43 protein-coding genes and 1 pseudogene (2 of these 44 only partly in view) are annotated in these 57,671 nt (G+C 45.1%); 29 read left to right on the forward strand and 15 right to left on the reverse strand.

Features of this window, described 5'->3' with window-relative positions:
- Positions 1–1,849 carry the 5' portion of an extracellular solute-binding protein gene (locus AB4263_RS01480; protein WP_017068488.1) on the reverse strand. Its footprint begins 47 nt before the window's first position, so the window shows 1,849 of its 1,896 coding nt (coding positions 1–1,849); its start codon is at positions 1,847–1,849; the stop codon falls past the left edge of the window.
- 336 nt (positions 1,850–2,185) lie between these two features.
- Here AB4263_RS01480 and AB4263_RS01485 point away from each other — a divergent pair, with 336 nt between their 5' ends.
- Complete coding sequence (locus tag AB4263_RS01485; protein WP_372097277.1) at positions 2,186–3,229, forward strand: endonuclease/exonuclease/phosphatase family protein; 1,044 nt, start codon at positions 2,186–2,188, stop codon at positions 3,227–3,229.
- A gap of 115 nt (positions 3,230–3,344) precedes the next feature.
- Here the strand turns inward: AB4263_RS01485 and AB4263_RS01490 are convergent, their stop codons facing one another.
- The gene (locus tag AB4263_RS01490) at positions 3,345–3,857 is read right to left on the reverse strand and encodes an outer membrane beta-barrel protein (RefSeq protein WP_240698121.1); all 513 of its coding nucleotides are present in this window, start codon (positions 3,855–3,857) and stop codon (positions 3,345–3,347) included.
- Positions 3,858–3,942: 85 nt separating this feature from the next.
- Here AB4263_RS01490 and AB4263_RS01495 point away from each other — a divergent pair, with 85 nt between their 5' ends.
- The 7 genes from AB4263_RS01495 (at position 3,943) to AB4263_RS01525 (ending at position 10,751) form a co-directional block, all read left to right on the forward strand.
- Positions 3,943–4,257: a winged helix-turn-helix domain-containing protein gene (locus AB4263_RS01495; RefSeq protein WP_017060852.1), complete on the forward strand. Its 315-nt coding sequence runs from the start codon at positions 3,943–3,945 to the stop codon at positions 4,255–4,257.
- Between the two features lie 201 nt (positions 4,258–4,458).
- Positions 4,459–4,878: a D-ribose pyranase gene (gene rbsD, locus AB4263_RS01500; RefSeq protein ID WP_029224920.1), complete on the forward strand. Its 420-nt coding sequence runs from the start codon at positions 4,459–4,461 to the stop codon at positions 4,876–4,878.
- Positions 4,879–4,967: 89 nt separating this feature from the next.
- The gene (gene rbsA / locus AB4263_RS01505; RefSeq protein ID WP_372097279.1) at positions 4,968–6,473 is read left to right on the forward strand and encodes a ribose ABC transporter ATP-binding protein RbsA; all 1,506 of its coding nucleotides are present in this window, start codon (positions 4,968–4,970) and stop codon (positions 6,471–6,473) included.
- The gene (rbsC, locus tag AB4263_RS01510) at positions 6,470–7,456 is read left to right on the forward strand and encodes a ribose ABC transporter permease (protein WP_229648140.1); all 987 of its coding nucleotides are present in this window, start codon (positions 6,470–6,472) and stop codon (positions 7,454–7,456) included. The genes rbsA and rbsC overlap by 4 nt, the downstream gene beginning before the upstream one ends.
- A gap of 126 nt (positions 7,457–7,582) precedes the next feature.
- Positions 7,583–8,461, forward strand: coding sequence for a ribose ABC transporter substrate-binding protein RbsB (rbsB, locus tag AB4263_RS01515; protein ID WP_017060856.1), 879 nt, complete (start codon positions 7,583–7,585; stop codon positions 8,459–8,461).
- A gap of 191 nt (positions 8,462–8,652) precedes the next feature.
- A complete protein-coding gene (rbsK, locus tag AB4263_RS01520) occupies positions 8,653–9,597 on the forward strand; it encodes a ribokinase (protein ID WP_372051109.1) in 945 nt (314 codons plus the stop codon).
- A gap of 152 nt (positions 9,598–9,749) precedes the next feature.
- Positions 9,750–10,751: a substrate-binding domain-containing protein gene (locus tag AB4263_RS01525; protein ID WP_136978924.1), complete on the forward strand. Its 1,002-nt coding sequence runs from the start codon at positions 9,750–9,752 to the stop codon at positions 10,749–10,751.
- Between the two features lie 84 nt (positions 10,752–10,835).
- Here the strand turns inward: AB4263_RS01525 and AB4263_RS01530 are convergent, their stop codons facing one another.
- Positions 10,836–11,627: a carbon-nitrogen hydrolase family protein gene (locus AB4263_RS01530; RefSeq protein ID WP_372097281.1), complete on the reverse strand. Its 792-nt coding sequence runs from the start codon at positions 11,625–11,627 to the stop codon at positions 10,836–10,838.
- Positions 11,628–11,776: 149 nt separating this feature from the next.
- Positions 11,777–12,199: a lysozyme inhibitor LprI family protein gene (locus AB4263_RS01535; protein ID WP_372097283.1), complete on the reverse strand. Its 423-nt coding sequence runs from the start codon at positions 12,197–12,199 to the stop codon at positions 11,777–11,779.
- A 345-nt stretch (positions 12,200–12,544) separates the two neighbouring features.
- Between AB4263_RS01535 and AB4263_RS01540 the strand changes: the two genes are divergently transcribed.
- The 4 genes from AB4263_RS01540 to AB4263_RS01555 all read left to right on the forward strand — a co-directional run bounded on the left by AB4263_RS01540 (position 12,545) and on the right by AB4263_RS01555 (position 15,928).
- Entirely contained in the window at positions 12,545–14,116 is a 1,572-nt protein-coding gene (locus AB4263_RS01540) for an EAL domain-containing protein (protein ID WP_372097285.1), read from the forward strand.
- A gap of 96 nt (positions 14,117–14,212) precedes the next feature.
- A complete protein-coding gene (locus AB4263_RS01545; RefSeq protein WP_017064752.1) occupies positions 14,213–14,611 on the forward strand; it encodes a hypothetical protein in 399 nt (132 codons plus the stop codon).
- 788 nt (positions 14,612–15,399) lie between these two features.
- Complete coding sequence (locus AB4263_RS01550; RefSeq protein WP_004730320.1) at positions 15,400–15,648, forward strand: type II toxin-antitoxin system Phd/YefM family antitoxin; 249 nt, start codon at positions 15,400–15,402, stop codon at positions 15,646–15,648.
- Entirely contained in the window at positions 15,638–15,928 is a 291-nt protein-coding gene (locus AB4263_RS01555) for a type II toxin-antitoxin system RelE/ParE family toxin (RefSeq protein ID WP_005377002.1), read from the forward strand. The genes AB4263_RS01550 and AB4263_RS01555 overlap by 11 nt, the downstream gene beginning before the upstream one ends.
- Positions 15,929–16,058: 130 nt before the next feature.
- Here the strand turns inward: AB4263_RS01555 and AB4263_RS01560 are convergent, their stop codons facing one another.
- Together AB4263_RS01560 and AB4263_RS01565 are read right to left on the reverse strand one after the other, a co-directional pair.
- On the reverse strand, positions 16,059–16,916 hold the full coding sequence (locus AB4263_RS01560; protein WP_372097287.1) for a hypothetical protein: 858 nt from the start codon (positions 16,914–16,916) through the stop codon (positions 16,059–16,061).
- 329 nt (positions 16,917–17,245) lie between these two features.
- Positions 17,246–19,843 (reverse strand): molybdopterin oxidoreductase family protein, encoded by a 2,598-nt coding sequence (locus AB4263_RS01565; protein WP_372097289.1) that lies wholly within the window; start codon positions 19,841–19,843, stop codon positions 17,246–17,248.
- Positions 19,844–20,316: 473 nt separating this feature from the next.
- Between AB4263_RS01565 and nirB the strand changes: the two genes are divergently transcribed.
- The 4 genes from nirB to AB4263_RS01585 all read left to right on the forward strand — a co-directional run bounded on the left by nirB (position 20,317) and on the right by AB4263_RS01585 (position 26,862).
- Positions 20,317–22,899 carry a nitrite reductase large subunit NirB gene (gene nirB, locus AB4263_RS01570; protein WP_372097291.1) on the forward strand — a complete coding sequence of 861 codons (2,583 nt, stop codon included), beginning with the start codon at positions 20,317–20,319 and terminating at the stop codon, positions 22,897–22,899.
- Positions 22,900–22,966: 67 nt separating this feature from the next.
- Entirely contained in the window at positions 22,967–23,311 is a 345-nt protein-coding gene (nirD, locus tag AB4263_RS01575) for a nitrite reductase small subunit NirD (protein WP_136977923.1), read from the forward strand.
- A gap of 143 nt (positions 23,312–23,454) precedes the next feature.
- Entirely contained in the window at positions 23,455–24,924 is a 1,470-nt protein-coding gene (locus tag AB4263_RS01580) for a NarK family nitrate/nitrite MFS transporter (RefSeq protein WP_017060867.1), read from the forward strand.
- A 147-nt stretch (positions 24,925–25,071) separates the two neighbouring features.
- On the forward strand, positions 25,072–26,862 hold the full coding sequence (locus AB4263_RS01585; protein WP_372097293.1) for a protein kinase domain-containing protein: 1,791 nt from the start codon (positions 25,072–25,074) through the stop codon (positions 26,860–26,862).
- Positions 26,863–26,895: 33 nt separating this feature from the next.
- Here AB4263_RS01585 and cra read toward each other — a convergent pair whose 3' ends face one another.
- Positions 26,896–27,900, reverse strand: coding sequence for a catabolite repressor/activator (gene cra / locus AB4263_RS01590; protein WP_372097295.1), 1,005 nt, complete (start codon positions 27,898–27,900; stop codon positions 26,896–26,898).
- Positions 27,901–28,285: 385 nt separating this feature from the next.
- Between cra and fruB the strand changes: the two genes are divergently transcribed.
- The 3 genes from fruB to fruA are packed head-to-tail and all read left to right on the forward strand — an operon-like array spanning position 28,286 to position 32,161.
- Positions 28,286–29,416: a fused PTS fructose transporter subunit IIA/HPr protein gene (gene fruB, locus AB4263_RS01595; RefSeq protein WP_372097297.1), complete on the forward strand. Its 1,131-nt coding sequence runs from the start codon at positions 28,286–28,288 to the stop codon at positions 29,414–29,416.
- A gap of 9 nt (positions 29,417–29,425) precedes the next feature.
- On the forward strand, positions 29,426–30,403 hold the full coding sequence (gene pfkB / locus AB4263_RS01600; RefSeq protein WP_248384041.1) for a 1-phosphofructokinase: 978 nt from the start codon (positions 29,426–29,428) through the stop codon (positions 30,401–30,403).
- Between the two features lie 15 nt (positions 30,404–30,418).
- Positions 30,419–32,161 (forward strand): PTS fructose transporter subunit IIBC, encoded by a 1,743-nt coding sequence (fruA, locus tag AB4263_RS01605; RefSeq protein ID WP_372097298.1) that lies wholly within the window; start codon positions 30,419–30,421, stop codon positions 32,159–32,161.
- Between the two features lie 164 nt (positions 32,162–32,325).
- Here the strand turns inward: fruA and AB4263_RS01610 are convergent, their stop codons facing one another.
- The 3 genes and pseudogenes from AB4263_RS01610 to yghU all read right to left on the reverse strand — a co-directional run bounded on the left by AB4263_RS01610 (position 32,326) and on the right by yghU (position 37,397).
- On the reverse strand, positions 32,326–32,649 hold the full coding sequence (locus tag AB4263_RS01610) for a DOPA 4,5-dioxygenase family protein (protein ID WP_017064766.1): 324 nt from the start codon (positions 32,647–32,649) through the stop codon (positions 32,326–32,328).
- Between the two features lie 204 nt (positions 32,650–32,853).
- Positions 32,854–35,954 (reverse strand): annotated as a pseudogene (locus tag AB4263_RS01615) (SslE/AcfD family lipoprotein zinc metalloprotease); the annotation flags it as partial.
- 585 nt (positions 35,955–36,539) lie between these two features.
- Positions 36,540–37,397, reverse strand: coding sequence for a glutathione-dependent disulfide-bond oxidoreductase (yghU, locus tag AB4263_RS01620; protein WP_102332906.1), 858 nt, complete (start codon positions 37,395–37,397; stop codon positions 36,540–36,542).
- 284 nt (positions 37,398–37,681) lie between these two features.
- Here yghU and AB4263_RS01625 point away from each other — a divergent pair, with 284 nt between their 5' ends.
- Complete coding sequence (locus AB4263_RS01625; RefSeq protein WP_017060876.1) at positions 37,682–38,026, forward strand: YajD family HNH nuclease; 345 nt, start codon at positions 37,682–37,684, stop codon at positions 38,024–38,026.
- A 180-nt stretch (positions 38,027–38,206) separates the two neighbouring features.
- Here the strand turns inward: AB4263_RS01625 and AB4263_RS01630 are convergent, their stop codons facing one another.
- Positions 38,207–38,587 (reverse strand): hypothetical protein, encoded by a 381-nt coding sequence (locus AB4263_RS01630; protein WP_017064770.1) that lies wholly within the window; start codon positions 38,585–38,587, stop codon positions 38,207–38,209.
- 594 nt (positions 38,588–39,181) lie between these two features.
- On the opposite strand from AB4263_RS01630, the gene AB4263_RS01635 reads away from it, so the two are divergent.
- The 3 genes from AB4263_RS01635 to AB4263_RS01645 all read left to right on the forward strand — a co-directional run bounded on the left by AB4263_RS01635 (position 39,182) and on the right by AB4263_RS01645 (position 44,712).
- Positions 39,182–40,420 carry an OFA family MFS transporter gene (locus AB4263_RS01635; protein WP_102319844.1) on the forward strand — a complete coding sequence of 413 codons (1,239 nt, stop codon included), beginning with the start codon at positions 39,182–39,184 and terminating at the stop codon, positions 40,418–40,420.
- A 57-nt stretch (positions 40,421–40,477) separates the two neighbouring features.
- On the forward strand, positions 40,478–42,142 hold the full coding sequence (locus AB4263_RS01640; RefSeq protein WP_136974410.1) for a VRR-NUC domain-containing protein: 1,665 nt from the start codon (positions 40,478–40,480) through the stop codon (positions 42,140–42,142).
- A 215-nt stretch (positions 42,143–42,357) separates the two neighbouring features.
- Positions 42,358–44,712, forward strand: a complete 2,355-nt coding sequence (locus AB4263_RS01645; protein WP_372097300.1) for a fatty acid cis/trans isomerase — start codon at positions 42,358–42,360, stop codon at positions 44,710–44,712.
- A 101-nt stretch (positions 44,713–44,813) separates the two neighbouring features.
- Here AB4263_RS01645 and AB4263_RS01650 read toward each other — a convergent pair whose 3' ends face one another.
- Positions 44,814–45,752 (reverse strand): LysR family transcriptional regulator, encoded by a 939-nt coding sequence (locus tag AB4263_RS01650; RefSeq protein WP_372097302.1) that lies wholly within the window; start codon positions 45,750–45,752, stop codon positions 44,814–44,816.
- A 93-nt stretch (positions 45,753–45,845) separates the two neighbouring features.
- On the opposite strand from AB4263_RS01650, the gene AB4263_RS01655 reads away from it, so the two are divergent.
- Genes AB4263_RS01655 through AB4263_RS01665 form a run of 3 tightly spaced genes read left to right on the forward strand, consistent with a single transcriptional unit; the run spans position 45,846 to position 49,886 of the window.
- Complete coding sequence (locus AB4263_RS01655) at positions 45,846–47,171, forward strand: cytosine permease (protein ID WP_017064775.1); 1,326 nt, start codon at positions 45,846–45,848, stop codon at positions 47,169–47,171.
- Positions 47,172–47,176: 5 nt separating this feature from the next.
- Positions 47,177–48,301, forward strand: coding sequence for a DUF917 domain-containing protein (locus AB4263_RS01660; RefSeq protein WP_102332909.1), 1,125 nt, complete (start codon positions 47,177–47,179; stop codon positions 48,299–48,301).
- Positions 48,302–48,305: 4 nt separating this feature from the next.
- The gene (locus AB4263_RS01665; RefSeq protein WP_372097304.1) at positions 48,306–49,886 is read left to right on the forward strand and encodes a hydantoinase/oxoprolinase N-terminal domain-containing protein; all 1,581 of its coding nucleotides are present in this window, start codon (positions 48,306–48,308) and stop codon (positions 49,884–49,886) included.
- Positions 49,887–50,021: 135 nt separating this feature from the next.
- Here the strand turns inward: AB4263_RS01665 and torS are convergent, their stop codons facing one another.
- Positions 50,022–53,027, reverse strand: a complete 3,006-nt coding sequence (gene torS / locus AB4263_RS01670; protein WP_017060885.1) for a TMAO reductase system sensor histidine kinase/response regulator TorS — start codon at positions 53,025–53,027, stop codon at positions 50,022–50,024.
- 92 nt (positions 53,028–53,119) lie between these two features.
- Here torS and torT point away from each other — a divergent pair, with 92 nt between their 5' ends.
- Together torT and AB4263_RS01680 are read left to right on the forward strand one after the other, a co-directional pair.
- Positions 53,120–54,148: a TMAO reductase system periplasmic protein TorT gene (torT, locus tag AB4263_RS01675; protein WP_102332911.1), complete on the forward strand. Its 1,029-nt coding sequence runs from the start codon at positions 53,120–53,122 to the stop codon at positions 54,146–54,148.
- 60 nt (positions 54,149–54,208) lie between these two features.
- Positions 54,209–54,664, forward strand: coding sequence for a methylglyoxal synthase (locus tag AB4263_RS01680; protein WP_017064778.1), 456 nt, complete (start codon positions 54,209–54,211; stop codon positions 54,662–54,664).
- Between the two features lie 117 nt (positions 54,665–54,781).
- On the opposite strand, the gene AB4263_RS01685 is transcribed toward AB4263_RS01680, so the two are convergent.
- Together AB4263_RS01685 and helD are read right to left on the reverse strand one after the other, a co-directional pair.
- Complete coding sequence (locus AB4263_RS01685; protein WP_017060889.1) at positions 54,782–55,132, reverse strand: VOC family protein; 351 nt, start codon at positions 55,130–55,132, stop codon at positions 54,782–54,784.
- An 87-nt stretch (positions 55,133–55,219) separates the two neighbouring features.
- A complete protein-coding gene (helD, locus tag AB4263_RS01690; protein WP_102393561.1) occupies positions 55,220–57,295 on the reverse strand; it encodes a DNA helicase IV in 2,076 nt (691 codons plus the stop codon).
- A gap of 177 nt (positions 57,296–57,472) precedes the next feature.
- On the opposite strand from helD, the gene yccS reads away from it, so the two are divergent.
- On the forward strand, positions 57,473–57,671 hold the 5' portion of the coding sequence (yccS, locus tag AB4263_RS01695; RefSeq protein WP_372097306.1) for a YccS family putative transporter. It continues 1,985 nt past the right edge of the window; only the first 199 of its 2,184 coding nucleotides appear in the window; its start codon is at positions 57,473–57,475; the stop codon falls past the right edge of the window.

A 57,671-nucleotide genomic window follows, 5' to 3' on the forward strand; every position in this document is an offset into this window, starting at 1 on the left:
ACCATGTATCGATACCTAAATCGTATTTAGGCAATACATCTGGACGCTCAAACTTGTCCCACATTGCTACGCGATACTCGCCAACGTGCCATTGCGGGATGTTGTAGAAATTCCACTGCAATACTCGGTCTAGTGAACGACCTAGTGTAAGAAGCTTTTCAGGGTGCTGTTGGTTACGCGCAATTTCTTCTGTTAACGCGTCAACCACTGGATCGATAACACCTGCAGTATTGTAAGTAGAATCAATGTAGTTAGAGTTCCAAACGATCATTAAGTTCGGGCTAGGATAAGGGTTTGCGGAAAATGACGACGAAACCATGTCGAAATCACGATCACGCAAGCGCTTGATGTATTGAGTGGTATCGATGGTACGGATCTTCATCTCAATACCCATGCGCTTAAGGTTCTTTTGAACCGGCGTTGCGATACGTTCCGTGGTTGGGCTGTAAATCAACAACTCAAATGACATCGGCTTGCCAGTCTTTTCGTTGGTCATGACTTTGTCTTTCAGCACCCAACCCGCTTCTTTCAACAATTTGAAAGCGGTACGCATTTGGCTACGAATACGACCGCTACCATCGGTGACGGGTGGTTGGAATTCTTCGGTGAAAACTCGCGGTGGAATCTGATCTTTGTATTGAGACAACAACTCGACTTCCGCTTCGCTTGGTAAGCCTTTCGCTTCGTAGTCGGTATTTTGGAAGTAGCTACGAGTACGCTTGTACTGACCATAGAACATGTTCTTGTTCATCCACTCAAAGTCCATCGCATAGGTTAACGCTTCACGCACTTTAGGATCCGAGAACACAGGTGATTGAATGTTGAAGACGAAACCTTGAGTCGTTTCAGGCTTCTCGTGGTTGATCTCTTCTTTAATGATGTAGCCTTTATCGAAGTTCGCGCCCGTATAAGAGTTAGCCCAGAACTTAGCCGAATTCTCGGTTCGAAGATCGAACTCCCCTGCTTTGAACGCTTCCAACATTACCGTGTCGTCACGGTAGTAATCGTATTGCACCTGCTTGAAGTTATTGCGGCCAACGTTAACTGGTAGGTCTGCTGCCCAGTAGTTTTCATCTAGACCATAGGTAACACTTTGGCCTGATTTGTAGCTGATGATCTTATAAGGACCACTACCGACTGGTGGCTCACTTAGAGGCTCAGACAGCTTTCTGTCTTTCCAGAAATGTTTCGGCAATACACGAGTGCTTTGCGCAAAGCTGAACAGTTTTTCGCGGTTTGGACTGTTCATTTCAATACGAACAACCAAATCAGAGACCGCTTTTACTGACTTAATCTCTTTGTAATACACACGATACTGAGGCACGCCCTCGGTTGAGAACTTGTCAAAAGTAAAGGCAACATCATGCGCAGTGATAGGCTCGCCATCTTGGAATTTAGCATTTGGGTTGATGTCGATTTCCATCCAAGTGAAATCACTGGAGTAGCGAACCTTTGAAGCGATCAATGGATAGTACGCATCAATCTCGTCACTCGGAGAAAACATCAAGGTATCGTAAATCTCTCCGGTATAACTTGCAGCAACGCCGCGGGAACCGAATCGATTAAAGCTATCGTACGTACCTATGCTGCCATAGGTCACTTTGCCCTGCTTTGGCGCATCAGGATTAACGTAATCGAAGTGAGTGAAATCGGCTGGATATTTTGCTTCACCAAAACCAACCAGTTGTGTGGTTTCAATAACGGTGACAGCAGGAGTTGATTGGGTTTCAGAAGCGTAAGTAACGGAGGGTTGTAAAGCAATAAGCGGCAACATGATTGCACATGACTTCAAATTAAACCTGAAAAACTGAGTGCGTTGCGAGGCTTTGCGTCGAAAAACTGTTCCCATTTGACTCTCCCTTCAAATGTCATGAATTCTATATTCAAGTTGATTTATCGGCTTTGAATGCATGCCGTTAAATCAAGTATAGGTTCAAATCTAACATCATGTAATAACTAATAAAACCATCAGCACTCTATCTCTGACGGTTTATTTACAAATTACTCGTCACCGCTCGAAGTTATTGGATGCAGTGAGCTTTGATTGCTTAGCCTGAATGACACAAGCCTCAACGGCTAAGATTCCTTTGGTTGGCTTCTAAAGTGAAATTTAGGCTCTAAATAATCAACAAACTATACTTTTACTGGAGTATCCTTGCAGCCTAGGTCTAAATGGAATGACACTTTGAACAAACCAAACCAAATAACATTCGCAACGTTCAACCTTCTGAACTATCTCGAGCCACCGAATGCTTATTATGATTTTGAGAACATCTACAGCTTCGAAGAATGGCAGAAGAAGCAACATTGGATGGCTGAAGCGATTCGCTCATTAGATTGCGATGTGATTGGCTTCCAAGAGATATTTAGCCCGCAATCTTTACAGCTATTGATGAACGAGCTAGGTTATCCATACTTTGCAGTGGTCGATAGCGCCAACGTTGAAGATGATTACCTATACACCTCACCAGTCGTTGGGATCGCTTCCCGTTACCCGATTGAAAACGTGCAGCCTGTTACGCCAGATTCATCGTTACTTTCAGCCTTCAATCTTAGTGACAATTTTTCATTCAACAGAACGCCTGTTCACGCGACGATTACGTTACCCCATTTAGGTTCGACCGACTGTTATGTGGTGCACTTCAAATCACAGCGTCCGACAGAACCAAAAGCAGAATCTGTCGATACGAACAACGCTCAGCAAGGTGCAAAACCACAAAGTGACACGCTCACTCGCTTCCACCAAGAACAACTTGGCTCTTGGCTATCGAGTGTCCAACGTGGTCTAGAAGCTCAGATGCTGCATCAATACATCACCAACCAACGCTACCAAACCGAGCAACCTGTTGTGTTGATGGGTGACTTTAATAAGCCACTGTTTAATGATGAGTTTAAAGGGCTGTTGAATTACTCAATCAACCGAGACGAAAACAGCAAGCATTGGCTATCCCACTTTCGATTGAAAGACAGCTGGGATCTTTACCATCAACTGCATGAAGAAGACTTGCTTGAACAGCGAAAGCCAACCCATTACTACGGCGCATCTGGGTCTGTACTGGACTACATTTTGATGTCGAACGAGTTTGATTGTCAGAACTCGTCTAGTTTGATGGAGATCTCTAGCTACACAGTGTTAGACCATCATCTCACCAATCCAAGCTTTGAACACGACCAATTCAGTACGGACCATGCCATCGTGTCTGTTACCGCTCATATTCGTGAAGCCTAGAGTTAAACATAAAAAAGCCGCAGTCAAAAACTGCGGCCTTCCACTTTAGCTAAACGGGTTGAGCTAACCGACGCCCCATTTAGAAACCGATTTACCGTTTAGCAAAGTATGAAACTTAGAATGTGTACATTGCGCCTAAGTAGAAAGAATCCAGAACAACAGTATCTTCTGTCTTGTGTCCGTTTTCGTAATCTTCGATATCAAAAGCATCGGCTTCGTACGCTAAGCGAAAGCTCAACGAAGACATTGTAGGTGGCGTATATCCAACACCAACACCCATACGGATGCCATCTCCCGAATCATCAAAACCATCTCCTGAAGGGCGAGAGCCATCAGCAAGCTTCATGTCTAGATCAATAGTCGACAGACCGATAGTGCCAAATGGACGAATGCCATTATCAAACGTGTAACCGAGGTTCGCCGTTACCGAAAAGATTTGAGGTGTCCAAGTGAAAACCTTATTACCAGATTTCGTTTTCAGGGCGATATCACCAAAATCTGTGTATTGAGCTTCAACCGAAACAATGCGGTTAAATTTGTAACCAGCAATTAATCGGTAAGTATTGTCTTCGGCTTTAAAAGTAATAGGCTCACTGATCGTGTCAGTTAATCCGCCCACTTCGACCATTAGCACACTTAAATAATTACCCGCTCCAACAGCAGGCCAATTTGCTCAACCTCCACAATTTAGAATAAGACGAACAGAAAACACGATGAACCACACAATAGACTTCAACGGCTTAATCATTGATATCGACGCTCGAACGATTACCAACCAGCAAGGAAACAAAATTACTTTGCGCCCTCGCCTATTAGCAGTGCTCTGCTTGTTATTGGAAAATGTGGGAAGACCGATTTCAAGAGAGCATATTGTTGATGTGTGTTGGGACGGACAACTCTCGTCACCACATGTTCTTGCAAACGTAGTCTATAACCTACGCAATGTGTTCGCGCGATTAAGAGCATCCAACGTCCAGATCATTACCATTAGTAAGTTCGGATATGCGCTATCGATTGAACCCACGTAAAAGGATTTATGCCATCAATGGCGGTGACTAAGATCACCAAAAAACGCCCCATCGAAACGTTTCGATGATCGTTATCACACTCTAAAACAATCAAACGTGCAAATGATAAATCACACACTATTATCACTATCGAAACGTTTCGATGGCTTTTTCTTGAGTTGTTCTCAACCCATTAAACGTTATTTTTCGATAGGTCGTGATATGAAAAAAAGTACCCTAATAAACTCTGAGCTCTCTTACCTAGTGGCGACTCTTGGCCATACAGATGAAATCACGATTTGTGATGCAGGGTTGCCGATTCCGGATCATGTGACTCGCATAGACCTTGCTTTGACTCACGGTGTTCCAAGTTTTCAGCAGACAGTAAAAACCATGCTGGATGAGTCTCAAATTGAAGGCGTTGTGATTGCAGAAGAGTTTGCGAAAGTGAGCCCAGAGCACCACGCTGCGCTGATTGATTTGATCAAGACAGAAGAAGCGCGTTGCGGCAAACCGCTTTCGATTACTTACATCACTCATGAAGAATTCAAACAGCGAACGCATGAAAGCCGCGCGGTGATTCGCACTGGTGAATGCACGCCATACGCAAATGTTATTTTCCAAGCTGGCGTAACGTTTTAGCTCATGCGAAACGCAACGACAGTCCAGCGTCATTGCTGAAAAAAGATAGACACAACCAAATACAACTGGCCCCGAGTAAAGGAACCGACATGACTCAAGCCATTTTAGAACTTAGCTCAATTGAGAAAGCCTTCCCTGGTGTGAAAGCACTGGATAAGGCAAGCCTCAACGTTTACCCAGGACGCGTAATGGCGTTAATGGGTGAAAACGGTGCAGGTAAATCCACGCTTATGAAAGTGCTTACGGGTATCTACCACTTGGACAGCGGCGCTATCGCTTACCAAGGAAAACCGGCTGCATTTAAAGGACCGCGTGACTCTCAACAAGCAGGCATTAGTATCATTCACCAAGAACTGAACCTAATTCCTGAGTTAACCATCGCCGAGAACATCTTCTTAGGTCGTGAAATCACGGGCACCATGGGTCGCATCTTGTGGAACGAGATGTACCAAGAAGCAGACAAGCTACTTAAACGCCTTAACGTGAAACACAGCTCGAAAACGCCTCTAGGTCAGTTGAGCCTTGGTGAGCAGCAAATGGTAGAGATTGCGAAAGCCCTATCGTTTGAATCTAAAGTCATCATCATGGATGAACCAACCGATGCGCTAACCGATACCGAAACTGAATCTCTGTTTAAGGTGATTAACGAATTGCGCGATGAAGGCTGTGGCATTGTTTACATCTCTCACCGTTTGAAAGAGATCTTCGAGATTTGTGATGACATCACCGTGCTGCGTGACGGTAAGTTCATTGGTCAGTGTGAAGTAAAAGACACCGACGAAGATGGCCTAATCGAAATGATGGTTGGCCGTAAGTTGGACGAGCAATATCCACGTATCGGCCAAAGCCATGGTGAAACCTGTCTTGAAGTGATTGGCCTGACGGGTTCTGGTGTTCACGATGTGAGCTTTACGCTAAAACGCGGTGAAATCCTGGGTGTATCTGGCCTAATGGGTGCTGGCCGAACTGAACTGATGAAAGTGATTTACGGTGCCCTTCCAAGTGAACGCGGCGTCATCAACCTAGAAAACAAAACCATCAACCCTGTAAGCCCGAAAGACGGCTTGGCCAATGGCATTGCTTACATCTCTGAAGACCGTAAAGGCGATGGCTTAGTTCTAGGGCTTTCTGTTAAAGAAAACATGTCGTTATGTTCACTTGACCTACTAACAAAGAGCGGTCAAATCCAACATAAAGACGAAGTGATTGCGGTTGATGACTTCATCAAGTTATTCAACATCAAAACCCCGACTCGCGAACAGATTATTGGCAACCTTTCTGGTGGTAATCAACAGAAAGTGGCTATCGCTAAGGGCTTGATGACCAAACCAAAAGTACTGATTCTCGACGAGCCAACGCGTGGTGTCGATGTCGGTGCTAAGAAAGAGATTTACCAACTCATTAATAAATTTAAAGCCGACGGCATGAGCATCATCTTAGTCTCATCTGAAATGCCAGAAGTATTAGGAATGAGTGACCGCATCATGGTGATGCATGAAGGCCGTGTAAGCGGTGAATTTGATGCTAAAGAAGCAAACCAAGAATTATTACTGGCGTGTGCGGTCGGTAAAAAGATCAACGAGGACGCAGCATGAGTACTAAAACCATGAGCAAAACAACTGAAGCTCCAAAGAAAAAACCGTTAATCAGCAAAGAGTGGCTGATTGATCAAAAGTCATTGATTGCTTTGATCTTCCTGATTGTTGTCGTTTCTTTCTTAAACCCGAACTTCTTTACTGTCGACAACATCCTAAACATTCTGCGCCAAACCTCGGTTAACGCAATTATCGCTGTAGGTATGACGCTGGTTATCTTAACCGCGGGTATCGACTTGAGTGTTGGCTCTGTACTGGCACTTTGTGGTGCATTCGCTGCCAGCATGATTGGCATGGAAATCCCTGTGATGATCGCAGTACCAACCGCTCTTGTAGCAGGTGCAGCATTAGGTGCGATTAGTGGTGTGATTATCGCTAAGGGTAAGGTTCAAGCCTTCATCGCAACGCTTGTCACCATGACACTACTTCGCGGCGTAACCATGGTTTACACAGATGGTCGTCCTATTTCAACAGGCTTCACAGACACAGCAGACGCATTCGCTTGGTTCGGTACTGGCTACGCAATGGGTGTACCGGTTCCAGTATGGATCATGGTCGTGGTATTCGCAGCAGTATGGTACCTACTTAACCACACACGCTTTGGTCGCTACGTTTACGCACTGGGTGGCAACGAATCAGCAACTCGCCTATCAGGCATCGACGTAGACAAAGTAAAAATCGGTGTTTACGCAATCTGTGGTCTGCTAGCTGCAGTGGCAGGCATCATCGTGGCATCGCGTTTGTCATCTGCTCAACCAACCGCAGGTATGGGTTATGAGCTAGACGCTATCGCAGCCGTAGTTCTTGGCGGGACAAGCTTAGCTGGCGGTCGTGGCCGTATCATGGGCACATTGATTGGTGCTCTGATTATCGGCTTCCTAAACAACGCCCTAAACCTACTAGACGTATCTTCTTACTACCAGATGATTGCAAAAGCAGTGGTTATTCTTCTGGCAGTATTGGTCGACAACAAAAACAAATAAAACCTATTCACACTCTAGGTTAATACAAGTAACACCCTGTTTTACCTTAAAATATTAGAATCATAAATAATGTAACAACGAGCTAGGACTCACCTCTTAGCTCCCCCTACACAAAGGACTTACACCATGAAAAAATTAGCGACTCTTATTTCTGCTGCTCTTCTTTCTACAACAGTATCTGTGTCTGCACAGGCGCAAGATACAATGGCAATCGTTCTGTCTACATTGAACAACCCATTCTTTGTAACCATGAAAGATGGCGCAGAAGCGAAAGCTGAAGAGCTAGGCTACAAGCTTATCGTTCTGGATTCTCAAAACGACCCAAGCAAAGAGCTGTCGAACATTGAAGATCTAACCATTCGTGGTGTTAAGGCAATCCTGATCAACCCAACAGATTCAGACGCCGTGTCTAACGCAATTCGCATGGCTAACCGTTCAAACATCCCAGTACTAACACTAGACCGTGGTGCAAGCCGTGGTGACGTAGTAAGCCACATCGCTTCTGATAACGTAATCGGTGGTGAAATGGCAGGTCACTTCATCATGGAAAAAGTGGGCGAAAAAGCGAAAGTAATCCAACTTGAAGGTATTGCTGGTACTTCTGCAGCTCGTGAACGTGGTGAAGGCTTCATGAATGCAGTAAACGGCAGCGACCTTGAGCTTCTTGCAAGCCAACCTGCTGATTTCGACCGTACTAAAGGTCTGAACGTAATGGAAAACTTGCTTGCTGCTAACCCAGATGTACAAGCAGTATTTGCTCAAAACGATGAAATGGCACTAGGTGCACTTCGCGCAGTTCAAGCGTCAGGTAAAGAAGTGATGATCGTTGGCTTTGATGGCACAGACGACGGCATCGCTGCTGTTAACCGCGGCCTACTAGGCGCTACAGTTGCACAACAACCTGACCTAATCGGTTCTCTAGGTATCGAAATGGCAGACAAAGTACTGAAAGGCGAAACAGTAGACGAGTACGTACCAGTACCTCTAAAAATCATCGCTAAGTAATCGTTACTAGGTAACGCGATATAAAGCAGGGAGTTCCCTATCTCCCTGCTTTGATTGGCTCGCTGACTCAAACAAAAGCAAACCCCGACAGTGCATCGCTGTTTCTCATTCCGCTCACAAAAGAGAGCGCACTTAACACCATGAGAAAGACCCATGCATTTTCAAATACGATATATCATAAGGCTCGTATCATGACTCAACTGATTGTTTTAGGTAGCGTTAACGCTGACCACGTACTGCAAGTTCCTTCGTTCCCTCGTCCGGGTGAAACCTTGATTGGCGGTAACTATCAGGTCATCCCTGGCGGTAAAGGCGCAAACCAAGCAGTCGCTGCTGCGCGATTAAACGCAGATATCGGCTTCATCGCCTGTGTCGGTGACGACCCATTCGGCATCAACATTCGTCAAGACTTCGCTAAAGACGGCATCAACATCGACGGTGTTATCGTGGCAGACAACACGCCAACTGGCATCGCGATGATCCAAGTATCCGCAACGGGTGAAAACAGCATCTGTCTTTCTGCAGAAGCTAATGACAAGCTGACTTGCGACCAAATCGAACCACATCTAGAGAAGATTCGCGGAGCCAAATACCTGCTAACTCAACTTGAAACGCCAATTGAAGGTATTGAGTACGCTGCGAAAGTAGCAAAAGAGAGTGGCACGCAAGTCATTCTAAACCCGGCTCCTGCTCGTCCATTATCGGATTCACTGCTTGCTTGTGTTGACGTGATTACACCGAACGAAACTGAAGCAGAAGTGCTGACAGGCATTACCGTGACGGACAACGCGTCTGCTCATCAGGCTGCGTTGGCTCTGCATGCTAAAGGCATAGAAACGGTAATGATCACGCTAGGCGCGAAAGGCGTGTGGGTGAGTCATCGCGGTCAAGGCAATGAAGCCAGCGAAGGTGAATTAATCGCAGGTTTCCGTGTTGAAGCAACAGATACAACTGCCGCAGGTGACACCTTTAACGGCGCGTTGGTGACAGGCTTGCTTGAAGATATGCCACTTGAGCGTGCGATTAAATTTGCTCATGCTGCAGCTGCTATCTCTGTGACACGCTTTGGTGCTCAAACGTCGATTCCAAGCCGTGCTGAAACCGATGCGTTTTTGGCAGAGCTACTGTCTGCTTAGTTTGATACCTATTTGAAGGCCTAACTTCTGAGCTAAACCGTGGTTAACGGATGTTAGCCTTCAAATTCGGTAACAACAAATAACAAGAATAAGCCCCTGTTTTCAGGCAGAATATCGCCCAACGTGGAAGGTTATTCTCACAAGGATTTTTTATGGCAACAATGAAAGACATCGCACGGCTCGCAAAGGTTTCGACTTCTACCGTGAGCCACGTGATCAACAAATCACGCTTTGTCAGTGAAGAGATTGCTGAGCGTGTTAACAATGCGGCTAAAGAACTCAACTATGCGCCTTCTGCATTGGCTCGCAGCTTGAAAATGAAGCAAACCAAAACCTTGGGAATGCTAGTGACCACATCCACCAACCCATTCTTTGGCGAAGTGGTAAAAGGTGTGGAACGTCGTTGCTACGAAAAAGGCTACAACCTTATCTTGTGTAACACCGAAGGCGATAGCGAACGCATGAAATCCTCTATCGATACCTTGCTGCAAAAGCGAGTCGATGGCCTGATGCTAATGTGTTCTACCCTTGAAGGCGAACATATCGATGTATTCGAGCGCTACCCAGAACTGCCTGTTGTAGTCATGGATTGGGGCCCTATGTTGTTTGCGAGCGATAAGATCCAAGACAACTCGCACCAAGGTGGCTACATGGCAACTAAGCACTTGATAGATAACGGTCATTCTCAAATTGGTTGTATCACTGGCCCACTGCACCGTAATCAAGCTTCGTCTCGTTATCAAGGCTTCAAGCAAGCAATGGAAGAAGCCAATTTAGAGATCAACCCTAAGTGGATTGTTGAATCCAACTTTGAATGTGACGGTGGTTTTGACTCTTATCAGACATTGAAAACTCGTGGCGAAATGCCGTCTGCCTTGTTCGTCAGTAACGATATGATGGCGATGGGCGTGATTCACGCTGCGGCGCAAGATGGCACATCGATTCCGAATGATCTGTCTATCATTGGCTACGATGACATCCACCTGTCGAAGTACATGACACCCGCGTTAAGCACTGTCCACCAGCCAAAACATCGTTTAGGTAAAACCGCAGTGGATACGCTTTTGAGCAGATTACAAACTCCAGATGCTTATCCGCAAGTCGTTGAACTTGAACCTACTCTTGTTGAACGAAGCAGCGTAAAAGCCATTTAAAGCGCCTTCTTAGAGATCTAAACAACAAAGGGCAAGGTTAAAAAACCTTGCCCTTTTCGCTCCTAATGCACTTCACTTATCTTCTTAGCGATTCAACACAGATGCGATTTGCTGTATTTCGTCTAACACATCGACGCCATTGTATTGCGGCGCAATCGAGGGATCTTGAATACTCACGGTTTCTACCGATTGCTTGTCGTTAAGTTTAGTCACTAACTCCCCTTTGGGTGAGTAGGCTCGGCTTCCACCACAATAAGTCGCGGTAAACGCATCAACCACATCCTGTCCAACTCGATTACAAGTCACGACATGACACCCCTCTTCTAAAGCCCTTGCATGAGCAATAGCAAAGCTATGATGACCACCAAAATTCGCGGGATGGAGAATAACGTCGACCGACTGATACGCTCTCATGATCTCCGGGAACCAAATATCAAAGCAAATCGCGACACCAAACTTTAAGCCTTTGTGCTCAAACGTGAGGCGTTCCTCTCCTCTCGAGAAATAATGCTTATCGAATTTGGTTTGACTGATTTTTCTGTATTTGTGTCGTAAACCAGAAGCATCCACAACCACCACACTGTTGTAATATTGGCCGCTATCTTTCTCGGCAATGCCTGCAACAATCAAGGTGTGATGCCTCGCTGCAAGCTGCGTTAATGAATCAATAGTACTGCTGTCGGCGAAGTCTTCCGCCAATTCGTGAATTTCTTCAGCGTCATTAAAAATATACCCAGTCGTGAACAGTTCAGGCAGTAATGTAATATCCCCGACTGACGGCTCCGCTTGCAAAAGATCAGAGACCGAATCAATATTCTTTTGTTTGTTCTTGTATTCAACTTCAAGCTGAATAAGCGTGATACTGACATTATTCAATAATCGAATCCTTGCTAGGTAATACTTCAAGCTATAATGCTTCAAGCTGGAGACTAAGAACGAAAGAGTAAAGCAATCCCCTATCGTTTTCTTATTCGCCCGCCAAAGGTTGAAGCAGGTGCACAGTGCTGTACGTATTTTAAACCTGCCTACGGCGCTAATTTAGGCTCTGGTAAAACCGGAGGCGTGCTGTCCATATAGGTTAAGAAATTCACCCACACCTCATGCGTGCGCTGCTTGGTTAACGTCGTCTTGCAGGAAAGCGCCATAACCCCTCGAATAGAACCATCACGCCATTGGGTGTAAACAGAATCGCAATGTGCTGTCATGTACGCCTGCCAGCTCTCCTGAGCCTTCTTAATTGACGCCACCAGCTCAGCATCATAAGCATTGTGCTCAAAGCTGGCTGCAAGGTATTTATCCAGTTCCGCTTGTGCAGATTCCAACTCAATTGCCGCACAGTGATTGATCTCGATGGTATTCATCGCATTCTCGCAATCAACAACACCTTCGTAGGCCAACGCAGAGAATGAGAAGCACACCGCTATGAGTGCCGATATCAGTTTTGTCATAATCATCCTTTATGCTGCCACCACCAAAACGAATCGTGTCGTGACTTTATTTATTTAAACGTGGCTCAATATTTAGCTCATTCAGCTCATTCAGCCAGAGCAAATAACAATAAAATTTATCAGGATATAAGCATTTGTTATCCGCATAAATCATCAAAAATGACGCCTCGCCAACTCAAATAAATGAGATAACGCTCAGATTTTGCTGGTAAAACTAGAAAACATATTATTTATATCAATAATTCGTACCTGCATTCACAATATTAATTATTTATATTGCTACGTAATCGTTAACTTTATAAATTAAATCGAATGCTCACATAAATCGGTAACGCTTCTCCAACTATGGATATCAAGTACCAAAACATTGCTAAGACTTCATTTTACTTTGCCATTTCTTTCTTTTTATCCATGGCAATGCTCATTCCTTTTACACCGTATCACTACCAAACATTAACCGAAGACACATCAAGGTTAGTCGAAACTAGGTTAGAAAGGATCCAATCAAGGTTCGACCGTTTTTTATCTGAAGTTAGACCTGAACAGTCTTGCGACGCGATCGTTAGACAGCTTCGACAAAACGTTTTTGAAGCCGATTGGGTAAAAGAAGCAGCGGTATTCAATAAACAGAACCGATTTTACTGTTCAACCACCGATGGTGACGTTTCATTTCGCCTATACAGCACCATCAGGCAGCGACTCAATGACGACCCGAATTTAACAACCCTGTCGTATTCCAACTCGGCCATCACGCAAGTTCAGTCCATCATGCTCATTTTCTCGAACAAAGAAGATGCCGGAGTGAGCCTGATGATTCCGCCACACTTCATCTATGACCTTGTTGAAACAAACCTGAGCAGCCATGGAATACAGGCCAAAGTTGAAGTGATCAAAAGAGATATCCACCCTACCGATATTGACTCATCAATCGCCAAGGTGCGGATACAATCAAACACCTACCCATTGACCATCACCTCATACATTGGGTATCAGTTTTATCTTCACTTCATGTTGAGTTATTTATGGTTTGGCTTTTTGATGGCCGGAATCACGACCATTATTCTCCTTTCCATCAAGCATAAAAAGCAGAGCCAACGCAGCTTAGAATATTCGCTTTCAAGTGCGCTAAAAAACCAACACCTTCATGTTCACATGCAGCCTATCGTTAACCAAAACACCAATGAGATCGTCGGCTGTGAGTCACTATTACGATGGAACGACCCAATTGAAGGTAACGTCTCCCCGGCTATTTTCATTCCGCTTGCTGAAAGCTTAGGCTTAATTGAGGAGCTCACCTACTTCGTGCTGCGCAAAGTATTAATGACGTTGAAAAGCAATCAAGATGTGTTCGACTCAAAGTACATCAGCGTCAACATCAGCCGCAACGTAGTGTCTAACAGTAACTTCTCTAACAAAGTGATCAGCATCTTTAAAAGACACCCTGAGATCCTCAAGCAGGTGGTTTTTGAAGTAACCGAATATGGTGAATGTTCTGATGCCGACATGGTCAAAATTAGAGACAACCTAACCAAGCTATCGAACAGGGGCGTCAGAGTCGCGATTGATGATTTTGGTACAGGCTACGCAGGGTTAGATTTCGTAAGACAGTTCCCGTTCAGCATTCTCAAAATCGATCGCGTGTTTGTGAAAAACATATCCGACGAATCCAGCTTTGGTCTCCCTTTGCTAGAGTCCATGCTTCAACTATCACGCTCCTTAGGGATGCAAGTCATCGTCGAAGGTGTTGAGTACGAATCCCAAGTGAAAATCTTATCTAAGCTCGGTGTCGACTATATCCAAGGCTTCTATTTTTATAAGCCGATGCCGATAAACCTGACTGTCAGCTTACTCAGGCAGCAGCATTTTGAGTCCGATAACGTTGAGGAACAAACCAACCAGACATTTCCTGTTACATAAGCCACTGAAAAACTGCGAAAGAAAACGCGAAGGCTATGGGTCTCCTTTGATGAACATTTAAATCATCGCATCATTGAATGCATCACAAGGAATATCATGGAAAAGACACTTCAAACCAAACTGGCGACTAGCCTACTACTGCTGAGAATCGGCATTTTTATCGTCTTCTTATTCTGGGGCTTGGATAAGATCCTTGTCCCTGAGCACGCGACAAAAGTACTGTCTGGCTTTTACGGCATCGACATCTCGAACAATGCGATGATGGCTCTGGGTGTCGCGCAGCTCGGATTTTTAGGCGCATTCGTTGTAGGCATGTGGAAAAAGTACACCTACGGAGCCATTTTAGTCCTTCATGCAGGCTCAACCTTTTCCTCTTTTGGAAAATACATGGACCCGTTCAACAACCTACTGTTCTTCGCCTCTTGGCCAATGCTCGCAGCCTGTATCGCAATCTTCTTACTTCGCAATTACGACACTTACAGCGTGTCCAACTAACACAAAGGGCGCCGTTATTGGCGCCCTGTTTGGTTGGGTTGATTCTTATCAACCTAAAATACTCTGTTAGCTGTATGACCCTATTTTACATTTCTATAAGTTACTAGAAACCCTGTCAAACCTATTGAGAGAGCAGCAATACATACTCCCCTCAGTATTGCATCATTGAGATAAGCTGAGTAGAAAAGCATTGCAATAAATGCACTACATGACACCAAAAAAGGTGCAATTGAACGATGGGTAAAACGTGAAGTATCAACCACACTATAACGATCTAGAACCAAATCCAAGAGCAAGAGCATGTGCATAACAAACAAAACATTTAGTACTGGAAGTACCCAGTAAAACCAACTATCTACAGGAAAGCTAAATAGTTGAACAAAGGTAAGGTGAGCCAATATAGAAAACAAAATACTTTTCCAACCATTCGAACTACTTTGTACTCTAATGCGGTATGTTCGTCGGGCGACAGAAGCAAGTGGTTTGGCTGAAGAAACCCAAATAGCCAACCAAACTATAAGTAATACCATGGTTCAAGAGCCTCTAAATTAAGGTTTACGCAGCTATTCTGAATTAGATATCTAGAACTATTATCCCAAGATATCGACACTTTACGCCTTGCTAAGGTGTGAGCAAACCAATACCTTAGCCTCCGCATAATACCTTAAACACATAAACCAACGCATAGTAAAAATGCCACGTGTTGCGAATCACTCTTAAGCAACTTGTTATACCGCTTGATTGAGGCTAAAATGACCAAAATAAAGACCACTTAAGAGACCTATTAAATGACCACTAGAATTTTAGCCGATGTTGCTGCAAGCATTACTGAGTTGAAAGCTAACCCTATGAAAGTTGCAACTAGTGCTTACGGTGAACCTGTTGCTGTACTGAACCGAAATGAGCCAGCATTTTATTGCGTACCAGCCGAAGCGTACGAAATGATGATGGACAGACTCGAAGATCTTGAACTACTAACTATTGCGAAAGAGCGTGAATCTGAAGAGAGTATTTCGGTAAATATTGATGACCTATAAACTCGACTTTAAAAAGAGTGCACTCAAAGAGTGGAAAAAGCTTGGCTCAACGCTTCAACAACAATTTAAGAAAAAGCTAATCGAGCGTTTAGATAACCCGCATGTTCCGGCTTCAAAACTCTCTGGAGCTGACAACATGTATAAGATTAAGCTGCGCCAATCGGGCTACCGTCTCGTCTACAAAGTTGAAGACGATGTCATCATTGTAACCGTCTTAGCAGTCGGAAAACGCGAACGTAGCGATGTTTACCGTAAAGCTATGAAAAGGTTAGATGATTGATTGCGGTAGCCCTGTTAAGGTGTGAGCAACGCAATACCGAAGCTACCGTATACCACCTTAAACACTAAACTCAACGCACGGTAAAAATGCCATGCGTTGCGAATCACTCTTAAACAGATTGTTAGGTATTTCATTTACTTACATTATAACCTAGCTCATCCAAAGACATAAAACGAACATTCATATTTGCCTCTTTAGCCCTAAGCAATGTTGAGCTCCATTTCTCTTCTTGAATATCGTCTTTATCATTTACAACTAGAACTAATGTATATTCGGGTGTACTTCCTGTTATTGTTTTGAACCTTTCTTGAATATCTTCAAGTCGTCGAATTTGGTTAACAACAAGCATACGAACATGTCGTGAAGTTTTTGCCCATTTAATTTCAAATACTTCTCTAGGTCCATTGCTATCAAAAATCAAACCGTCAACTTCAATACTGGTATTGTTGCCGCTTAATCGAACACCTCGCTCTAACCCCTGATATTGTCGGCTTAATATTTCTAAAACCTTGTCCTCAATGTCATAAGCCATGCGCATGATGGTACTTCTAGGAAGATCATTGATTTCGCTTACTTTAACCGACAAGTTGTGTCCATCTTTGATAGCTCGATTCTTTTTCAAGCTTGATTTAAATTCTTCTTCTACAACTTCTTCCGCTTTACGTTTAATATTTTGGTCTTTAGACAACACTTCTTTGCGATAATCGAAATAGTTCTTATCTTTGCTTATGATTGCCGCCAGATTTTGTAAAAAATCTAACTCTGTAACAGCTGTTGCAACGATAAATATTGCCGCAAAATATGTCGCCCAATGAGAAGAGAAAAAAGCCAAAGATACAACAACCATTATTGCAAATAACTTGGTTGCATGAGACCTCTTCTTTTCATTAAAAGTCAGGAACATACAAATCAAAGCAACAATGAGGGATATAGTTCCAATAAAGCTTGGAAATCTATCTGGAACCAGATTTACCCAAAAATTTCCCATAAATTCTCCGAAATACCTAACAGCTATATTAGACAGAATAATTCTGCATTTTGTCCCTGAAACAATTCTGTCTAGTTTCCAAGACTCGCTGCACTTAGTCTAATAACTCATTTAATAACATCATCTTACCTACTTATCTTCGTATCAAACATGACGAAAAGCAGAAATTTTCCATATAGTTTCTGCAAAATGCAGAAAACTCCCTAATGTGTGAGTAAACCGCAATTCAGGCTATGAAGGTTGTATCTTGGAAGTTGTATTCTCAAACAAAAACGCCGACATGATTGTCGGCGTTTACGCTGTAGGTATGGATAAGTAAGAGGAAGTAACTACTTCGCCATAGTACTCAAAAACTCGGCTTCGAACTCTTCATCGGCTTCTCGAGTTAGGCATTCCACCAGCCAATCGATGCTTTGATGGTCAAGCTTACTGTTCACCACGAAGGCCTGCTTTACACCAGACTGACCCAACTTGGCAGAGCCGTAGTTCTTGAATGATTTATTGCCATGATAATGGAGTGACTTAATCGCTTCTGCGTTAGGTTCTGGCAAGGCATCGAGGGTGTTGGCAAGCTGAATAACCAACTCCATAGGGTTCTTAGATGATGAGATGCGATACAGAAAACCGCCCTCCACTCTTTGGCGTACCCAGTAATCAAAGCCGCCGCAATCCATCACCTTGTCACTGACCAGTGCGGCTTCGCTGTGATAGCCACACGGTTCAACCATCACTGGGGTATGTTTGAATTCTGGCTGACCTGATGCGGCATCGGTATGAGGCAAGATTAGTTCGCATGGTTTGCTGTCTTTGGCGGTCGGTGCGTTCCAGTGGATAGGCATGAAGACTTGTTCACGGCGCATCTCTTTGGTCACCACTAAGCGCGCTTGGCACTCCCCTTGTGCGCTGCGCACTTTCACCACTGGATTAATAGTGGCGTGGTTGAAAGCATCTAGCCCAAATTCATCTAAGCCAAGCTCTGCAACCGTATCTGGATGCATGGCAACAAACGGTTCTGGTGTGTGTTCACCTAAGCCTGCCGCCAAACCTGTGCGGCTCATGGTGTGCCATTGATCTCTGATTCGACCTGTGTTCATGATAAGCGGGAATTCAAGGCTGGTATCGGCAATCGGTTTGTCGTGCTCAACTGCAATAAACTGCGCTTTGCCTGATTCAGTAAAGAACTCGCCATTGGTGAACATGCGTTGCTCAATGATCTCTGGTTGATACTCTAACACTGGCCATTGCTGTGGAGTGAGTTCGCCATAGCCTTTTTCATCCAGTTGCGTGAGTCCAATTAAGCACAAGTCACGCGCTTTACCTGTTTCATTGCCGAGCGCTGTCATCTCGCAATACTCTTTAAAGATCTCACCTTCGTGGCGGTAATCAAACTGATCGTTGAACCCCATTTTTTGTGCGACTTCTTTTAGAATCCACCAATCGGGTTTGGCTTCCCCTGGGCTTGGTAACACGCGGCGCTGGCGTGAAATTCGGCGTTCAGAGTTAGTCACGGTGCCCGACTTTTCGCTCCACCCTTGCGCGGGTAGCACTACATCGGCCAAGCGAGTGGTTTCAGTATCGGCAATGCAATCCGACACCACCACAAATGGGCACTTCTCTAATGCGGCTTTGATCTTTTCACTGTCAGGCAGGCTCACGACTGGGTTGGTTGCCATGATCCACACAGCCTTGATTTTGCCTTCATTCATGGCATCAAACAGGTCAATCGCTTTTAAACCCGCATGTGTGGCTAAGCTGTCGGTTTGCCAGAACTCGCTCACCGTTTGGTGTGATTGCGGATCACCAAATTCAAAGTGCGCTGCTAAAGTATTGGCTAACCCACCCACCTCTCGCCCGCCCATTGCATTCGGCTGACCTGTTACGGAGAATGGCCCCATACCCGGCTTGCCAATTTTCCCGGTGGCTAAATGGCAGTTAATAATCGCATTCACCTTGTCACACCCTTGTGTCGATTGGTTCACGCCTTGGGAGTAAATGGTTAGCACCTTCTCGTTCGATGCAAACAAACTGTAGAACTGTTTCAGCTGCTGCTCTGTTAACCCTGTGAGCTCAGGAACGCTTTTGTCGCCCCAGCCTGATTCGGTATAACCTGACTCTGTATAACGGTAGTGAGTCGCAGATCGAATCGATTCAGTAAAGCCTTGGGTGTGGTTTTCTATGTAGTCTGCATCTAGCTTGTCGTTATCATCGAGGTAACCCAATAAACCATTGAACAATGCGACGTCTGAGCCTGATTCCAATGCCAAGTGAATGTCTGCGATTTCACAGGTGTCGGTATAACGCGGGTCGATGACGATAACTTTCAATTCAGGGTTGGCTTGTTTCGCGGCTCTTAATCTTTGGAAAAGTACCGGGTGACACCATGCTAAGTTGGAACCTGTAATCACGACGAGTTCGGCTTGCTCGAGATCTTCGTAGCACACCGGTACTGTGTCTGCGCCAAATGCTCGCTTATGCCCTACCACGGTTGAAGCCATACACAACCTAGAGTTACTGTCGATGTTGCCACTACCAATGAAGCCTTTCATCAGTTTATTGGCAACATAATAGTCTTCGGTAAGCAGCTGACCAGATACATAGAACGCAACCGAATCGGCCCCATATTCTTCGATGGTTTGATTGAATTTGTCTGCGACCAACTGAGTGGCACTGTTCCAATCTAGCTCTTGTTTTTGCTCATTCTGAATATGAGCAGGCTGTGTAAGACGACCTAAAGGCGTGACGGTGTCGCCGAGCGCAATCCCTTTAGTGCATAGCTTTCCATAGTTTGATGGATGATCTTTATCACCACGCACTTCTAGTTTTCCTAACGATGTCGGTCTCGCTTCTATTCCACATCCTACACCACAATAAGCACAGGTCGATTTTATCCAGCCGCTGTTTGAATCGGTCATCCGTTTCTCACTCAATTATCCATAATTGTAATAACTAAAAATAAGCAAATAACACGCCACTTAATAGCAGCTGATGAATAGCAAATAATTTCATCTAAAAACAACAACTTAATAAAAACATAAATATCAACAACGAACCAAACAGAACTTAACCAAGATAGAAACTTAATTTTTGCACCATCTTGCAGAAAGTTGCACCACAAACGCTCATTTATATAAATATAACAAAAATTTTACATACCACTTTAGGGGTAATTACGTGCCACCTGCAATTTTTAAATCACTGAAATATATATATTAAATTTTATTTAAATGAACAAATCGCAATCTGGCATCCTCCTTGCTCAACTAAAAACCAAGAGTTGGAAAAAACATTTTTTGTTTTTCTTGATGATTATGAATTGAGTGGAATCTCAACCCGGTATTCATCTGCTAACTACTAGAAATTAGATGCTAGTGATGATAATGCCGAGAATAAGGAATGGATTATGAGCAAGAAGAAAATCGTCGTTGTTGGTAACGGCATGGTTGGACACAAATTTATCGACAACATCCTGCAATCAGACAGTGATGAATTTGATGTGATTACTTTTAGTGAAGAGCCAAGGTTAGCGTACGACCGTGTTCAGCTGACGGCTTACTTTAATGGTAAAAGTGCTGATGACCTGTCATTGACCAGTGAAGAGTATTACCAAAGCAACGGCGTGAACTACTTGTTGAACCAGAAGGTTGCCAAGCTAGACACTGCCAATCAACAAGTCATCACTGAAAGTGGTCACGTTGAAAGTTACGACAAGCTAATCTTGGCGACGGGCTCTTTCCCTTTTGTTCCCCCTATTCCCGGTAACGATCAAGAACACTGTCACGTTTATCGGACTATTGAAGACTTAGACGCAATTGAACTATCAAGCAAAGGTAGCAAATCTGGCGTGGTGATTGGTGGTGGTCTGCTTGGCTTAGAGGCCGCAAACGCAGTCAAAAACCTTGGCTTAGAAACCCATGTGGTTGAATTTGCGCCTCGCCTGATGGCGGTTCAATTAGATGACGGTGGCGGTGCCCTATTACGCAGAAAAATTGAAGACCTTGGTGTGCAAGTTCATACCGAGAAAGCGACCTCTGAAATAGTCGACGGAGAAAACGCTCGCTACCGCATGAACTTCGCCGATGGCACCCATTTAGAAACCGATATGATCGTGTTCTCTGCGGGTATTCGCCCTCAAGACGCCTTAGCTCGCAGCTCTGATATCGCCATTGGTGAACGTGGCGGCATTGTGATTAACGATCACTGCCAAACCAACATCGACAACGTGTATGCGATTGGTGAATGTGCCCTTTGGGACAACAAGATCTTCGGCTTAGTCGCCCCTGGCTATTCAATGGCGAAAATCGCGGCTGCGCATATTGTCTCTGACGGTACTGACGACGCTGCGTTCACTGGCGCCGACATGAGCACCAAGCTCAAATTACTGGGCGTCGATGTGGCCAGTATCGGTGAAGTACATGGCAAGACGGAAGGCGCTCAGTCGTATACCTATAACGATGAAATTGAACAAGTTTATAAGCGCCTGATCATCTCGGCAGACGGTACAAAGATTGTCGGTGCAGTATTGGTCGGCGATGCAGAGGCTTACGGTTCGCTATTGCAAATCAAGCAAAATGATATGCCCCTTCCTGAAAACCCATCAGTGCTAATTTTACCTAACGTGGCCGATGATTCTGGCTCTGCAATGGGTGTTGAAGCTCTGCCTGATAGCGCTGTGATCTGTTCATGTTTTGATGTGACCAAAGGCGATATTAAAGAGGCCGTTTCAGCTGGCTGCACCACGATGGCTGCATTGAAAGAAACCACGAATGCTTCAACAGGTTGTGGCGGTTGTTCTGCCCTTGCGAAACAGGTTCTCGATAGCGAGCTAAGTAACCTAGGTGTGGAAGTCTCTAACGATATCTGTGAGCACTTTGCTTATTCTCGCCAAGAGCTTACCGACATCATTCGCGTCAACAAAATCAAGACCTTTGATGAGCTGTTAGATTCTCACGGCAACGGATTGGGCTGTACTGTGTGTAAACCGGCTGTCGGTTCGATTCTGGCTTCGTACTGGAACGATTACATCCTTGAAGATCAACATATCGAGCTGCAAGACACCAATGACATCTACCTTGGCAACATGCAAAAAGACGGCACTTACTCGGTAGTTCCGCGTATTGCTGGCGGTGAAATCACTCCAGATAAATTGATTGTTTTAGGCGAAGTCGCTAAAGAGTTCGACCTGTACACCAAAATCACGGGCGGTCAGCGTGTCGACTTGTTTGGCGCACAGCTTAACGAACTGCCTATCATCTGGAAAAAGCTGATTGATGCAGGTTTTGAAACGGGCCACGCCTACGGTAAATCGGTTCGTACCGTGAAATCTTGTGTCGGTAGCACTTGGTGTCGATACGGTGTCGACGACAGTGTTGGCTTAGCGATTCGACTTGAGAACCGCTACAAAGGCCTGCGTTCACCACACAAGATCAAGTTTGCGGTTTCTGGCTGTACTCGTGAATGTGCAGAAGCCCAATCAAAAGATTTTGGCATTATCGCCACCGACAAAGGTTGGAACCTCTACATCTGTGGTAACGGCGGTATGCGCCCTCGCCATGGTGACCTTTTCGCTACCGACCTTGATGAAACCACACTCATTAAATACATCGACCGCGTTTTGATGTTCTACACACGTACCGCAGACCGCTTACAGCGTACATCGGTATGGATGGAGAACCTTGAAGGCGGCATCGAATACCTCAAGCAAGTCGTGATTGAAGACAAGCTCAACGTAGCTGAAGAACTCGAAGCGGACATCGCACTCAACATCGAGAAGTACCAGTGTGAATGGAAAACCACCATTGAAAACCCTGAGAAGATGAAGCGCTTCCAGCACTACATCAACAGTGAAGAAATGGACACTAGCCTCTCTTTCATCAAAGAGCGAGAGCAGCGTTTTCCTAAGCCGAGCTTGAGTGATGCTTCGAATTCAAAACGCGATGAAAAGCTCGCTAAAGCAGACCAAATCGAAGTGACTGAGGTTTCATAAATTTCATCAGGTTCATCAGGTTCATCAATAAAAAAATAAAAACTCAATTTTAGACTAGGAGAAAGTCATGGAAAATTGGACAACCGTATGCAGCACTAGCGATCTAACCCCAAACGGGGGAATTTGCGCCAAAGTAGACGATAACCAAGTGGCTATTTTTTACTGCAAGCGCAGCGACACGCTTTATGGGCTCTCTAATTACGACCCTATTGGCAAGGCGAATGTGATGTCACGTGGTATAATTGGTTCATTAAGCGGAGAACCTTACGTGGCCTCACCCTTATACAAGCAGCATTACCACTTAGAAACTGGCGAATGTCTTGAACAGCCTGAGCTCAAGCTCGTGAAATTTGAAGTTCGCAAACAAGGAGAACAAGTTCAAGTTCTCGCACCACTTACTATCGCCAGTTAACTAACCCGCCGACACCATCATGCAAACGCTTATTAGCGTGCGCAATTTCGGCACAGGGTTTATGCACATTAAAAGCGTTCTAAGTTCGGAAGTAACGCAGGTGCACAAACCGGGTAATTTTCCAGATTTAAAGGATTTAAACCATGGATAACACTAAATTTTCGCTGCTTTCATTTACGGGTAAGATGAAGGTCTTACACCTAAGCTGGATGGCCTTTTTCATTACCTTTGTTGTGTGGTTCAACTTTGCCCCACTACTGCAAATGGTAAAAACTACGCTTGGTCTTTCTACTGAAGAGATCAAAACCCTCCTGATCCTCAACGTTGCATTGACCATTCCGGCACGTGTCGCAATAGGCATGCTAACCGATAGATACGGCCCAAGGTTGGTTTACTCTTCGCTACTCGCGGTCTGTTCTATCCCTTGTTTCATGTTTGCTCTGGCAGACTCTTTCATTCAAGCAGCAATCGCTCGTTTCCTACTGGGCTTCATTGGTGCAGGTTTCGTTGTCGGTATTCGTCTTGTGTCTGAATGGTTCCCACACAACGAACTGGGTACTGCAGAAGGTATTTACGGCGGCTGGGGTAACTTCGGTTCAGCAGCAGCAGCGTTCACACTTCCAACTCTCGCTCTAGCGTTTGGTGGTGAAGACGGCTGGCGTTATGCGGTCGGTATTACTGGCGTAATGAGCTTAGCGTTCTCGTTTATCTTCTACAAAAACGTGTCAGATACACCAAAAGGTTCGACTTACTTCAAGCCTGCTCAAGTAACAGCAATGGAAGTGACATCAAAGGGTGACTTTTTCTTCCTACTTATTATGAAGATCCCTATGTATGCCGCTTTAGCGCTACTGACTTGGAAGCTATCACCAAGCAACATCAACATGTTGTCTGACATGGCGGTTTACTCTGTGTATGCAGGTTTAGCAGCACTTTACGTGTACGAAGTGTCGCAAGTTTGGAAAGTAAACAAGAACGTATTTAAAGAAGAAGTGCCTGAGATTCACCAGTACAAGTTCAAGCAAGTAGCGGTACTTAACGTATTGTACTTCGCAACATTTGGTTCTGAACTGGCTGTGGTTTCTATGCTGCCACTGTTCTTCTCTGAAACCTTTGAATTAACACCGGTTCTTGCAGGTATGGTTGCATCGGCTTATGCCTTTATGAACCTAATGTCTCGCCCAGGTGGTGGTTGGATTTCAGATAAATTCGGTCGTAAACCAACACTGCTTATTCTAACGATTGGTCTTGCTGTGGGTTACTTCGCAATGGGTCAAGTCGACAGCACATGGCCTGTATGGCTAGCGGTTGTTGCGGCGATGGCGTGTTCTTTCTTCGTGCAAGCGGGTGAAGGTGCGGTATTCGCAACGGTTCCTCTAATCAAGCGTCGTATGACAGGTCAAATTGCTGGTATGACGGGTGCTTACGGCAACGTGGGTGCGGTAGTTTACCTAACTGTGTTGTCATTCGTGAGCTACCAAACCTTCTTCTTAGTGATTGCTGCAACAGCGGTACTTGGCTTTGTGACTCTGCTGTTCATGGAAGAGCCTAACGGTCAAATCGCCGAAGTAAACGACGACGGTAGCGTGACCTTGATTAACGTATCGAGCTAACCACTCATTGAATCGGGAGTAGTACCGAGGTGTGTTTCACCACTTTGGTACTGCGTTCAAAGACTCTAGGTTCACTAGGGCTTTTGTTCTTCCTAGGATGTTCTGCCAAGGAAGCGGGAAGAAGAACAGTTAAGAAGAAGATCAGTTATGACAATTTCATTCAGCCAAGGGCAAGTCGTCACGCCAGAATCCAACAACCAGTTAACGCTTAAGTTTGGTGGTTATTCGAATAAAGGCATACGTGATGAAAATCAAGACGCCATCATTGTAAAGCACCCCAAAACTCGTACTGAGCAAGAGTTGAAAGGCAGTGTTGCCTGTATTGCAGACGGGGCAAGTTGCAGTGAATACGGCCAGAAAGCCAGTCACACCAGCGTGATGCAGTTTATCGACGACTATTACGCAACTCCCCAAAGCTGGAGCATTCAACGTTCGGCGCAAAAGGTCTTAACGTCCCTCAATTCTTGGCTCTTCAACACGTCTGTTTCTAATATTCATCCCGCACAACAAGTGAACCACAATGCCCTCGTTTCGACGTTCAGCAGCGTGATATTAAAATCAAACACCGCACATATATTCCACGTTGGCGACAGCCGCATTTACTTACTCAGAGATGGAGAATTACGCCAACTGACCCGCGACCACACCCGTAAAAATATGGGACAGAAGCATTATCTTACACGCGCCTTAGGCATGGACAACCAACTCAACGTTGACTATCAAACCCTGCCTATCAAGAAAAACGACTGCTTTATCCTGACATCTGATGGCGTGCACGAGTTTGTCTCTCCCAACACCTTCAAGGAACACATCGACAAACCCGGAGCGGATTTCGAATACGCGGCACAAACCATCTGTAACACCGCTTTAAGCCACAATAGCTCGGACAACGTGAGCTGCTTGATTGTGCAAGTCAGCCATCTGCCTAAACCTTCGCTGATTGAGTTCCATGAGAAGCTGGCTAAACGTGCTATCCCACCCGCTTTAAAGCTCGGGCAAAGTATCGACAACTTCATGGTACTTGAGGTGTTGTATGCAGGATCTAGAAGCCATGTGTATCGTGTGATGCAGAAAGAGACACAGACCGAGTTCGTGCTGAAAGTCCCTTCCGTCCAATATCACGATAGCCCTTCGCAACTCAGAGCTTTCTTTAATGAACAATGGGCGGGGATCTTGTTAAAAAACAAGAGAGTAATGAAGGTTTACCCAACGCCAGAGAACTCGCAATTCTTATACCAAATCTGCGAATGGGTTGAAGGCATCACGCTAAGACAATGGATGTACGACAATCCAAAACCGTCACTCAATGAAGTACGCGACATACTAGAAAAGATCACTCAAGGCATTCGAGTACTGCAACGTGCAGACATGGTGCACCGAGACTTAAAGCCGGAAAACATCATGATTCAACGTGATGGTGAGGTAAAAATCATCGACCTTGGTGCGGTGTTAGTGAGAGGCCTTGAAGAGGGAGAGCTCACCGACAAAGACGACACTCCATTAGGCGCGGTCAATTACATAGCGCCAGAGACCATCAAGCACAACACGGCCACCACAAGCTCGGATCTGTTCTCTATCGCTGTGATCGGCTATGAGATGCTAACCGGTGCATTGCCCTACTCTGAAATGACTGCCCAATCGCTTAAACAATCTCGCCACCATCAATGGGAATACCAACCCATCACACAGAAACGAGCTGACTTACCAAGCTGGGTGGATTTGGTATTACAAAAAGCCTGCGCGGAATCACCAAGCGAACGTCATCAAGTGTTGGGGGATTTTGTGGCAGACCTTTACACACCAAACCAAAGCTTGGTGAAAAGCAAAGCCAAGCAACCTTTGATAAACCGAAACCCGATCCAGTTTTGGAAAGTGTTGGCTTTGTTGCTCGGCATTGTTGCGGTCGTAGAACTGGGGTTATTGTTAAACCCAAGCTAGATACGTTTACGAATTAGCCTAATATAACCGCGTTTAGCCTCGTTTCACTAAGCTTCTTGGCACGAGTTCAATGCCAGCTTGGTAACGCTTAGCCGATGCATTCAGCGCCAAAGCAAAAGCGCTGTCGGCAATTACTTCAAACTGCTGAGGCAGTGAATGGACTTTAAAAGGCAAGAAGTCGAGCAGTCGGTTATCACCAAAGGTTGCCAGTTTTACTTGATTAATCAGCTCTGGCTTTTCAACCATCACATCCAACACACCCTCTAACAAAGTGTAAGACATAGTCACAATCGCATCAGGCACCGTGCCTTTAGCTATCCAGCCTTCAAAAACCTCGCGCCCTGATTCTCGGTCAAAGTGCTCGCCATAACCGACAACCATCGGCTTGTTTTCGGTTAACCCTGTTTGTTGAGTATGTGCTTTATTCGCCGCTTGAAAACCCAACTGACGTTCACGTGAAATGTTCAGATCAGGCAGTGCACCAATCAAACCAACACTATGAATACTGTCATCAAGAATCGAATGCGTCAGTTCAAATGCAGCCTCGAAATCTTCACTGATCACACAGGCAAAGTGCTCATCATCTAAAGGACGATCTATCGCGATGACTGGCGTGCCTGAGTTTTGCAACTTCAAGTAGAACTCATTGGCGTCTGGCATTGAGCTCGCCACCAGCAAAGCATCAATACGACGACTGACCAAAGCTTCAGCGACCTTTCGCTCGGTTTCAGCGTCATCATCTGAACAGCCAATCAAAATCTGATAGCCCACTTTACGTGAGTTCTGCTCTATCAGTTTTGCTAAACGCGCATAACTGCTGTTTTCCAGATCAGGAATAATCAAACCAAATGAACGGCTATTACCAGCACGCAGCGACGAAGCAGCATGGTCTGGTCGGTAGTTATACTCTTCCACCACTGCCATTACTTTCTGCTGTGTCTTTTCACTGATTCTGTATTTCTGCGCCTTGCCATTAATCACATAGCTGGCTGTGGTTTTCGACACACCGGCTAGTTTGGCAATCTCATCTAGTGTCATATGGGTGACCTGTATTTTGTGCGTAGGATCATATAACCAATGATCTGATCCTCGGATTAGTTGAATTATATGCTGAATCGATTCAGTATAAAAGCTGAAAGGATTCAGCAAAATCTGAAAAGTGACTTCAATCATCCTTTTGAATGGATTGAGCGTCATTTGTCGTGATTCAGCTTCTTGTTGTTAACGAAACTGAAATTACGACACGCAGCAAAACTATTTTGAAAACCAAAATCGGCTTTGCTGAATTTTTTTACACTGAATGCTGAACCGATTCAGCCAAAGTAAAACAAAGAGTTAAGCAACGAGTTAAGCTCCATGAATCTTGCTCTAGACTGAATCGTAGCGATACACAAATTCTCAAGCGATACGCTAAAGAGGCACCATGCTTAAATTATCAAAATCTGACATCACTCTAGGCCAAACTGCCGAAGACAAATTCAAAGCAATCCAAAACATTGCTGGCGACCTGACAGCTAAAGGTTTAGTTGACTCTGGTTACGTTGAAGGAATGCTGAACCGTGAAAACCAGAACTCTACGTTCCTAGGTAACGGCATCGCGATTCCTCACGGAACGACGGATACTCGTGGCCTAGTGAAAGAGACAGGCGTTGCGGTACACCACTTCCCTGAAGGTATTGATTGGGCTGACGGCAACCGTGTTTACGTAGCAATTGGTATTGCAGCTAAATCTGACGAGCACTTAGGCATCCTTAAGCAACTGACCAAAGTTCTGGCAGCTGACGGTGTTGAAGAGAAATTAAAGCAAGCGAAATCAGAAGACGAAATCATCGCTCTACTTAACGGCGAAGTTCAGCTTGAAGCCGACCTAGACGCTTCTTTAGTTCAGCTACTGTTCCCTGCAAGCGACATGATTCAAATGTCTGCAGTTGCGGGCGGTCTACTTAAGAACACAGGTTGCACAGACAACGCATTCGTTGCTGACCTAGTAACGAAAACACCAACTCACCTAGGCCAAGGCCTGTGGTTGTTGGGCAGCGACAAAGGTGTAACTCGCACTGGCGTATCTTTCGTTTCAACAGCGAACCATTGTGAATACGAAGGCACACCAGTTAAAGCATTGGTAGCATTCGCCGCTTGTAACAGCGCGCACCAATCTATTCTGGCAAACCTAAGCAAGATGGTTTTTGAAGGTAAACAGCAACAACTGTTAGCCGCTGACGCAGCGCAAGTGATTGGCCTTCTAAAAGGTGAAGCGGTTTCTACAGCGTCTCAAGACGACAACTGCGCAGTCTTCAAAATCAAAAACGCACACGGCCTACACGCTCGTCCAGGTGCAATGTTGGTTGCTGAAGCGAAGAAATTCGAATCAACAATCCGCGTTTCAAACCTAGATGGCGACGGAAAAGAAGTGAACGCGAAGAGCTTGATGAAAGTGATCGCTCTTGGCGTTAAACACGGCCACCAGCTTCAGTTTGTTGCTGAAGGTGAAGACGCAGCACAAGCACTTGAATCGATTGGCAAAGCTATCGCTTCAGGCCTTGGCGAAGGTTAAGGAGTCGATATGTCTGATAAACAAATCAAAGCCGTTACTGTAACGCTTAACCCTGCTCTAGACCTGACAGGTGCTATCGACGCACTTAACGTGGGTTCAGTGAGCCTAGTAAACAAAGGCTCTTTGCACGCAGCGGGCAAAGGCGTAAACGTCGCAAAAGTTCTTTCAGAGCTTGGCGCGAAAGTGACCGTAACAGGTTTCCTTGGTCGCAATAACGAAGAAGCGTTCTGCCAACTGTTTGAACAGATGGGCGCAGCTGACCGCTTCATCCGTGTTGATGGCGCAACTCGCATTAACGTGAAATTGGTAGAGAATTCAGGCCAAGTAAGCGACATCAACTTCCCAGGTGTTCCTGTTGATGCTGACGCGATTAAAGCGTTCGAAGAAACCCTATTAGAACTTGCTGAAACGCACGATTATTTCGTCATTGCAGGCAGCTTGCCACAAGGTATCTCTCCTGAGCTTTGCGCTTCTTGGGTTCAACGCTTACACGATTTAGGTAAGAAGGTGCTATTTGATAGCAGCCGTGACGCACTTAAAGCCGGTATCAATGCACAACCATGGTTAATCAAACCAAACGATGAAGAGCTGTCTCAGCTGTTCAATGCAGAGCTGACAACTCGTGACCAATGCCAACACGCGGGCCAAGCCCTAAGTGAAAAAGGCATCGAGAATATCGTGGTATCACTTGGCGCTGAAGGCGTGATGTGGCTTAACCAAGGTGAATGGTTACATGCTCAACCACCGCGCATGCAAGTAGTAAGCACGGTAGGCGCAGGTGACACATTGGTTGCTGGTCTATGTTGGGGTCACATGCAACAGATGCCAAAACCAGAACTTATTAAATTCGCAACCGCCCTATCTGCTCTAGCAGTTTCACAGGTAGGCGTGGGCATCACCAGCCAACAAGAGCTGGATTCAGTACTACAAAATATCCAATTACAGTCGCTTAGTGCTCCAACTAGCCAGTTAGACACAAGCAAATAGGACAAAAGGTTTATTATGAATATTACCATTATCACAGCTTGCCCTAGTGGCGTAGCAAACAGCATCATCGCAGCAGGCTTGTTAGAGCAAGCGACAAAAGCACTGGGTTGGAACGCCGCTATTGAATGTCAATCAAGCGTACTACCTGACTCAACCGTATCGCAAGACACTATCGACAGCAGCGACGTTGTGGTTATCGCAGCCAACACCAACGTTGATAAAGCGCGCTTTGTCGGCAAGAAAGTGTACCAAGCGGCTATCTCTGAATGCACTGCAGATGCAAAAGCATTTCTAGAAAAAGCGGTAGCAGAAGCAACGGTATTAGACGCTTCTCAAGTTGAAAAAGCAGTGGAAGTTATTGGTACTTCTCCAGCGACAGGCAGCAAGAAGATCGTAGCGATTACAGCTTGCCCAACTGGCGTTGCACATACCTTTATGGCAGCAGAAGCGCTTGAAGCAGAAGGCAAACGCCTAGGTCACCAAATCAAAGTGGAAACTCGCGGCTCTGTAGGTGCGAAGAACCAACTGACAGACCAAGAAATCGCAGACGCTGATCTTGTTATCATCGCTGCCGACATCGACGTTCCTCTTGATCGTTTTAACGGCAAAGCGCTATACAAAACGACAACAAGCCCTGCTTTGAAGAAAACAAAGCAAGAGATGGAAAAAGCGTTCGCAGAAGCTAAACCATACCAACACACAGCTTCTTCAAATTCAGCACCTGCTGACGAGAAGAAAGGCGTGTACAAGCACCTAATGACAGGTGTTTCTCACATGCTTCCAGTGGTAGTTGCGGGTGGTTTGATTATCGCACTCTCTTTCGTATTCGGTATCGAAGCGTTTAAAGAAGAAGGCACACTAGCAGCAGCATTGATGACTATCGGTGGTGGTTCTGCATTCGCACTGATGATTCCTGTTCTTGCTGGTTTCATTGCATTCTCGATTGCTGACCGTCCGGGTCTGGCTCCAGGTCTAATCGGCGGTATGTTGGCTAGCTCAACGGGCGCAGGTTTCCTAGGTGGTATCGCAGCAGGTTTCATTGCCGGTTACGCAGCGAAATTCATTGCCGACAAGGTTCAACTTCCACAATCCATGGAAGCCCTTAAACCAATCCTGATCATTCCGTTTATCGCGAGTTTGTTCACTGGTCTTGTGATGGTTTACATCGTGGGTGGCCCTGTTTCTGGCGTGATGAGCGCAATGACGACTTTCCTAAACAACATGGGTACGTCTAATGCGATTCTTCTAGGTGTGATTCTAGGCGCAATGATGTGTTTCGACCTTGGTGGTCCGGTAAACAAAGCCGCTTACACATTCGGTGTTGGTCTACTGGCTTCGCAAACTTACGCACCAATGGCGGCTATCATGGCAGCAGGTATGGTTCCAGCTCTAGGTATGGGCCTTGCGACTTTCCTAGTGAAAGACAAGTTTGAAGCAGGCGAGCGTGAAGCAGGTAAAGCATCATTCGTTCTTGGCCTATGTTTCATCTCTGAAGGTGCAATCCCATTCGCAGCGAAAGATCCAATGCGTGTTATCCCAGCTTGTATGGCAGGTGGCGCACTAACTGGCGCTCTATCAATGATGTTTGGTGCTCAGCTAATGGCTCCACACGGCGGTCTATTCGTACTACTGATTCCTGGTGCTATCTCTCCAGTACTTATGTACCTAGTAGCGATTGCAGCAGGTACGCTAGTAACAGGCTTTGGCTACGCAGCACTTAAAAAGATGAGCGGCTCTAAAGTAGCGGCAGAGGCTTAATCCCCCTACTCTGGTTAACGGTTCAGCCCGATAACCAGAAGCTCTTGATAACCGGTTTCTTGGTAAACGGCTCCTTAAAACAAAGGCTCCTCATTTGAGGAGCCTTTTTATTGTTCATGTATTTTCCGGTCGGAATGAGTTAAGTGCAATATTGGTATATTTGATTAGCTAGTAAGCGTTTCTTCAAAGACACCCAATTCACGACCAAGCCAGATCGCTCGTACTGTGTGATCCAAAGTTTCTTCACCGCCAGTTACAGGGTGAATAAGCACCGACATATCACCGCGTTCTTGCTCAAGCCATTCAACAATGCCCGACTCTTTGTTCGCAAAGTGAATCTCAAACATTGGCATCTTATGTGGACCAACCAAACGCTGTATTAGTGGAAAAACCTCTAATACATCTTTACGTTCCGATAGAATTTTCTGACGCAGTGTTTCTGCCTGCTCTGCAAATCGCAGAGGGAAATAGATATGACCGTGGTACATGGCACCATCCTTTAGAATTATGATACGCGCAGTTTAACCTGCTTTCTCTAGCAAGGACAGTCAACCAATGGCAGCCGAAGTATTAAACATCATGTAGAAGACTGATCTAGCTGAAATTTCTAGAGCATTCCAACAAAAACGCCACACGTAGTTTCAGTGTGGCGTTTGTTTTTAAGCTATAAAATGCTTTAGCAATAATTAGCGTTAGTAAATTGAATCAACATTCAAAGGACTGTTGTTTGGTTTCTCTAGTTTTAATTGTTCAACCGCACTAAGACCTTTAGAGCTAATTCCGCCACTATAAGACTTCGTGCCATCAGCATTAGTCATGGACGTTTCGCCCACGTTCCAAACTTCAAAGAAGTCACTTAAGTCATAGTTTGAAACATAAGAAGCGCACACCATCATTAGGTCTCCACCAGAAAGCCCAGTCTCGCTAGCACTACAATAGTTCGTATTCGAGTCGCCTTCTCTATCACCTCGAGCTTTACGGTGCATAAGTTTGAACATGTTCCAGCCTTCATCTTCACCATACACATCAGATTGGCTTGCGCCGCGTGTATACCAATCATCAATTGCAAAGTTCGATTTTGCCCAGATTTTTAGCTGACCAAACATAACTAATCGTAAACCTGCATCACCATGTGACCACGCATGTTCATTATTAAGCTCTAGCCATTTAGGTGCTTTCTTAATATCCGATTTAATACGATCCATTTCTGGATTTTCGTTACGCCCCTCTAGCTCCTGCATATAAAGTGCAAGTAGGTTGTTCGTTACCTCAGTACTGCCCGCCGCTGAGAAAGGTGCCGATGCCAAATTATGACCAACTTCATGCCACAATAGCCAATCATTCACAGGGTTGGTTGGAATGTATGTGCGGTTTGCATTGAAACTCGAATTCATCACTGGGTAGCCAGAGTGAGCAGCACCAATCGAAATCTGCACGTCATTCACAAAACGATGGCGGAACGCATTCAATTCTGGATAAGTGAACCTACGGTGTAAACCATCGTCTTGCATCTCATCACGTCCGTAGAAGCCACTTGCTGCTTCAGCGAATCGATTCATATCTGTTGCGAATTGGTTCAAATCAGCGGATTCCTGATTGGTGTAGTGTAAATAAATGAACCCGTATCGATTTCTGCAATTGGTGCGTCTGCCGATTGAATAGTGTTAATCCACTGTCCCTCTTTCCACCAAGCCGCTTTTAACGCCCCATCAATGCTAAACGAGACTTCACCAAGCTCTTTTACTTTCGGTTGAATGTAAATAAGGCCACCATATGGAACCTTGAAAGTTAAGATCGAACCATTGTAGTCAAAGCTGGTTTGCATACGTGGAGGGCGTTTCAAACTCGTTTCGTGATTCGGCTTACCTGTAAGATCATCCGCGATCATCACAGTAATCGTAGCTGCCACGCCATCTTGAATAGTTACTTCTTGTAATTGAGGTGCCCACAGACCTGTCGATTGATTGTTTCCTGCCGAATACGTCACCGCTTTACCGTTGGTCTGAACCATTACCGTACTTGACGAAGATGCCCCCGAAGTTCGACCCGGATACATTGTGGTATCAACAACGATTTCATGATCCCAGAATGAGCGCCCCAACATAATACGAGTCAGAGGTTTCTCCATGTAATTTAATGGATAGCTAGGATTCAACTGCCCAGATAACTCACCTTCGCCATGAATCATTCCATTAGCGACTAACGACGCTTTTAGGTCAACAGGACACTGTGCATCCATTGTGTCTGTTTGATGTAAGTCTTCGGTATAACAGTTAAGGAACTGAACAGCCTGCTTGAACCCCAACTCATCTTGTATTTCTGTTTCAAAATGGTATGCGTTGTCATTCCACATCCAAACAGACAGGTTATCAAACGCTTGATTCAATTCGCTGTTAGACAGACGCTTACCTTGAGTACCTTTTGTTCTATAGTAAATTTCATGCTCATAAAGCGCCGTAAAGTTAGTGCCCAAGTTCGCCACTTTAACCATGCTGTCGACAACGGTTTTACTCACTTCATAGCGGTCGAAATCGGCTCTATGATAAGCACCACGAACAGTGATGCCGTCTCCAGAACGAGTCTCTATACAGTTAAATTCGTATTCATACTCGTTCTTACAAAGCTCAGTGCTAACGAATGCCGACTGCAGTTCTTTGATTGCCGCTTCACGCTCTTCTGCCGATTCAACAAAGATACGTGCGGATTTTGTCTCCATGACTGGTACGCCAGACTCATCAAGCACTGGTTTCCCTTCAGCGTCTAACTTAGTAACCTCATAAGTCGGGATTTCAAACTTGATTTTGGATTCATCTTTGATCCACTCAACCGTACCATCTTGATTTACCGTGAATGGAGGCTCTCCTTGGTTATCTTGAAAACGCTCAAGAACCACCATTTCCTTTTGACTCTTCACGTGAAGATTAGGATAAGGTGCTTGGCAGTAATAAGAGCTACCGCAGAAAGCTTGGTTTGTCGGGGTAACGTTTTCACCACCAAGAGATACACCTACGGCATCTGCCAAGCGTCCAACAGGTTCAGGATTAGTCGTTTGAATCGCATCCATAAACAAGATATTGCCACCGTCATTAACATAGTTAATAAGAGCCGTAATATCGTCTTGGTTTAAGTTCGGGTTATCCAAGTCAGCAACAAACTGGTTAGTCATGCCATCTTGAACCAACTTAGGTGGGTATGCCTGAAGGATCAAAATCGGCGTATTACTCGCATCCAAATCATCAAAGTCACCTGAACCACGCTTTTCTACTGACGCAAAACCATACTGAGGACTAACAAAACTGATCCCAGAAATCGGCGTACCATTAGCGTCTGTAAGCTTACTGCGAGTTAACACCTTACCTTCAACACTTGGCTTATAAGCATAGGTAGACTCCGCGTCTGCAGAAACAAAACCAGCGTTAAGGTTATTGTCCGCATTAGGGTCAACCGCAGGAACAACAGTTGTGTCTACGTGTGAACTAGGAGCCTTACCTACTTCATCTGTAGACTCCTCTTCTTTCGATGAAAAGTACGCATCGACAGCATCTTGATCATCAAGCTGCGAGAACACATCCTCAATATCAAAAGCATCCAGCTCTTTTAGACAGATAGCACTTTCAGTCTCACAAACATCAATTGATTCGAGTACCTTGGTAACGTTGTCTCCATGTAATTCTGTCAACTCAAATGCCGCATGAAGCGCATCATTTGAAATCGTGCTTTCTGTGACTTCGGGGAAAGGAGCCGTGAAATCACCTAAAGTAAGGTGACCCAAGGTACAACTAAAACTCACGCCTTGTTTTACACTGAACGTTCCGTTTTCAAGATGAATGCCGTCACAGTACACATCTCCAGAAACAAACGCCCCGCTCGACAACAGTGAACCGATGTAAGTTGTTGGGGGAATAATATCTGTTGGTGGAATAATGTCAGTCGGCGGAAGAATATCCGTTGGTGGAACAATATCTGTCGGAGGAAGAATGTCCGTTGGTGGTACAATATCTGTTGGAGGAGCCGTATCAGGGCCACCACTATAGCTTAGTGAGTCGTGATTACACCCTAAAAGAGCCGTGGATATGATAGCCAACGCAATTAAGTTTTTTTTCATTGAGCGAAGTTAGTCGTAATTTAAAGTGGACCGTTATCTTATAGATTTACTCCACCTCGATGACTATTGTTTTTTGTCTTAACCACAAAGACCATTACTCATAAGCGATTGAATAAGAAAAAAATGATAATTGAGACTCTCATTCCAATTACAAAACCTCTCCCTACCTTAAAACGGAAAAACGCCATATCTCGATTGAGATATGGCGTTTCAATTAGCCATTAACATTAAGACCGATAGGGTATATCTGCCAAAAACACGTTCACAAAAGAACTAAGGCTTAAGCTTTAAAACTCGGTCAATGTCTTCTGCAGAATGGCGCTCTGGTACTTGCTCCCACTCTTCGCCAAATGAACGATTAACCACTCGGCCGCGTTGGAAACCTTCACGCGCTTCTAGCTGCTTCGCCCAGCGCACAACGTTGGTGTAAGACTCAACTTGTAGAAATTCGGCTGCGTCGTAAATTTTGCCAAGTACTAAGTTACCGTACCAAGGCCAAATCGCGATATCTGCAATAGACAGCTCTTCACCCGCAACGAAAGTGCTGTTAGCAAGTTGCTTGTCTAACACATCTAGTTGACGCTTAGCTTCCATTGCGAAGCGGTTAATTGGGTACTCTTGCTTTTCATCCGCGTAAGCGTAGAAGTGGCCGAAACCACCGCCTAGGAATGGTGCCGAGCCTTGTGCCCAGAACAACCAGTTAATGGTTTGCGTTCTTGCTGCCCCTTTTTTTGGTAAGAAGTGACCAAATTTTTCTGCTAGATGCATCAAGATAGATGCCGATTCGAATACATTCACGTCTTCGTCACCAGACTTGTCGACAAGTGCTGGTATTTTGGAGTTTGGATTCACGCCAACAAAGCCAGAAGAGAACTGATCAGCCTCACCGATGTTGATCAAGTACGCATCATATTCAGCTTCTTTAACACCCGCCGCTAACAACTCTTCCAGCAAGATAGTGACTTTTTGACCGTTAGGTGTGCCAAGAGAATACAATTGAAAAGCATGGTCACCAACAGGAAGCTCTTTATCAAAGCGAGCTCCAGATTCAGGACTATTGATGTTTGCCCACTTGTTACCACCAGCAGTATCGTTAACCCAAACTTTTGGCGGAGTGTATTGTTCTGACATGATATTTCCTTATTAATATAGGGTCTCACAAACTGATATTAGGTCACATGCCTGCGGTTAAAACCCCTGAATACGATTTATTTTCAAACTGTTAAGCATGGCTTATTCCAGAAAGACATAACCCGCTTAAGCGTTAGTGTGTAGAAGGTAAGTCTGTATTCAAACTTCAATCTAATATCGATAAGTCCACTGCATCATTTAGCAATGATTTTACGAACGACATACCGACAGCTTCAAGAAAGCTGTGATAAAATCGGGATATTACAATTGATAAGGATTTGGCAATGTCTTCTGATTTCACAGGTTCGAGTGCAGCGTATGCTCGCCAAGAGAAAGGCTACCGCGAAAAAGCACTAAAACTGTACCCTTGGGTTTGTGGTAAATGTGCGCGCGAATTTGTTTACTCAAACCTCCGAGAGCTTACCGTTCACCACGTGGATCACGACCATACAAACAACCCTGAAGATGGCAGCAACTGGGAGCTACTGTGCCTGTACTGTCACGATCATGAGCATTCAAAATACACTGACCATGAGCGTTATGGTGTGGATGCAAAAGCGAGTTTAGATGATCATCAGTCAGCGACACACAACCCGTTCGCCGATCTCGCTAAGATGATGAAGAAATAACACACCTTCAGAGTAGTCTTTGGTAGATGGTAACTGCTAGATAATAGATACATAACAAGTAACCCCAGTATGTCACCATACTGGGGTTTCTTTTATCTGCCGTCATAACCAAATAATAGAGTTCAGGTAGGCAGGATCAAAAAAGCCTTCCGAAGAAGGCTTTTTAAGAATCAAATCGAATTATGCTGCCGCTTGCTTGCGAGACTCTTCTACCTTCTTAGCGCGTTGTTTTAGCGTCAATTTATCGCGGTATGCAAACCAAACGTAAGACACAACCACTAAGAAGAACAGGTATGACAATGAGAAAATGAACGGCGATTGAATGATATCGTTCGAGATACCCCAAGAAACACCGATAACAGTCACTGCAATTTTCGCAAAAAAGCCACACATCAATAGCACTAATGCCAACTGTGGGAAACGCGTACTGCGGAATGCAAGCCAGTAGCAACTACCAACTGCTAGAGCCGCAACATAGAAGCCGAATAGGAAAGAGTGAATATGGTCAGCTGCCGCTACACCACCAGAAATTGACATCAATAAAATTAAAAACAGTTTCATAATACTCGCCTCACCATAAGTTGGAAACGCATCCTTTCAAATTTGGAATCTCAGTTTGCATACTATTTTCCCACTTTTTACGGACAACACAACCCCTCCAATCGAACAAAATGTAAGCAAAAGTACTAACAAAAATCACCCTTAACAATTGCTTAACATTCTGTTTTTAATAAAACTCCGTTACTCCTTGTCTCATATGAACAAAGCGCTGTTACGATTTATTTTGTTACACAAATTTAACCTTGGAAATTAATTAAAATTATTTGTAACTCTGTGATATCCGCACGCAATACGCGTCTATTCAAAAACCATCACCTCAAAATCCCTGAAATAATAAGAAGACAGAGCGAAAAAGAACAAAATAGAGAGGTGTTAAAAACATTTCAAAAACCAATGAAAAACAACTTATTAACAAATTGAATTTAATTTACCAAAAATGGAAAAAGAGATTCCAATCACTTTTTAATTGGTTATAATCCGCGCTCTTTTGCGCTATCTGTTGATAACCGCAAACTAATTTTGAAGAAACAATCACAATAACCCGTCTTTAGTTAAGTGGCTCTCCACTAACCGATGACAAAACTGAGAATAAAAATGAGCAAGATTGATAAAGCAACACGTATCCTGCTAGCAGGCTTCTGTATCAACCTTTGTCTTGGCATCCTGTATGCTTGGAGTGTATTTAACAAAGCGCTAGTAACTGAAGCTGGTTGGAGTGCTGCTGAAGCATCTTCACCTTACGCTATTGCAACTATCACATTCTCTGTTTCTCTTCTTGTTGCGGGCATCCTACAAGACCGTATGGGGCCACGTAAGATCCTTATCTTAGGTACAGCGCTTACAGGCCTAGGTATGATTGCTTCTGGTTTCGCTACAACGCCTATGATGCTGAACATCACGTTCGGTATTATAACAGGTGCAGGTATCGGCTTCGGTTACGCATGTCTGTCTCCATCAGCAATGAAGTGGTTCCACTCTTCTAAGAAAGGTATGGTTAACGGTCTTATCGCAGCAGGCTTCGGTCTTGCGGCTATTTACCTAGCACCAGTAACTTCTGCGCTAATCGACAGCATGGGTATCCAAACTAGCTTTATGATTCTTGGTGTTGGTGTACTTGCAATCGCAGTACCTCTAGCAGCAACAATCAACAACCCACCAGCGGATTACACGCCAGCTGAGCCTAAAGTAAAAGCAGGCCAAGCTCCTAAAGCGGTTAAGAAGACTGAAGACCTAACTTGGAAAGTAATGCTTAAGACTCCTCAGTTCTACTCTCTATGGATCATGTACGCATTCGCTGCATCTGTTGGTCTAATGATCATCGGTAACATCACTACAATTGCTAGCGTTCAAGCTAACCTGCCAAACGCAGTTTACCTAGCGTCTATCCTTGCAGTATTCAACTCAGGCGGCCGTGTTGCTGCGGGTATGCTTGCAGATAAAATCGGTGGCGTACGTACTCTACTTCTAGCGTTCATCCTTCAAGGCGCGAACATGGCTCTATTCGCTACGTTCAACTCTGAATTCACGCTAATCATTGGTACGGCTATCGCAGCGGTTGGTTACGGTACGCTTCTAGCAGTATTCCCAACACTAACTGCTGAGTTCTACGGCCTGAAAAACTACGGTACTAACTACGGCGTGCTTTACACGGCATGGGGTATCGGCGGCGCTATCGGTGCAGCAGTTGTTGGCTTCTCAATGTCAAACGGCGAAGGTTACGGCCTAGCTTACACAATCTCTGCAGTTATGATGGCAGTGTGTATTGTTCTAGCAATCATCACTAAACCAATCTCTGAAGCTAAAGTTGCTGAACTAAAAGCATCACAAGCTTAATCAACAGAAAAGATTGAATTTGTTACTGAAGAGCTTAACCTTAGGGTTAGGCTCTTTTTGTATCAAGCGACTTCTCCATTGACGACCGAAACCACTCTTCAGCTCTCCCCCACTTATTATCTCGACAACTTCAATCGACTGGTTGAACACGCTCAAACGCTCTACCCCGATCTTCTGAGTGATGATGAATGTCGTTGGTTGTCCGCATACAAACGTCTTTCTGTTTCAAGCCAATGCCTAATGGTTCGTTTGCTTTCTCGTAAAGGCCGTTGGTTTCGCAGCGATAAACTCAACTATGTTGAGATCCCAGATCTAAAGACCGTACTGCAAGAGCTAAACAGCTCAGGCTTCATTGGGTTGAGTCATCCCGAAGAACAGCATGACCTCGCCATTAGTGAGGTCGAGCTCGGGTTTCACTTGCTCACCAAACCAGAGCTGTTGAGTGTATTCCCCGCCCTTAAGAGCCATAGAAATGCCAAGAAAGACGAGCTGTTGTTACGGCTTGATCAGCAACCTTTTGATCAATTTCAAAACCTCTCTTTCGACTGTATTTACGTCATCGAATCTCAAGTGATTGATGTATTACTGTTGCTGTTCTTTGCCAACACCTATCAAGACTTAAGTCAGTTCGTGTTAAGCGACCTTGGGCTAAACACCTTTGAGAACTACCCATTAAGCAAGCAACACCGCTTCTTCACCTCTAGGGATCAGCTCAATCAATTAATCCAGATGCGCGATATTCAACGCTTGTATTCAGAAGGTGACCGCAAAGATGGCGAGTTTCTGGAACTGCTTTTAAATGCGATTCCTGAAGAATCAGAACACAGAAGTATTGCCAGAAAACGATCGCGTTTGATCAATGATATTGCTCGCGATCTTGAAAGGCTTAATCTAAACGACCAAGCTATCTTTTGGTTCAGACAATCTACACTTCCTCCGAGCAGAGAACGACTTGCACGCATCTATGATAAGCAAGGTACGCTAGACTTAATGTGTGACATTGTCACGCAAATGAAAGCTACTCCATCGGATGTGTCAGAGTTGGAAATCGCTATTAAGCTTGAAGACCGGCTGCTACGGAAACAGGGGCACAAAGTTTCACGAACCATAAAGCCGAGCTGCAAAGAGTTAAAACTGGAATTAGACCTCAGCCAAACTCGAGTCGAGCTTGCGGTAAAGCAACATTTTGAGAACCAAGGTTGGGACGTCTATTTTTCAGAAAACAGTTTTCTGTGTGGCTTGTTTGGTTTGGCTTTCTGGGATGTCATTTTCGCAGACGTTGAAGGCGCCTTTATCAATCGTTACCAACATCGACCATTGGATCTGTACCATTCAGATTTCGTAGACAAGCGAGCCGAACAGATTGAAGCCGTGTTTCAAACGATATCCAAACATGGGCTGAACCATTTTCTTGATACTTACGATGAAAAGCAAGGTATCGCGAACCCCTTTGTTCATTGGAATTATTTTCCTAAAGCACTCATCGAACACGGCATGGCTTCAATTCCAAATGCCTTGGTTGTAGACCTCTTCAAAGTGATATTGAGTGACTTAAAGCTATTTAGAACTGGGATGCCGGATTTGATTGCGTTCAAGGGCGATGAGTTTCATTGGATTGAAGTCAAAGGCCCTGGCGATAAACTGCAAGACAACCAGTGGCGCTGGATCAAAGAGTTTGAGCGATTGTCTGTCCCCTTCTCTGTTTGTTACGTCAATCAATGAGTCTTAGCTCTTAACTCTTAACTCTTAACTGCTAGCTTTTAGCTCTTGGGACTTAAATCTAGCTAAGTCTAAACTCCAATTTCTGATCACAAGCGAGTAACGCGCATCGACAAGTCACTCGCCCCATCAAGATCTTGTCTACAAAATTGTTAGAACATGAGCATTTTCAATCATTTTCGATATAATTATAGAAAATGCCTAATATTTAAATACGTATGAATTTAAAAAAACTCTTCATTTTAGCTTTTGTTAGCGTCTTCTCAGGTTGTGCCGTCTACGCGGGTTTAAACTTCGACGAACTGTTTGGTGAACAACAAGTACGCGATCGCCAAGCACCTATTCTTTCAGCTCAAGCGCAGCACTTCATTGACGAAGTAAAGCCCATCATTGATAACCGATGCGTGGTTTGTCACGCTTGTTATGACGCCCCTTGCCAACTCAAAATGTCTTCAGTGGAAGGTATAGACCGAGGCGCGAGCAAGGCACTCGTTTATCAAGGCACCCGCTTAACGGCATCAGCCCCTACTCGCTTGTTTGAAGATGCTTTAACCACGCAAGAGTGGCGCGATGCGGATTTTCATCCTGTCCTCAATGAGCGTATGCAGAACTCAACGGCTAACCTCGATGCTGGTCTTGTTTCTCGTATGTTGATCCAGAAAGAGAATCACCCTCTGCCCGATCAAACCCAGCTTGAAGGTTTCGACTTTTCAATCGATCGCGACCAACAGTGCCCAACCATTGAAGAATACGCTCAATACGAGAGAGATTACCCAACTTGGGGAATGCCTTATGGGATGCCAAACTTAGACAAAACCGAATACGCGACTTTAATGAGTTGGTTGGAAAATGGCGCGTTAATGAACGACCACATTCCATTGACTGATGCAGAACAAGAGCTCGTTAATGTCTACGAAAGCTTTTTAAACAAGAGCGACAATAAGAGTCAACTTTCAGCACGTTATATCTACGAGCACCTGTTTTTATCTCATGTCTATTTTTCTGATTTAGCTCAACCAACGCGTTTCTTTACTGTTGTTCGCTCTGCAACACCACCAGGTGAAGCGGTACAACGCATCACGACTCGTCGCCCTTATGACGATCCAAAAGTAGACCGTGTTTACTACCGTCTGATTCCAGAACAAGGCACTATCGTCGACAAAACGCACATGCCTTTCGCGCTTAATAAAGAGCGTCTACAAAAGTGGAACACCTGGTTTTTCGACGTAAATTACGAAGTAAAACAACTACCTAGTTACGACATCGATGTTTCAGCAAACCCAATGACATCATTTGAAGCGCTGCCAGTAAACTCGCGCTTCAACTTCATGTTAGATAACGCGCAAAACACCATCATGGCCTACATCAAAGGACCTGTGTGTCGTGGTCAACTTGCCTTGAACGTAATTAACGACCGTTTTTGGGTTTTCTTCATCGACCCAGAGAAAGCCGATGTTCCGGAAATCAACGCCTTCTACGCAAGTCAAAAGAAAAATTTAAAGCTGCCTAGCGAACTAAAAAGTAACACCGTACCTGTGACCAACTGGGTAAGATACGCAAAGCAACAAGCGCAATACCTAAACGCGAAATCAGACTTCACTAACCAATGGTTCGAGAGTGGCGTCCACCTAGACACTGGCATCATTTGGGATGGCGATGGCATCAACCCGAATGCTGCTCTCACCGTCTTTAGGCACTTCGATAGCGCCTCTGTTGTACAAGGGTTAGTTGGCACGCAACCTAAGACTGCGTGGATTCTTGATTATGCTCTTCTAGAGCGTATTCATTATCTTCTCGTTGCAGGCTTCGATGTTTACGGCAACTTTGGCCACCAGCTGATTACACGCATGTTCATGGACTTCTTGCGTCTTGAAGGTGAGAGTAACTTCTTAAGCCTTCTTCCTAAAGACGTTCGTCACATTGAACACTCTAGTTGGTACCAGAACCAAAGCGCACAACTGAGTGACTATTTGCAGCGAAACATTGCACCTTTTGATCAGCCGACCAGCGTGGTTTACAAAACGGCGGATCCGAAACACGAACTGCTTGATATGATCAAAGATAAGCTCGCACCTGTTCTCGATAATCGCTTTGAGATTGTTGAAACAGGTTTTGGTAGGAAGAATGAAGCACTGCTTAACCAAGTGAATTTGATAAAGGGCGAAGGCCTGCGTCATGTGCCTCAATTAGTGATGATCATGATTGAAGGCGAAAACGGCGAAGAGCAACTGTTCAGCATGATTCACAATAACGCGCACAGCAACATTTCTAGCTTGTTTAATGAAGAAGGTAACCGTGATTACGCCAATGATGACCTTACCCTCGTACGAGGCGTTGTCGGTAGCTACCCTGCGGCTTACCTATCATTAACCGAGAGCGAGATTCCTACTCTGGTTAAAACGCTGCAAAACTTAAGCACTGAAGAAGACTACGTGGCGCTGCTGGATAAGTTTGCGGTACGACGCAGTTCTAGCGAGTTCTGGCCATTCAGTGATCGCGTGCATCGTTGGTATCAACAAGACCAACCGATCGAGTTCGGATTGTTGGATTACAACCGCTTCGAGAACCGTTAGTTTTCACTCATAAAGCATAAAAGCAAAAATCCTCTGTCTTGGCAGAGGATTTTTTGTATATGAGAAAGTATCTTAAGTGCTATTGAGAAGCGACGAGTTCTCTATATTGAATCCGATGCTTCCGGTTGGTGTAGCTCATCAAAAAACGCACGCGCGGCGGGGGAAAGGGAATCTACAGGTTGCTTCAACACCACATAAAACTGACTCTTAAGGCTCCACTTCTCGGGCTGAAGCGGAATCAAGGCTTGGTCATAATGGCCACGGTCGATTAAATGAGACGGTAAAAAACTCAGGTGTGTGCCCGCCAAGGTTAAAATCACACCCGACTCGACATGCCAGCCATCAAAAGGCTTTACGGAATCGTACTGCTCAATATTCAGTAATCGGAACATCTCATCTTTGGCATAGCCGCCCATGTTGATACGACAGCCATCCAATGAGAAATCCTTGTCCATGATCTTCTCAGCCACATCCTTACGCGCATACAGATAACTGTGCTCTTCAAACAGTGGGTATTTATGTTGAAACGCTGATTTTTGATGTGACCCTAGAACCACTATCATCATATCAATCTGGCTCTTTGCTAACTTCTCATTCAACTGGGTGAAATCCCCGACATCAACACTCACCTCTACACTGTTACTGCGTTGGTAAAACGTCTCGATCGCTTTGGGAAGTGGGTTATAAGGCAAAGTGACGGTGTTATCCAAACATCCAATTCGCACATGCCCAGAGAGTTCCGTCTGTACACCTCGTAACTTATAAGCGAAGTCGGTTAAGGTCGATTTTAGTTGGTTCGCATATTTATACACTTGCTCACCTTCATGAGTCAGCTTAAAACCACGTCGACCACGTTGGCATAATGTTAATTCTAAGCTTTTTTCCAAGGCAATAAGCTGATTACTCAGCACTGGTTGACTAATCCCAGTGCTTGCGACCGCCTGATTGATGCCTCCTTGTTCAACAATTTCACAAAAAAGCTCTAATCTACGTAGGTCTCTTTTATCTAACTTATTGTTTGGATTCACTTTGCCACTCACATTTGTTTTTTGTTATGTTTACATCTGATTATATTCATTTATTAACAATAAATACATCAGTATGCTTTATTCACACTTATGGAATAACAATGCATGGATGGCACTATGGCGGCAGAAGCTTACGTGAATAAACCCGAAGCAACACACAGCCACAAAAAGATAGATGACTTCGAGTTGGAACCCGTTCCCGAGAAGGCCAAACGATCTTGGTGGGTCATCAGCCTTATTTGGTTGGCAATCGGCATCGACATTTCGGGACTGTTTCTCGGCTCGATTCTAAGCAGCGGTATTGGTTTTGAAGACGCACTGCTTGCCACGTTTATTGGTTCAGGCTTATTGGCGATCATCGCGATGCTGTGTGCCAACATTGGCTTTCAAGCTGGCGTGTCTACCCCGCTGGTGAGCAGCGCGGTATTTGGCCGTAACGGCGGTAAAATTCTTGGCTTCATCAACGGCATCTCATTAGTCGGCTGGTTCGCATTCCAGGCTGATTTCTTCGCTTTCATCATGGTCGATGCACTGGCGAAATACGACATCATAATTTCACACCTCACCGCTCTTATTGGCGGCAGTGTGTTAATGATGATGACGGCTATCTATGGCGTTCGTGCTTTAGGCAAACTCAGTACCTATTCTGTTCCATTGATGGTGACGTTGATTACCATCGGTTTGTTTATGGCTGCTGATTATCAAGGTGGCGCAGCGCCATCGATTGAAGATCCTTTGACGCTTGGCCAAGCCATCTCTTTTGTTATGTCTATCTGGATTCTAGCTGCGGTTGCTGCACCTGATATTGCTCGCTACGCCAAAACACGCCGTGATGCGATTTTAGGAGCGGGTATCGGTTTCCTCGTCGGCAACAGCGCCATCATTCTTATCGCATTGATCTTGACTAAAATGACCGGCACCGACGACCTAGTCGAAGTCTTCTTCACCCTAGGTTTAGGCATGGCGGCCATTATAGTACTGGTATTCGCACAATGGACCACCAACAGTAGCAACCTAACCTCTGGCGGCTTATGCATGTCGATGGTTCTACCTAAGATTCCGCGCCCTGTTCTGGTTGTGATCATGACCATCGTCGGCATTGGTATCGCTCAACTCGGCATGGTGAACAAGTTTACCGACTTCTTAATGCTACTCAGCGTAACCATTGCGCCTGCTGCGGGTGTCTACATCGTTCAATATTATGTTTTAGATTCGACAAAAATGAGCTTTGAGAACATCCAACAAGTTCCAGCTTGGATGTTTAAAGGCTTGGCTTCTTGGGCATTTGGTACTGCATTCAGCGCTTGTACTGCACCAGAGTTTTTCAACCTGTTTTCGTTCACCAGCATCTCGGCGTTAGACGGCATTCTTGCCGCTGGTGTGATTTACCTCGCCCTAATGAAGCTTTCTCCTTCAAGTGATAAGGAATAGTAGTTGTGATTATTACTGAACAAATGATTGATGATATCGCGCTGGGTGCGACGGTATTAGGTACTGGCGGCGGCGGTGACCCATACAGCGGTGCCTTGATGGCGAAAGTAGCCATTGCAACGGCAAAGCACCCTGTACGCATGATTCCTTTAGAAGACGTGCAAGACGATTGGATGACAGTGCCCTCTTCAATGATTGGCGCACCAACAGTCGCAGTAGAGAAACTCAATTCGAAAGGTCAAATGTTGATTGCTTTCGAAGCGATGGAAAAAGCGCTCGGCACTGAAGTAGCGGCAACGTTTCCTATCGAAGTAGGCGGCTTCAATTCATTGATTCCAATTCTCGTTGCAGCACAAAAGAACATTCCTGTGATCGATTGTGATGCGATGGGACGTGCGTTCCCAGAAGCTCAGATGGTGACCTTCTTTCTTGATGGTCTCCCTTCGGCACCGAACACATTGGCCGATGAGCGTGGCAATATCGTCACGCTTTATCCGATTGACGGTATTTGGTCTGAAAAGTTTGCGAGGCCAATTACCGAGCAGATGGGCGGCTCTGCAGCAATGTGCGATTACCCAATGAACGGTAAGAACCTAAAACGCAGCGCACTGCCTGCAACACTGACCCAAGCAATGAAGATTGGTGAAGCGATTAGACTGGCGAACGACAACAATAAAAGTGGCACACAGGCCGTATTAGACATTGTCGGCGGCCATACCATCATCAGTGGCAAGATTGTTGATATTCAACGTGAAACCGATGGTGGTTTTGCAACAGGTGGTGTCGTGATTGAAAAGCTGGCTCAGTTTGAAGATACCGGCGTCGATAACGTGTTTGTGCAGTTCCAAAACGAATTACTTCTCGCGCACAAAGGTACAAGCCGCGCAGACATGAGCCAAGATAACCTGCTGGCATCAACACCGGATCTTATTTCGATCTTGGATCATGAAACGGGTAAGCCAATCACAACCGAACAACTTCGTTACGGGCAGCGCATCGACCTTATCGCTTACCCTTGCGACCCCAAATGGCGCACTGACAAAGGTATTGAAGTCGCGGGCCCGGGTTACTTTGGCTACACCGTCGAGTATCAAACCATTGAACAACTAAAGTCTGCATTGAAGAGGTAGTCGCATGACAAACATTACGCTTGATTACTGCCGTTTGGGCATTGACGTAGGTGGCACCAATACCGACGGTGTGCTGCTCGACGCAGACTTAAATGTGATTGCCAAAGTAAAAACCGCAACCACACATGATGTTTCAACAGGGATCGACAACGCGATTTCTGCGCTATTAAACCAAGCAAACATTGATGGTCAGCAAGTGAAACACGCGATGCTTGGCACGACTCAATGCACCAACGCAATCGTTGAACGAAAAGGCTTAGACAGAGTTGGGATGATTCGCTTAGCGCTTCCCAGTGGTGATAGCGTCCCGCCCCTTTGTGGTTGGAGTGAAGCGTGGCAAAACCTGCTCGGTCAGCACTTCTACCAAGCTCACGGCGGCTATGAATATGACGGCCAGTTGATTGCCGATATTCAAGAGTCTGAGATCCGCGAGCTTTGCCAGAAAATGAAAGGCCAAGTGGATTCCATTGCTATCTGCGGAGTGTTCTCTCCCGTCAATGGCGACCAGGAGCTTCAAGCAGCAGAGTGGATTCAACAAGAACTTCCGGGAGTGAACCTTTCGTTATCCCATAAAGTGGGCAGTTTAGGGCTTTTAGAGCGTGAGAACGCCACTATCCTCAATGCGGCTCTACAAGGTACAGCAAAACGATTCGTAGACGGTTTTTGCAGTGCACTCATCAATCATGACATCCACACCACACCTTATTTCGGTCAGAACGACGGCACACTGATGTCGCAACAGTTTGCGTTGATGTACCCAATTCTCACCGTGGCTTGTGGGCCAACAAATTCGATTCGTGGAGCGAGTCACTTAACTAAGTTAAAAGACGCGATTGTGGTCGATGTGGGCGGCACTACGTCTGATATCGGCGTACTGACTCACGGCTACCCAAGAGAATCGAGCTTAGCAGTAGAAATCGGTGAAGTGAGAACCAACTTCCGTATGCCTGATATTTTGGCGTTAGCCATTGGTGGTGGTACCAAGGTTCGCTTTGAACAGCAGCGTATAGAGCTAGGCCCAGAAAGTGTTGGCCATACCTTGACGCAAACGGCGCGTAGCTTTGGTGGTGATGAACTTACGCTCACCGATATTGCACTCAAAACAGGACAAATGCAGTGGCAGGCAGAACATCAACTGAGTGATGAGATTGGTGTTTCAGCCGAACAAGCAAGCAAGATTTATCAACAAATGGTCACGGATGTTGAAGAAGGCATCGATAAGATGAAGACCTCTGCGGCGAGTGTACCCGTAATCATGGTTGGTGGTGGTAGTGCCCTATTCCCAGATCATTTTGAAGGTGTGAGCCAAGTGGTTCGTCCTGAGCACTTTGAAGTGGCTAATGCGATTGGTGTTGCGTTGGGTGAAATATCAGGTCAATTCGATAAGATCGTACCGATTGACCCAGCATCACGTGAAGAGACCTTAAAGGGCTTGGAAGCGCAATCAAAGCAACTGGCGATTGAAGCTGGCGCATGCAGCGATAATGTCGCGATCATTGAACGCAGCGAGATTCCATTAAGCTACCTACAAGGCAATATGGTTCACGTTAAGATCAAAGCTGCTGGACATATCAAGATGGCTTAGAGCCGTTCCTTAAAAGCCTTACTTAGATTCTTATTCGACAATAAAAAAGCAGGTCACTTCTTCATATTAAAACGGAGAAATAGCCTGCTTTTTGTTTTCTGTTCTTATTTTGGGGCTTTCCGCCCAATAGCCACTCTATAGTTGCTCTCGGAGCGCTGCTAACGAGTCTTTCACCAATTCAGGTAATGAGTCTGCATTATCGCGATATTGAAGTAATGGATCCTCGCTCGCTTCAATGCTCTGGCATAAAGCAAACAGTGCAGATAATCCTAGGCTGCCGGCAGACCCTTTCAGTTTATGAGCTAAAGACTTAATTTCACGAGCGTTATCAGCGGCACTTGCCACAATCAGTTCATCGAGAGTGACTTGGCTGCTTTGGTCAAACAACCCGACAATCTGCACTATTTTTTCTCGACCGAGAATGGCCAAGTCGTCTTTGATAATCTTAGGGTTAATCATCTGCACAATCGGTTCTCCTTGATTATGTTCCGCGTCTTGGTTTGCTCGTTGTGTCGAGCTTGCAAATGCCAATGCTGATAAGTCTAGCTCGGTTTCCTGAGGTTTAGAGTTTAGCTGACAGCAAACAGCATCTGACGGATCCGGCTGAGGCAGCAACAGCGTGTGACCGTCCAACTGCTCAACAATCAATTCCGACAAAGCTTCCTTCTCTAACGGCTTAGGTAAGAAGCCATCAAAACCAGACGACAAGTAGCTTTCCACTTCTTCGTTAAACACATGAGCCGATACTGCGATCATTGGGGGTACTTTTCGAATTACGTCTTCTTCACTTTTATGCTGAAGCGCATCGTCTTTGAGTTGTTGAATTAACTCGACGCCATCGCAGTCGGGTAAGTTAATGTCCACCAGCGCAATATCGAACTCTTGCTCACTGAATATGGCTCTCGCTTCTTGTCCGGTTGTCGCAATCACAACCTCGTGCCCCAAGTTATGCAAGAAGCCTTCAGCAACGATGCAGTTTACGGGGTTATCTTCAATCAGAAGTACTTTAGCTCGAATACACGCTTCAATGACCGGTACTTTCGTTTCTATCTTCTCACCGGCTTCAAGTGGCAGTGAGAACCAGAACTGGCTACCCTCGCCTTCTTCAGAATGAACGCCAATATCCCCGTTCATTGCCAACATGATACTTTTACTGATCGCTAATCCAAGCCCTGTGCCGCCGGTTTTGTTGCGACCGCTATCGGTTTGGGTAAAGGCATCAAACAGGCAAGCTTGTTCGCTAGCGTCAATGCCGACACCGGTATCTGACACTTCAAACATCACTCGATTTTCATCTTCGATATCTAAACTGATAAAGATATCGACCGAGCCACTTTCCGTAAACTTAATCGCGTTGCCGACCAAGTTATTCAAGATTTGGCTGATTCGCGTTACGTCACCACGCCAATAGCGTTGCACATCACTTTCAATATGGAAATCAAAGTTCAGCTTCTTCTCAGCGGCGCGTCCTTCCATCAATTGGTAGGTGTCTTGAACCATCTGATGAAGGTCAAACGACGCCGTGCGTATTTCTAAATGCCCCGCTTCAATCTTTGAGTAATCCAACACGTCATTCAAAATCGCGAGTAGGTTCTTACCGCTGCGGTTAATGATGTCTGCATAGCCGGATTGCAGCGGGTCTAACCCGGTATCTTTGAGCAATCTTGCAGTACCTAATACACCGTTCATCGGCGTTCGTATTTCATGACTCATGGTCGCAAGGAAAGCGGATTTCGCTCGGCTTGCTTGTTCTGCGGCGTTACGAGCCTTAGCGTGGTTCCCTACCTCAATGTTCAGCTTCTCATTGGTCTTTTGCAGCTGGTAGGTTCGGTCTGTGACCAACTCTTCTAAGTGTTCTTTGTGCTCTTCAAGTTCGCGTTTCGCCTTTGCTTCACCCACCGCAACCACTTGTAGCGCCTGCGCGGTGTTTCTGGCAGTGATGATCGCCTCGCCCATATGAGCCAGCTCATCATTCCCCTTTACCGAGATATCAATATTCAGGCGACCTTGTGCGATAGACATCAAGGCCGATGAGTATTCAGTAAGACGTTTAACAACCGAGATATACACCACTCGCCACACGATAAATGCAACGATAACCAAACCAATAACCGAAATCACAGACAGTGACCATTGCGCCAAATTCAACGTGCTGGTCAGCTCATCAACCGCTTTTTTGGTACTGCGGTTTGAATCATCAACCAGTTGGTTAACCGTTGTATTCAGCTGAGAGAACAGCTCCAACGTATTTTGCATCAGAAACTCTGACTTTTTGGTGTTCTCATATTGTTCTAATGAAATATCGAACACGACTTGGCGTTTTCTGAGCTCTTCTAGAAGCTGAGACATCTGCGCTGAACGAGTAGGATCTTCGACCGCTTTAACGCGGCGCGCCATGATTCTTAGGTTGGATTCAAATTCTGATTGGATTTGATGAATACGCTCTACGTTGGTAACGGTTTGCGTTTCTTCAATTTGGTTAAGCATTTTGAACGCCAGCAAATGCAATTCGTGTAGGCGCTCAGACAAATCAAGGTCAACCTCTACAAGCGCATCTAAGGCTTGGTAGGCTTTATCCGTTTCTTTGGTTTCTAGCAGGTCATAGATATGCGTGACGTTAGCAACCGCAATGGTAGCCGTGTTCAAAACTTGGGTTCGCGTCAACTGCTCTAGCTCTTCGGCCAATAGGCGCATCTCTTCGACACGAGACGACAACTCTTTGCTTAACCAAAGCTTACGCTCAACCGACACACCCAACTCAGCCAGTGTGTTAATAACGCTTTGAACATTGTTTTCGAGTTTATTGAGGAGCTGAGAATCGAAACTGTCGACACCAAGCTCTTTGATATGTTGAAGAAGCGACTCAAGTTGGTCAAACAGTACGGTGCCAGCCTCTTTTCTTTCGGCCTCGTTTCTCGCATTAGAAAGTGTTTGTACTGACGAAATAATACGGTTACTCAACTCAGAAACCTGACGAGCTTCGATCATGGCAGGAAGCGCCGAATCAACGACGTTTCTTTCCGTTTTGGCTACAAAGCTAAAACCAGAAACACCGATCAATGCAGACAATAGAACCAACAGTGCCATCACTAAGAATGAGGCCAGCAGCTTGCGTCCAATACTCGCTGAAGCTAACAACATAAACTCTAAACCTTAAAACGTTCTTCTTTACCCATGCAGAATACGCTATATTTTGCAGTGTTTCTTATCTAAAACCAATAAAACGGCAATTCATGCTATCTAGACCTTTCGCTTCAATAATTCTTCTCTCACTACTGGCCTCAGTGACTACTGTCGCAGGTGCTAGTGAGCCTTTGAGCCCAATAAAGCCCGCCAATGCCACATCACAAAAAGAGAAAATCTGTGCCATTTATCCGCACCTCAAAGACTCTTATTGGTTGTCGGTAAACTATGGAATGATCTCTGAAGCAGAAAAGCAGCAAGTTGAGCTAAGAGTATTGGAAGCTGGCGGTTACCCCAACGTGGCCAAACAAGCCTCGCAACTGGTGCTTTGCACGCAATGGGGAGCCGATGCCATTATTTTAGGTACGGTTTCACCCGATGCGTATCATGACAATCTCAGCGATTGGGTTGGCTCGACGCCTGTGTTTGCTACGGTAAATGAGTTAACCGTCAATGAAGAACAACAGAAGGTATTAAAAGGTACGGTCGGTGTCGATTGGTACCAAATGGGATACCAAGTCGGAGATTTTTTGTCGAAACGACACCCGAAAGGATCAGGCGAAACACCTATCGCCCTGTTACTTGGCCCACAAGCGAGTGGCGGCACTAAGCCTGTAGCACTGGGGTTTTATGATGCGATCAAGTCGAGTGATATCAAAATTGCGATCAGCTATTGGGCAGATAACGATAAAGAACTTCAAAGAAATCTAGTACAGCAGGTGATAGAAGAACCTGATATCCAATATATAGTCGGAAGTGCCGTCGCGATTGAAGCAGCGATCAGTGAGCTACGAGCGGCCGATAAAACCGAAGATATTGGGTTAATCTCAAGTTACCTAAGTCACGGAACCTACCGTGGTTTACTCCGTAACAAGGTACTTTTTGCGCCAACAGATAAAATGGTTGAGCAAGGTCGCTTGTCGGTAAAACAAGCCACGAGTTACTTACGCGGTCAACCTTACGAGCAACACAGCGCACCGATTATCGAAGCGCTGACACCTGCAACTCTCAAAGATCAAATTATCGCCGACTCATTGTCACCTTCTGAGTTTCGTCCGGTATTCAGTGTGAATCCATAGTGCTATATTGACTGAAGAACTCAAAACAATAAAAACGAAACAACAATTTAGGGAACATTCATGCAAAAAACAACGCGCACTATGCCAACACACAAGCATATCGCTTTGGTCGCTCATGACCACTTCAAACCTGAGCTACTAAGATGGGTCAAAGAGAACAAAGAAAAACTACAAAAGCACTTCCTTTACGCAACGGGCACGACTGGTTCTCTACTCAGTAAAGAGACAGGCTTAGCAATCAAGAGCATGATCAGCGGCCCAATGGGCGGCGACCAACAACTTGGCGCGCTTATCTCTGAAGGCAAAATCGATATGCTGATTTTCTTCTGGGATCCGCTTAATGCTGTACCACACGACCCAGACGTAAAAGCACTGCTTCGTATCGCAAGTGTTTGGAACATTCCTGTGGCAACTAACCGCGCTACCGCTAACTTCCTGTTTAACTCTTCATTGCTTGAAGAAGAAGTAATCATCGAAATCCCAGACTACGAAGCGTATCTAGCAGAGCGCACGTAATCGCACGTTAAATGTGATCTCTACTGAACAGACTAAAAAGCCTGCATTTTATCGCAGGCTTTTTTATGTCTCGTTTCAGACATTAAACAGTTCAATCATAAACAGTGTAGTGAGTCTCTACTTATCACTCCACACTGCCATCTCGTTGCCACTTGGCTCTCTGAAATGGAAACGTCTGCCACCGGGAAAGCTAAAGATCTCACGGTTTATCTGACCACCAGCATCAATCACATCGCGCTCAGTTTGCTCAAGATCTTGGCTATAGAAAACCATCAGTGCCGCGCCATTATCCGTATTCGACGCCAGATCCGCCAAATAGAAGCCGCCCATTAAGCCTTTGCCTTCAAAAGCAGAATACTCAGGGCCATAGTCTTCAAAGCTCCAACCAAACACTTGGCTGAAAAACGCCTTAGTTGCTGAGATGTCTTTCGCAGCAAATTCAATGTAGTTAATAGAGCCGTGTTCCATAGCAAATTCCTTATGCTTTATGCGTCTGACTTGTGATATTGGGGCAGGGATTGAAGATCTAATCTTAGACAATCAAGTCAAGTAACATCACTTTTTACGAACAACTGGGTAATCAGAACCATGCAGCTCCTGCACAAAGCCAGAGCCGTCGCCACTGTGCGTGATCCATACTTTCTCTTTTGCCCGCGTCATTGCTACATAGAATAAACGACGCTCTTCAGCATAAGGGAACGCGTCTGATGATTCAGTCAATGCGCCATCAATATGCAGCTGTTTCTTCTTGGTCGGGAACTGTCCTTCGTCAACACAAAGAATAATGACAAAGTCCGCCTCTTTACCTTTACTGCCGTGGCAAGTCATGAACTTGATATCAATGGAAGTGAAGATCTTCTTCCAGTCTTCCAACAACTCTGGCTTGTGGTAATGATTACGTCCAAGTAGCAGCACCAATTTATTGGTTTTGCCTTTGGATTGACGGTTCAGTTGATCAAGAATCTTCTCAACTTCTTTACTTGGCGCACTGTACACCGCCTTCTGCTTCTGTTGCTTGAAGCTGTTCAGTTCTTTCGGAATCTGAATTGGGTTTTCTTGTACAAAGCGATTAGCCACCGCACCTAACTGATTGTTAAAGCGGTAAGTCGTATCTAGGTGATGAATGGTCGAACTTTCAAAACGATCCTTAAAGCCCGTGGTCAAATCCACATCCGCACCTGCAAACTGGTAAATCGACTGCCAGTCATCGCCTACTGCAAAAATAGAGGCTTGATGCTCGGCTTTAGACTGATTACACAGTGCTTCAACCAAGGCAAGACGATCAGGTGAGATATCTTGGTATTCATCGATCATGATGAACTTCCAAGGTGAGATAAACTTGCCCTTCTCGACATACTGAGTCGCTCGGCTGATCATGATTGAGAAGTCGATATGATTCTGTTCTTTCAGCTCCTTTTGCCACGCGGTTACACATGGCCAACACAGTGACAGTTCGCTGTTGAGGCGCGTATAGTCTCGATGATCAATCAGCTGTTGCTGTACTTCTTTTTTCGTTAAGCCCGACGCATTCAACTGTTCTAGCTGCTTTTCAAGCCAACCGATCAATTTGAGGTTTGAAACGTGGCTACCAAGCTCATCGTCACCGGTTAAATAAGCGATTGGCCATTTAGACAAATGCTTTTGCCAACGTTTAAAGTTGGTCGGTGTCATCCAGTGCTTCTTCAACCAATCAATGCACCATGCTTGGCGTTGGTTGTCATCGAGCGCTAAAGGAGAAATAACCACACGTTCATGTTCAACTTGATTCAGTATCTTTAAACCCAACTGGTGGAAAGTGCTGACTTGCACCTTCTCTGCTGATAAACCAATTTTGCTGTCGAGACGTTGCTTCATCTCTTCTGCCGCTTCACGACCAAAAGCGAGTAATAGCAACTCTTCAGCTTGAGCTTGATGGCTTTGCAGTAAATACGCGACGCGAGCCGTTAGAACACTGGTTTTACCCGAGCCTGCACCCGCTAAAATAAGGTTGTGATCATCATTCATCAACACCGCATATTGCTGCGATAAGTTCAGTGGTGACGACTCACATTGCGCAAACAACACTTCCCAGTTTTTTCGCTCGGTCTCTAGCCATTGCTGGTTTCTTTCAGCTTGCTTGATTTCCGTTTCAGATAACCATGGCTGCATTCTTGCGATGCGGTTTGGCATGCGTTGTGCGGCCTCTTCTAGCGTCATTGTCATACTCTCTAAGCCTGAGTTGACCATATCAACCCAAGTGTTGACCTTAGAATGCGGTAGAAAGGCTGGTAATTGCTCAAGACGTGTTAATTCAGCTTCCCACTGAGGTACGTGTTCAGCCAATTGTTCACATTGAGTGTCGTGCCACTTCTGATAAGCACTAACTGACGCGCGTGCAAATTGACGGCATTGATCCCAAGGTAAGCCTTGTACTAACCAACTGCGCTGTGTTCCATCTTGTTGATTAGCAAAAAATTGTAGCGATCCCCAGAACAATCCGCGCTTTATCGCGATCTTGCCACTCCAAATAGTAAATGGGATACGCTCTTCACTGCCTACTGAAGATAACAGCAAGCGTGGACCATCAAGTTCAACCTGATGATATTCATTTTGAATAAAAAACTGTGCAGTCTTGTTAGCGCTTAGCTGCATTGGAGTGTGCTCTTAATTGGGAATATTGAATTTATATCATGATGCAATGAGAATTAATAATATCTCATATCTTATCGACGCTTTCATGACCACCTACGGGCAATTATGGATAAGTATCAAATTCTTGTGCTTGATTTCTGTTAGGATTATGGTTTTTAGTGTGTCAAGTGAGCGACTGTGGACTTTTCAGCCAAATTACGCCTCTATTGGGCGAATAAAACCATAAATTACAGCGTATTAATTCTCATCACTCTGCTCGGCGTGGTGGTGCCTGCTTGGTATTATGGACAAAACACACTGATCACGCCTTTGATCTTAGGCGTTATTGCTGCGGCTCTTGCGGAAAGTGATGACAGCTTTACCGGGCGCTTGAAAG

Source organism: Vibrio sp. 10N.261.55.C5, assembly GCF_041470505.1.
In the GTDB taxonomy this organism is placed as follows: domain Bacteria; phylum Pseudomonadota; class Gammaproteobacteria; order Enterobacterales; family Vibrionaceae; genus Vibrio; species Vibrio crassostreae_C.

Excerpts from the sequence above, each read along its gene's own strand:
- cra (WP_372097295.1), bottom strand. The coding sequence starts at position 27,900 with ATGACACTAGATGAGATTGCCAAACTAGCCGGTGTGTCGAAAACCACA.
- torS (WP_017060885.1), bottom strand. The coding sequence starts at position 53,027 with ATGTTGTTAGCTTCAGCGAGTATTGGACGCAAGCTGCTGGCCTCATTC.
- rbsC (WP_229648140.1), top strand. The coding sequence starts at position 6,470 with ATGAGTACTAAAACCATGAGCAAAACAACTGAAGCTCCAAAGAAAAAA.
- AB4263_RS01610 (WP_017064766.1), bottom strand. The coding sequence starts at position 32,649 with ATGTACCACGGTCATATCTATTTCCCTCTGCGATTTGCAGAGCAGGCA.
- fruB (WP_372097297.1), top strand. The coding sequence starts at position 28,286 with ATGCTTAAATTATCAAAATCTGACATCACTCTAGGCCAAACTGCCGAA.
- nirB (WP_372097291.1), top strand. The coding sequence starts at position 20,317 with ATGAGCAAGAAGAAAATCGTCGTTGTTGGTAACGGCATGGTTGGACAC.
- AB4263_RS01490 (WP_240698121.1), bottom strand. The coding sequence starts at position 3,857 with ATGGTCGAAGTGGGCGGATTAACTGACACGATCAGTGAGCCTATTACT.
- yghU (WP_102332906.1), bottom strand. The coding sequence starts at position 37,397 with ATGTCAGAACAATACACTCCGCCAAAAGTTTGGGTTAACGATACTGCT.
- AB4263_RS01665 (WP_372097304.1), top strand. The coding sequence starts at position 48,306 with ATGACAAACATTACGCTTGATTACTGCCGTTTGGGCATTGACGTAGGT.
- fruA (WP_372097298.1), top strand. The coding sequence starts at position 30,419 with ATGAATATTACCATTATCACAGCTTGCCCTAGTGGCGTAGCAAACAGC.
- rbsB (WP_017060856.1), top strand. The coding sequence starts at position 7,583 with ATGAAAAAATTAGCGACTCTTATTTCTGCTGCTCTTCTTTCTACAACA.
- AB4263_RS01655 (WP_017064775.1), top strand. The coding sequence starts at position 45,846 with ATGGATGGCACTATGGCGGCAGAAGCTTACGTGAATAAACCCGAAGCA.
- AB4263_RS01555 (WP_005377002.1), top strand. The coding sequence starts at position 15,638 with ATGACCTATAAACTCGACTTTAAAAAGAGTGCACTCAAAGAGTGGAAA.
- AB4263_RS01580 (WP_017060867.1), top strand. The coding sequence starts at position 23,455 with ATGGATAACACTAAATTTTCGCTGCTTTCATTTACGGGTAAGATGAAG.
- AB4263_RS01625 (WP_017060876.1), top strand. The coding sequence starts at position 37,682 with ATGTCTTCTGATTTCACAGGTTCGAGTGCAGCGTATGCTCGCCAAGAG.
- rbsD (WP_029224920.1), top strand. The coding sequence starts at position 4,459 with ATGAAAAAAAGTACCCTAATAAACTCTGAGCTCTCTTACCTAGTGGCG.
- AB4263_RS01560 (WP_372097287.1), bottom strand. The coding sequence starts at position 16,916 with ATGGGAAATTTTTGGGTAAATCTGGTTCCAGATAGATTTCCAAGCTTT.
- rbsK (WP_372051109.1), top strand. The coding sequence starts at position 8,653 with ATGACTCAACTGATTGTTTTAGGTAGCGTTAACGCTGACCACGTACTG.
- AB4263_RS01645 (WP_372097300.1), top strand. The coding sequence starts at position 42,358 with ATGAATTTAAAAAAACTCTTCATTTTAGCTTTTGTTAGCGTCTTCTCA.
- AB4263_RS01585 (WP_372097293.1), top strand. The coding sequence starts at position 25,072 with ATGACAATTTCATTCAGCCAAGGGCAAGTCGTCACGCCAGAATCCAAC.
- AB4263_RS01540 (WP_372097285.1), top strand. The coding sequence starts at position 12,545 with ATGGATATCAAGTACCAAAACATTGCTAAGACTTCATTTTACTTTGCC.
- AB4263_RS01680 (WP_017064778.1), top strand. The coding sequence starts at position 54,209 with ATGCAAAAAACAACGCGCACTATGCCAACACACAAGCATATCGCTTTG.
- AB4263_RS01525 (WP_136978924.1), top strand. The coding sequence starts at position 9,750 with ATGGCAACAATGAAAGACATCGCACGGCTCGCAAAGGTTTCGACTTCT.
- pfkB (WP_248384041.1), top strand. The coding sequence starts at position 29,426 with ATGTCTGATAAACAAATCAAAGCCGTTACTGTAACGCTTAACCCTGCT.
- helD (WP_102393561.1), bottom strand. The coding sequence starts at position 57,295 with ATGCAGCTAAGCGCTAACAAGACTGCACAGTTTTTTATTCAAAATGAA.
- AB4263_RS01495 (WP_017060852.1), top strand. The coding sequence starts at position 3,943 with ATGAACCACACAATAGACTTCAACGGCTTAATCATTGATATCGACGCT.
- rbsA (WP_372097279.1), top strand. The coding sequence starts at position 4,968 with ATGACTCAAGCCATTTTAGAACTTAGCTCAATTGAGAAAGCCTTCCCT.
- AB4263_RS01550 (WP_004730320.1), top strand. The coding sequence starts at position 15,400 with ATGACCACTAGAATTTTAGCCGATGTTGCTGCAAGCATTACTGAGTTG.
- AB4263_RS01635 (WP_102319844.1), top strand. The coding sequence starts at position 39,182 with ATGAGCAAGATTGATAAAGCAACACGTATCCTGCTAGCAGGCTTCTGT.
- torT (WP_102332911.1), top strand. The coding sequence starts at position 53,120 with ATGCTATCTAGACCTTTCGCTTCAATAATTCTTCTCTCACTACTGGCC.
- AB4263_RS01545 (WP_017064752.1), top strand. The coding sequence starts at position 14,213 with ATGGAAAAGACACTTCAAACCAAACTGGCGACTAGCCTACTACTGCTG.
- AB4263_RS01535 (WP_372097283.1), bottom strand. The coding sequence starts at position 12,199 with ATGACAAAACTGATATCGGCACTCATAGCGGTGTGCTTCTCATTCTCT.
- nirD (WP_136977923.1), top strand. The coding sequence starts at position 22,967 with ATGGAAAATTGGACAACCGTATGCAGCACTAGCGATCTAACCCCAAAC.
- AB4263_RS01630 (WP_017064770.1), bottom strand. The coding sequence starts at position 38,587 with ATGAAACTGTTTTTAATTTTATTGATGTCAATTTCTGGTGGTGTAGCG.
- AB4263_RS01685 (WP_017060889.1), bottom strand. The coding sequence starts at position 55,132 with ATGGAACACGGCTCTATTAACTACATTGAATTTGCTGCGAAAGACATC.